Here is a 56,256-nt window from a genome sequence, read left to right as displayed (position 1 = left end):
GCGAGGCCGACAGCATCGACGCCAGCAGGCCGCACAACAGGCCGACCACGGGCAGCCAGGAGAAGCGGGTGTTGCGCAGGTCGCTCAGGCCGCACAGCGACATCAGGCCGCAGGCCAGCGCCAGGTCGCCGAAGGTGATTTCGTGATGGGTGAAGCCGATCGCCCGGTCCAGGCCGCCGATGGTGACCTGGTACAGCGCCACCAGCGCCGACAGCACGGCGGCAAAGCCCAGGCCCAGCCAGAAATGGCGGGCGCGCGGACGCAGGTAGTACATCACGCCGATGCAGCTGAGGCCGAACAGCAGGCGCGACGGCCCGTCCAGGGTGTGCAGGCTCTGGCGGTCCAGCAACAGGCGCAGCAGCGATACCAGGAAATAGCCGCCGAAGGCCATCACCACGCCGCCGATGTCGCTCCAGTGGCGGCGGTACAGCGCCAGCATCAGCGGGGCGCGGCGGAACAGCAGCAGCAGGATCAGCAGCTGTACCAGGCCCAGGCCGACCTTGCTCGACAGCGCCAGCGCCGGCAGCAGGAAGATCATCGTGGAGGAAAGCGGTCCGCCATATTCGGTTTGCGGCGTCGAGGAGCTGGCTGGATTCATGGTCACGCGGGGAGGGCCTTGCGGCCGTAGCGAAAAGGCCGATTATAGCAGCGTCGGCGCGGCCGCCACGGCTTGTGGCTGTGGCCGCGATGGGCGATAATCGAGCCGGCATGGGCCACCGGCCTGACCATGAAAGACTCCGTGTTACCAGATAAAAACGTCACCGCCGGGAGCGTCCCGCGCACCCTGGTCATTTCCCCCAACTGGATCGGCGACGCCGTCATGGCCCAGCCCTTGCTGCAACTGCTGCGCGCGGCCCATCCGCAGCGACCGATCGACGTGCTGGCGCCGCCGGCGGTGTCGCCGGTGTGGCGGCAGATGGCCGAAGTCGACCAGGTGCTGGAAACCCCGTTCCGCCACGGCGCGCTGCAACTGCGGGAGCGCTGGAAATATGCGCGCCTGCTGCGCCGGCGCGGCTACGCCGACGCCTATGTGCTGCCCAACACCATCAAATACGCGCTGATCCCCTGGCTGGCCGGCATCAAGCGCCGGGTCGGCTACAAGGGCGAGAGCCGGCATGGCCTGATCAATGTGATGCACCACGATGAAACGCCGCCGCGGCCGATGGTGGCGTTCTACGCCGCGCTGGCGACGGCGCCGCAGGCGCTGCAGGACGCCGCCCGGCGCGCCGCCCTGCCCAAGCCGCGCATGGCGGTCGGCGCGCAGCAGATCGCCGAGGTGCTGCGGCGCCACGGCATCGATCCGGCGCGGCCGCTGGTGGCGTTCGCGCCGGGCGCCGAATTCGGCGGCGCCAAGCGCTGGCCGGCGGCGCACTTCGCCGGCCTGGCGCAAGCGCTGCTGGCGCGCGACGGCGCCACCCAGATCGCCTTGCTCGGTTCGCCCAAGGACCAGCCGGCCTGCGCCGAGGTGGCGGCCGGGGTGGCGGGTGGCGCCCTGTTCAACCTGGCCGGCTCGACCAGCCTGGCCGAGGCCATCGCCCTGATCGCCGCCAGCGCCGCCGTGGTCGCCAACGATTCCGGCTTGCTGCACATCGCCTCGGCGCTGAACCGGCCAGTGGTGGCGCTGTATGGCCCCACCGATCCCGACCACGCGCCGCCGTTCTCCGATATGGCGGCGGCGCTGTCGCTGCGGCTGGCGTGCGCGCCGTGCAAGCAGCGCGAGTGCCCGCTGGGTCACCAGGACTGCATGGTCAAGCTGACCCCGGAGCTGGTGTGGCGCAGCCTGCAGCCCATGCTGCCGCTGGGCTGAGCCATGCGCCGCCATGTTTAAACGCTACACGATCACGTTCTGGGCCACGCTGTTTGTCGGCGTGGTCTGCCTGTCGCTGGTGGCGGTCGACGTCTGGCGCAGCCTGATCGCGCGCGACGCCCAGGTGCTGGAGATGGAGCGCCTGACCTCGAACGTGGCGCGCGCCATGGCGCAGCACGCCGACGACACCATCAAGGCCGCCGACACCTCGCTGGCCGACCTGGTCGAGCGCGTCGAGACCGACGGCGTGGGCGCGCCGCAGCTGGCGCGGGTGCGCCGGCAGATGCTGCAGCACGTGACCAACCTGCCGCAGCTGGCCGGCCTGTTCATCTACGGCGAGTCCGGCCAGTGGCTGGTCAACTCGCCCGCCGTGCTGGGGCCGTCGCTCAACAACGCCGACCGCGAATACTTTGTGTACCATCGCACCCATGCCGGGCGGGGGCCGCACGTGGGCGAGCCGGTGATCAGCCGCAGCAGCGGCAAGTGGATCATCCCGGTGTCGCGCCGCCTGAACAAGGCCGACGGCAGCTTCGCCGGCGTGGCGCTGGCCACGCTGGACATCGACTACTTCCGCCGCTTCTACCAGAGCTTCGACATCGGCGCGCGCGGCGCGGTGGCGCTGATCTCCAGCCAGGGCGTGCTGATGCTGCGCCAGCCGTTCGACGAGCGCCGGGTGGGCATCAGCCTGTGCGACACCCCGTTGTTCCAGGCCTATAGCGCCCAGCCCAACGGCAAAGGCCTGTTCGCCTCGTCCAACGACAACGAGGTGCGCTACAACAACTACCGCGCGCTGGAGCACTATCCGCTGTTCGTGACGGCCGCGCTGTCGCAGCAAGAGATGCTGGAGCACTGGCGCCACGACAGCTTCATGCGCTCGATCGGCGTGATCGTGCTGGCCGCGCTGCTGGGCTTTTTCGGCAAGCGTTTGGTGGGGCAGATCAATTTGCGGGTGCAGGCCCAGGCCGAGCTGTTGCAGGCGCGCGACGCGCTGGAAAGCGCCAACCGCACGCTGGAGCGGCTGGCGATGCAGGACGGCCTGACCGGGCTGGCCAACCGCCGCCAGCTCGACGTCACGCTGGGCAATGAGTTCAGCCGCGCCATGCGCCATGCCGACACGCTGGCCTTCGTGATGATCGACGTCGACTACTTCAAGCAGTACAACGACCTGTACGGCCACGGCGCCGGCGACGATTGCCTGCGTGCCGTGAGCAAGCTGATACGCGCCTTGACGCCCAAGCGCGCCGGCGACGTGGTGGCGCGCTACGGCGGCGAGGAAATCGCCATCCTGCTGCCGGATACCGGGCTCGATGGCGCGCAGGCGGTGGCCGAGCGCATCCGGCTGGCGATAGCGTCGATGCAGACCGCGCACCGCGGCAGCCCGTTCGGCATGGTGACCATCAGCGCCGGCGTGGCGGCGATGGCGCCGCAGCGCGGCGACAGCTCCGGCCAGCTGGTGGCGGCGGCCGACAAGGCGCTGTACGCGGCCAAGTCCGCCGGCCGCAACCAGGTCGGCGTGGCCGCCATGCCGGCGGCGGCGCCGCAGACCGCGCCGGAATCGACGCCGCAGTCGACGCCGGACGGCGCCGCCTAGCGCGCCGTCAGCTGGCGCAGCGCGGCGTGGGCCACCGGCGGCGAGACCACGTGGGCGCCGTCGAATTCCGCATAGCGCACCTCGTAGCCTTCGCCGGCCAGGCGCACGGCGATGGCCTTGCCCCGTTCCACCGACAGCACCTGGTCGCCCTTGCCGTGGGCGATGAACACGCGCGGCATGCCGCTGCGCCGCAGCGGCGCCATGAAGCCGGGCGAGAAGGCCAGGATGTCGGAAAACAGTTCGCCGTTCATCAGCCCGACCGACAGCGCATACGAGGCGCCGTCGGAAAAGCCGCCGAGGGTGACGGCGTCGGCATCGACCGTATAGCGCAGCATGGTCCACACCAGCAGGCGGTCGATGAAGGCGAGGTCGGGGCCGTAGCCGCCGCGCAGCACGTCCCAGCTGGTCGACAGCGCCTCCGGCATCAACAGCAGCGAGCCGTGCAGGGTGGCGTGCGCCAGCGCGATGGCGTCGCCGCCGCCGTGCTGGCCGCCGGCGCCGTGCAGCAGTACCAGCAGCGGCAGCGGCGTGGCGCCGTCGTGCGGCGGCACGTGCAGGCGCGCGTGGCGATGGTTGGGGAAGGCCAGGCGGTGGCTGCCGGGCGGCAGCGGCAAGGGCAGGGCGGCCGCTTGCTGGCGCAGCAGCGCGGGACGGGCGTGCAGCCGCCCGTCACTGTAGGGCGCGCTCTGGTTGTCGGCGCCGTCCATGCGGTCTCACAAGTGCCTATTTGCGCACATAAGCGGTCAGCTCCCAGCTGTCGCGGTTGAAGATGCGGCCATTCCAGTCGGTGTCGCGGTAATCCAGCTTGACGAAGTTGTTCACCTCGGGCGCGAACCACAGCGTCTCGGTCAGCTGGCCGCTGCCGCCGGGGCTGTTGGGTTCCTCGCCGTTGTACAGCGCCTCCACCTCCAGCTTCAGCGCGTCGAACTGGCCGGCCGGCACCGTGATCTTCTCCCAGTTTAGCACTTTGCCCTTGATGCGATAGCGCCAGTGCTTGCCGGACTTGGGATTGTCGCCGGTGGCGTCGGTGGTCCATTCCTTGCCGGGCGCCAGCGGGAAGGCGTAGCGCGTGAACGCGGGCGCGAAGTGCATGGCGCCGCGGTCGATGGGATTCATCTCGGCGCTGAACAGCTGCCTGGTCAGCAGGGCGCCGCTGGCGGCGCGCTTGATGTCCACGTGCACGCCGGCGGCGTCGACGCCGGTCACCTCGATGCGGTTGAGGTTGCCCTTGGCGCCCTTCCAGACGTCGGTGTACTGGTAGGTCCAGGAATCGCCGACGGCCGGCGCGGGCGCCGCCACCGGGGCGTGGTCGTCCGCCAGCGCGAACGGCGCCGCCAGCGCCAGGCCGAGTGCCATCAGGGTGTAGCGTATCGTCATACGGTCTCCGATAAGTGTGATTAATATTATAATTATTCTATCGTACCAATCAAAGGTTCCATATGGCTGTCCTTAAAATTCTTGCCGGTATCATGCTGCTTGGCGCCGCCGCCATCGTGGCCGCCGAAACGGGCAGCACCCTGCACGTGCTGAACGACGCCGAGTTGCGTGGCGTGTCGACGCCGATCCCGGCGCCCGCGCCGCGCCTGCCGGCCCGGTCGCTGAGCCGTGGCCTGTTTCCACTGCATGGCTGGTTCGGGGGCGGCGGCGACAGCAAGGCCGCCGGCATGGGAACGCAGTTGTTCCCGCTGCTGGGCTTGCTGAACGCCGATGTGACGGCCAGGGACGTGGCGTACGGGCCGGACGGCACGGGCTTGCGCATGAACGTGGACGGCTCGGTCAACCTGGCGCTGCCGGCGACGATCGGCGAGCTCGACCTGCAAAACATCCGCGCCGGCGTCAACGACAACAGCAATTTCGGTTCGGTGCAGATCAAGGGCATCGACCTGAGCCGCACCGTGATCAGCGTCACCCCGATCCGGTAAAACCTGTTCTAAACGAGGTTCCAGTTATGAACGATGAGATACTGACACTGACCGCCTCCCCCGACTACCGGACTTTACTGGAGCAGCTTTCCGGCACCTACACCCAAGGCCGCGTCCGCGCAATGCAGGCCGTCAACGACCAGCTCATCGAGACATACTGGCAAGTTGGACGGCACATCGTCGAATTTGAGCAGGGCGGCAAAATCCGCGCCGACTACGGCACTGCGTTGCTTGCCAGTTTGGCGAAGGACTTGAGCCTGCGTCACGGCAAGGGTTTCAGCCGCAGCAACCTGATACGCATCCGTCAGTTTTATCAGGCTTATCCAAATAGTGCGACGCTGTCGCACCAATTGAGCTGGTCGCATATTGTCGAACTGTTGAAAATTGACGATCCGTTGGAACGCGGGTTTTACGAGCAGCAAACCGGCCGTGAGCGCTGGTCGGTACGCGAACTGATACGGCAAAAGGAAAGCGGCCTGTTCCTGCGACTGGCCGCCAGCAAGGACAAGGCTGGTATCCTGCAGCTCGCCGCACACGGCCAGATCGTTGAACAACCCGCCGACCTGCTACGCGAACCCTATGTATTTGAGTTCCTGAAAATCTCCGAGCCCTATCAGGTTTCGGAAACCCAGCTTGAAACGGTACTCTGCGATCACCTGCAACCCTTCCTGCTGGAACTCGGCATGGGCTTCACATTCGTTGGCAGGCAATACCGGGTAACCATCAACAACACGCACTACAAAGTGGATCTGGTCTTTTACCACCGTATCCTGCGCTGTTTCGTGCTGATCGATCTCAAGATCAACGACGTCCAGCATCAGGACATCGGCCAGATGAATATGTATCTGGGCTATTTCGCCAACGAGGAAAACGTCGAGGGCGATAACCCACCCATCGGTATCATCCTCAGCCGCAACAGGGATGAATTGTTGGTCGAGTATGCGACCTACCAGATGAATAGCCAGCTCTTCATACAGAAGTACCAGCTTTACTTGCCTGACCGCGATGCGTTGCGCCGCGAGCTGGAACTGAGTTTGCGCGCGGCGGAGCAATGAGCACGCGCACGAACTCGCTCACCTGATCGAGCGTCACCACAACGTCACATCAAAATCACGTCGTACTGCTCCTGGTGATACGCCGTCTCCACCTGCAGCGAAATCTTCTTGCCGATGAAGTCGCCCAGCATCGCCAGGTGCTGCGATTCCTCTTCCAGGAACATGTCCACCACCTCCTGCGAGGCGAGGATGCGGAATTCGCGCGGGTTGAACTGCTTGGCTTCGCGCAGCAGTTCGCGCAGGATTTCGTAGCAGATGGTGCGCGAGGTCTTCACTTGTCCCTTGCCGCTGCAGGCCGGGCACGGTTCGCACAGGATGTGCGCCAGCGATTCGCGGGTGCGCTTGCGCGTCATCTCCACCAGCCCCAGCGCCGAGAAGCCCGACACCGACACCTTGGTGCGGTCGCGCGACAAGGTCTTCTTCAACTCCTGCAGCACGGCGTTGCGGTGCTCGGTGTTTTCCATGTCGATGAAGTCGAGGATGATGATGCCGCCCAGGTTGCGCAGCCGCAGCTGGCGGGCGATCGCGTGCGCCGCCTCCAGGTTGGTCTTGAAGATGGTGTCGGCGAAATTGCGGCCGCCGACGAAGCCGCCGGTGTTGACGTCGATGGTGGTCATCGCCTCGGTCTGGTCGACGATCAGGTAGCCGCCGGACTTCAGGTCCACGCGCCGGCCCAGCGCGCGCAGGATCTCTTCCTCCACGCCGTACAGGTCGAACAGCGGACGCTCGCCCGTGTAGTGCTGCAGGCGCGGCAGCACGCCCGGCGTGTAGGCCTGGCCGAACTCCTGCAAAGCCAGGTGGTTCTCGCGCGAGTCGACCTGGATGGTGGCGGTGTCGTCGTGGACGAAGTCGCGCAGCACGCGCTGGGCCAGGCTCAAGTCCTGGTGCAGCAGGGTGGTGGCGGGCTTGGTCTTGGCGCCGAGCATGATCGCACCCCAGGTCTTGCGCAGGTATTCGACGTCGGCCGCGATGTCGGAGTCGGACGCGTCCTCGGCCTGGGTGCGCACGATGTAGCCGCCTTTTTCGTCGGCCGGCAGCAGGCTTTGCAGCCGCACGCGCAGCGCCTCGCGCTCCGATTCCTTTTCGATTTTCTGCGAGATGCCGATGTGGGCGTCCTGCGGCAGGTAGACCAGCATGCGGCCGGCGATCGAGATCTGGGTCGACAGGCGCGCGCCCTTGGTGCCGATCGGGTCCTTGATCACCTGCACCGTCAGCACCTGGCCGTCGAACAGGATCTTCTCGATCGGGGTCGGCACGGCGTTCTGGCCGCCGTCGTGCGGACGGGCTTCCCAGATGTCGGCCACGTGCAGGAAGGCCGCGCGTTCCAGGCCGATGTCGATGAAGGCCGATTGCATGCCGGGCAGCACCCGCACGACCTTGCCGGAGTAGACATTCCCGGCCAGGCCGCGCGTGAGCGTGCGTTCGATGTGCAGCTCCTGCACGGCGCCCTGCAAGATGAGGGCGACCCGGGTTTCCTGCGGGGTGATGTTGATCAGGATGTCTTCGTTCATTTGTCTCATCGGCCGGTGGTTTTTGACAACTGCGGCTTCTGTAATCGCTGTGGCTGAACGACGATCATACACGCCGCTCAGGGTAGCGGCAAACCCGCCTGCCGCAGCAGCTGTGCGGTCTCGTACAGCGGCAGGCCCATGATGCCGGAATGGCTGCCGGTGATGTGTTCGATGAACTGCGCGGCCGGGCCCTGGATGCCGTAGGCGCCGGCCTTGTCGTAGGGTTCCGAGGTGGCGCAGTAGGCGGTGATGGCGGCCGGCGACAGCACGCCGAAGGTCACGTCCGACACCTGCGTGATCTGGCCGGCGAAGTCGGCCGAATGCACGGCGATCGCGGTCAGCACCTGGTGGGTGCGGCCGGACAGCTGCTGCAGCATGGCGATGGCTTCGTTGGGCGTGGCCGGCTTGCCGAGGATGGCGCCGTCGATGGTGACGGTGGTGTCGGCCGCCAGCACCACGCGCGGCGCCATGCGGCGCTTGACCACCAGGTCGGCCGCAAACGCGGCCTTTTCGCGTGCCACGCGCGACACGTAGTCGAGCGGCGCCTCGCCGGGCAGTACCTCTTCGGTGACGTCGGGACCGCGCGGGCCGTCGCTGCGCAGCAGCAGCAATTCGAAATCGATGCCCACCTGGCGCAGCAGTTCGCGGCGTCGCGGGCTCTTGGACGCGAGGTAAATCTTTTTGTCGACCGGCTTCATATAGTTATGTTTTAAACGCGGTGATAAGGGTGATTCTGTGTGATGGACCATGCGCGGTACAGCTGTTCCGCCAGCAGTACCCGTACCATACCATGCGGCAGCGTCATACTGGAAATGCGTATCAAGCCTTCGGCGCGGGCCTTGAGCTCGGGATCGAGGCCGTCGGCGCCGCCGATCAGGAAGGCCGTGTCGCGGCCGTCCTGCTGCCAGGCTTCCAGCTGCTGCGACAGGCCGACCGACGTCAGGTCCTTGCCGCGCTCGTCGAGCGCAATGATGCGGACGGATTTGGGCAGCGCCGCCTCGATGCGCTCGCGTTCGAGCGCCATCGCGGTGGCGGCGGTCTTGCTGCCCGAACGGTCGACCGGCTTGATTTCCTTCAGCACGATCTTCAGTTCAGGCGGCATGCGCTTCGCGTATTCGGCGAAGCCCGTTTCTATCCAGGCCGGCATCTTGTGACCGACCGCAGCGATGATCAGCTGCATACCTGCTTACTCTTCGACTTTTTTGATACGCTTGATGACGGTCTTGACCGGCGCTTCGTCGGCCTTGGGCTTGGCGACCTTGCGCTTGGGCGGCAGGGACTTCAGCACTTCTGCGGCGGCGACGGCGGACTTGGTCTTGCCGACCTTGATGGTCTTGCCGGCCGGGACGGCGGCGGCTTTCTTGGCGGCAGGCTTCTTCGCGGCGGCGGCCGGTTTGGCGGCGGCGGCTTTGCGGGCCGGGGTTTTCTTCTCGATCACCGGCTTGACGTCGACCTTGGCTTTACCGGCGGCCATGTGGCTGCTGATCTTCTTCGGCTCGTCGGCGGCTTCGCCTTCGGCGGTGGACTTGCGCTTGGCGGCGCCGACCTTGACCGGCTTGTCGCCCCACAGCTCTTCCAGGCGGTAGTAGGCGCGGATCGGCGCCTGCATGATGTGGACGATCATGTCGCCCAGGTCGACCAGCACCCATTCACCGGTGTCCTCGCCTTCCATGCCGTAGACGTCGCCGCCGGCGGCCTTGACCTTGTCGCGCACCGAGGCGGCCAGCGCCTTGGTTTGGCGGTTGGAGGTACCGGAGGCGATGGCGATCCGGTCGAACAGGCTGGTCAGGTGGGTGGTATCGAACAGGGCGATATCTTGGGCCTTGACGTCTTCGAGGGCGTCAACGACGAGGGATTGCAGTTTTTTGATGTCCATTTAGCTTTTGTATAGATTATGTTGTTCAATATAGTCTAGCACTAGCGGCGGGATAAGCGAGTTTGCGCTATCCCCCCGTTGTAATGCCGCACGTATTTCGGTGGCGGAGATATCCACCGCGAAGTCTTGTGCCAGATAAGTCAGACCGTGCGGCGTGTTGCGGATTTGTTCAGGCGTTCCCAGACGGCGGGAAATCGCCTCGGCCACTGCCGGCGCAAGGCCGGCGGTGGCCAGGTTAAAGCCGGGGCGGGCCGCTACGCAGATATGGGCGTAGTCGAACAGCGCCTGCCATTCATGCCAGGTATCGAGCCGTTGCAGCTGGTCGGCGCCCATCAAAAAAGAGATGGAGGCCGACGGGCCCAGCTCTGCGCGCACCTGGCGCAAGGTGTCGATCGTGTAGGTGGCCAGTCCCTGTTCGCCGCGTTCGATCTCCTGCAGGTCGACCACGACGTCGTATTCCGAACCGGCGAAGGCCAGCGCCACCATCTCGGCGCGCTGGCGCGGCGTCGCCTTCAGGGTGGACTTCTGCCATGGCAGGCCGGCGGGGATCACGCGCAACTGGTCCACCTGCAGCAGCTGCGCGAAGTGCGCGCCCAGTGCCACATGACCATGATGCACCGGATCGTAGCTGCCTCCCAGCAGTGCGGTTCGGTAGACCATTAGCAGGCCATCGTCACGCGGCGAGCCAGTCGCGATGCGGCAGGAAGTCGCTGTACAGCGCCGCTTCCGGCGTGCCGGCCTCGGGCTCCCAGCGATAGCGCCATTTGACGATGGGCGGCATCGACATCAGGATCGCCTCGGTGCGCCCGCCCGATTGCAGGCCGAATAGCGTGCCGCGGTCGAACACCAGGTTGAACTCGACGTAACGTCCACGGCGATAGGCCTGGAAGTCGCGTTCGCGTTCGCCATACGGCGTGTCCTTGCGGCGTTCCAGGATGGGCTGGTAGGCCTTGAGGAAAGCGTCGCCGACGCTTTGCATCATGGCGAAGCTCTGCTCGAAGCCCGCTTCGTTGTAGTCATCGAAGAAGATGCCGCCGACGCCGCGCGCTTCCTGGCGGTGTTTCAGGTAAAAATACTCGTCGCACCATTGCTTGAAGCGCGGGTGCAGCGCATCGCCAAACGGTTGCAGCGCATCGGCGCAAGCCTGGTGGAAGTGCTTCACGTCCTGCTGGTCGCCGTAGTAGGGCGTCAGGTCCATGCCGCCGCCGAACCACCACGCCGGTTCGCCGTCGGCGGTGGTCGTGGTGAAGAAGCGCACGTTCATGTGCACCGTCGGCGCGTAGGGATTGCGCGGATGGATCACCAGCGACACGCCCATCGCTTCCCACGGCTGGCCGCCGAGGTCGGGGCGGTGCGCCGACGCCGACGGCGGCAGCCTGGCGCCCATCACATGCGAGAAGTTGACGCCGCCGCGCTCGATGACGTTGCCTTCCTCGATCAGGCGCGAAATGCCGCCACCACCCTCGGGCCGGTCCCACGCGTCGCGCAGGAATGGCTTGCCGTCGACGGCCTCCAGCGCCTGCACGATACGATCTTGCAGGCCGAGCAGGTAGGCCTTGACGGCGGAAGGGTTCGGAAAGGACGACATCTTATCCTAATGCTTGAGGCCGCGCCAGCCGATATCGCGGCGGCACTGCATGCCGTCGAACGAAATCTGGTCGACCACTTCGTAAGCCTGCTTCTGGGCGATCTTGATGCTGTCGCCCAGGCCGACCACGCACAGCACGCGGCCGCCGGTCACCTGCAGCTGGCCGCCCACTTCGGCGGTACCGGCGTGGAAGGTCACCGATTCCGGCGTTTCGGCCGGGATGCCGTCGATCACGGCGCCTTTCAGTGGCGCGTCCGGGTAGCCAGCCGCGGCCAGCACCACGCCGACGGCGGTGCGGCGGTCCCATTCCAGTTCGACCTGGTCCAGGGTGCCGTTGACGGCGTGTTCCATCACCCCTACCAGGTCGGTCTTCAGGCGCGACATGATCGGCTGCGTCTCCGGATCGCCCATGCGGCAGTTGAATTCCAGCGTGCGCGGATTACCCTGGGCGTCGATCATCAGGCCGGCGTACAGGAAGCCGGTGAAGACGATGCCGTCCTTCGCCATGCCGGCGATGGTAGGGTTGATGATCTCGCGCATCACGCGCGCGTGCATGGCCGGCGTGACGATCGGCGCAGGGGAGTAGGCGCCCATGCCGCCGGTGTTCGGTCCTTCGTCGTTGTCCTTGAGGCGCTTGTGGTCCTGGCTGGTGGCCAGCGGCAGGATGTTCTTGCCGTCACACATGACGATGAAGCTGGCTTCTTCGCCGGCCAGGAATTCCTCGATAACGATGCGGGCGCCGGCGTCGCCGAAGCGGTTATCGGCCAGCATGTCGTCCACCGCCTGGTGCGCTTCTTCCAGCGACATCGCCACCACCACGCCCTTGCCGGCGGCTAGGCCGTCGGCCTTGATGACGATCGGTGCGCCGTTGGCGTCGATATAGGCGTGCGCTTGGGCGACGTCCGAGAAGGTCTGGTACTTGGCGGTCGGGATGCCATGGCGCTGCATGAAGGCCTTGGCGAAGTCTTTCGACGACTCCAGTTGGGCCGCTTCTTTCGTCGGGCCGAACACCTTCAGGCCGCGCGCGCGGAACAGGTTGACGATGCCGCCGGCCAGCGGAGTCTCGGGACCGACCACGGTCAGGCCGATGTGCTCCTGCTCGACGAAGGTCGCCAGTTCGTGCAGGTCCGTGAGGTTGACGTTGACCAGGCGCGAATCGCGCGCGGTGCCGCCGTTGCCAGGAGCGACATACACCATCTGGATACGTTCCGATTGCGCCAATTTCCAAGCCAGCGCATGTTCACGGCCGCCGGAGCCGACTACCAATATTTTCATAAATCCTCAGTCTTCGATCAGCGTGTTGGAATAGACTTCCTGGACATCGTCCAGCGCTTCCAACGCGTCCAGCAGTTTTTGCATCTTGACGGCGTTGTCGCCGGTGAACACGGTTTCGGTGGCCGGCTTCATGATGATCTCGGCCACTTCGGCCTTGAAGCCCGCCGCTTCCAGCGCATCCTTCACCGCCGCGAAGTCGTGCGGGCCGCACAGCACTTCGAAGCCGCCTTCGTCGTCGGCCACCACGTCCTCGGCGCCGGCTTCCAGCGCCACTTCCATCAGCGCGTCCTCGTTGGTGCCCGGGGCGAACAGGAACTGGCCGCAGTGCTTGAACATGAAGGCCACCGAGCCTTCGTTGCCCATGTTGCCGCCGTTTTTGTTGAAGGCGTTGCGTACTTCAGCCACGGTGCGCACGCGGTTGTCGGTCATGCAGTCGACGATGACGGCCGCGCCGCCGATGCCGTAGCCTTCGTAGCGCACCTCTTCATAGGACGCGCCGTCCTCGCCGCCGGAGCCGCGGGTGATCGCGCGCTGCACGTTATCCTTGGGCATATTGGCGTCGGCCGCCTTGTCCACGGCCAGGCGCAGGCGCGGGTTGGAGGTCAGGTCGCCGCCGCCCATGCGCGCAGCCACGGTGATTTCCTTGATGAGGCGGGTCCAGATCTTGCCACGTTTAGCATCGGTTGCTGCTTTTTTGTGCTTGATATTGGCCCATTTGCTGTGTCCAGCCATGTTCGGTCTTCCTTCGGCGGTAAGTCATTGGTGTGCGGTGAGGGCGGTATTCTAGCATAGGGGCCAACTCAAAACCTTTTCCATCACCTCTGGCAACTCGATTTTCGTCACCCACGCGTCCATCTCCTTGACCAGGATGACGGCGCTGTTTTCGCGGTCGATCGGCACCCATTCCGGATTGTTCTGGCGCATCAGGGCGATCACCGGCACGTGCACGGCGTTCGCCAGGTGCATCACGGCGGTTTCCACCGTGACGATCAGGCTGCACAGGGCGAGGATGGCGGGCAGCTGGAAGAAGTTGTCGACCGCGGAGAAAAGATGCGTATCGGGCAAGGCTGCATTGTTGTAAATCTCGCGCGCGGCCGGCAGGTCTTCCGGCACCACGTTGATCACGAAGCCGGCGTCGCGCCATTGCGGATGGCTGCGCATTTCCCTGATCAGCTCGAAGGCGCGCTCCAGCGGCCAGCAGCGTTCCGGGCCCTTGGAGTAGGTGTTGATGAACACTATCTTCGAGCCCAGGCCCCAGGTGGAAATTTGATCGCGCGCATAAGCCGTCCACTGGTCCGGGATGTGGATCACCGGGTAGCGGTCCGGCTTGGGGATGTCGAGGCCGAAGGCCTTGGAGAACCATTGCGCGTAGATGTCGCTCACGTGCGGCACGTCGCGCTCCTGCGACTCGTAGAGCGGAATGGTGGCGTTGAATTTCAGGATGCTGAGTTTTTTGGACAGCTCGAAGAAGCGGTATTTCTGCTTGGCCAGGCCGAGGATGAAGCCGCGCGGGCAGATCTCGCGCGTCAGCCTGGCGTAGCGGTGGCAGGCCATGTGGGTCAGCGAGGCCACGATCGGATAGTCCTCGCGGCGCGCCTCGGCGATCGATTGCGCGTGCAGGGCGGGGCTGTAGTTCTGGTCGTAGGTCTTGTCGATGTAGGGGCTGGCGGCCAGCCAGTCGTACAGCGAGTAGTTCTTCAGGTGCGGCCAGTCCTCGGGATTGGCCGAACGCCGGCGCTCGTCGACCCACAGGTGGATTTCCAGGTGCGGATGGGCGCGCTTGAGGGCGCGGAAGCACATTTGCATGTAAGTGAAGTCGCCGATCGCCATGTGGGTGACGATCAGGATCTTTTTTGCCTGAGCAAGCAGTGTCGGAGGAATCAGTTGTTTCATTTGTGGAGCTTGCCAGTAATTGTCGGCGCTGTACAGGTGTAAGAAAGTCAAATTTTGTTAAGCCAGCATAACAATGTTGCTCCTAGAGGCGATCCTCCATTTTTTGTAGAGATACTGTCATATCTTGCTGCTACTATTTATTTTTTCACATTATAAAAACAGCGGAGCAGATATGGATAGAAGGCAGTTTCTCAAATACGGCAGCTTTATTACGGTTTCGGTCGCCTCCGGCGCCGGCCTGGTTGCCTGTGGCGGCAGCAGCTCCGCACCCGCCGACGGCGCCACCGATCTGCCGCTGGCCAGCGGCGCCTGGAAGTTCCCGCAAAGCGTGGCCTCCGGCGACCCGCACAGCGACAGCATCATGCTGTGGACCCGCGCCGTGCCGGCATCGGCCGACGGCGTGGCGCCCGCGCCGAGCGCCTCGGACAGCGCGATCCGCCTGGTGATGACCGCCGTCGACAACGGCGCGGCCCTGGGCGGCAGCAGCGCGCTCAGCGGCGCCACCGTGGTCGACATCAAGCTGCCGTTGCAGTCGCAGTACGACAACACCGTGCGCCACAAAGTGACCGGCCTCAATCCCAACACGGTGTACTACTACCAGTTCGTCGCCGGCGACACGCGCTCCAACGTCGGCCGCTGTAAGACCGCGCCGGCCGCCGACGCCGACGTCGCGCAGCTGCAGTTCGCCTACATGACCTGCCAGGACTGGAGCGTCAACCACTGGGGCGCGATGACCAGCATCGCCGGCGAGAACCTGGACTTCATCGTCCACCTGGGCGACTACATCTACGAGACCGTGGGCGAGTCCTTCCAGGTTGGCGCTGTGGAATCGCGCCATGACGCGCTGACGCTGCCGGACGGCGCCTTCAAGAGCGGCGCCTCGGGCGCCAAGTACGCCACTACGCTGGCCGACTACCGCTACCTGTACAAGAAGTACCGCACCGACGCCCGCCTGCAGGCGCTGCACGAGCGCTTCGCCTTCATCGCCATCTGGGACGACCACGAGTTCTCGGACGACGCCTGGGGCGACGCCCAGACCTACGACGGCACCTTCAACGCCGACGGCTCGGACCTGCACCAGACCGGCCGCCGCCGCAACGCCAACCAGGCCTGGTTCGAATACATGCCGGCCGACGTCAACCTCGACACCGCCACCACCAGCTTCCAGAACATCAAGATCTACCGCGACTTCCAGTTCGGCAAGCTGATGCAGCTGGTGATGACCGACGAGCGCCTGTACCGCGCCGACCATGTGATTCCGGAATCGTCGATCAATCCGGCCACCGGCCTGCCGCTGGGCCGCATCGGCTCGCGCTACCTGGTGCAGCAGGATGTGTTCAACGCGGTCGAGGCGCAGAAGATGGCCGGTTCGACCACCATCGGCCTGGAGCCGCTGGCCACCGTCACCATGCTGGGCACCACCCAGCGCCAGTGGTGGATGGACAAGATGAAGGCCGCCACGTCGACCTGGAAACTGTGGGGCAATGAAGTATCGCTGCTGCGCATGGGCCTGAACGGCATGGACGCCATCGCCACCTTGCTGGCGCTGAACGCGGTGCCGACCATCGCGGCCTCGATCGGCAGCACGGCGGCGGCGCCTGCGGTCGGCGGCAAGATCCCGCTGGCGGCGGCCATCGTCGCGGCGGCCACGGCAGGCGCGACGGCGGCGTTGGCGCAGGCTGGCGGCACGGCGGCCTACGTCAGCTACGTCACCGGCGGCACGGCGGCGGCGCAGGGCGCGGCTGCCGCTGCGGCGGGCTTGAACGCGGCGCAGGTGGCGATTACGGTCGCCACCATGAACGCGGTGATCGACATCAGCCACGGCGTGCTGGCGGCGACGCCGGCGCAGCAGATCGCGGTCGGCGCGCAGACCATCGCCTTCGGCTACATCAAGCCGGACATCCAGGCCAAGAAGATCGAGTCGCCGTTCGTGGCGGCGTCCGGCAAGAAGGCGGCGCTGGCGCCGTTCTTCGCGCGCTTCCTGCTCAACTGCGACCAGTGGGATGGCTACAACAGCGAACGCAAGGCGCTGATGGGCCACCTGAAGAGCAACAGCATCAGCAACGTGGTGGCGATCACCGGCGACATCCACGCCTTCTTCGCCGGCACCGTCAGCGACGACTTCGACGCCACCGGCGGCGGCACGCCGGTGATGGTGGACCTGGTGTCGGCCGGCATCAGCTCGGACTCGTTCTTCAGCTACCTGCGCGACGCGGCGGCGGCGCTGGGCGACATCGCGGCGCTGGTGTCGTACCCGCTGGCGATCCCGGTCACCGGCCTGGGCACCTTGAGCATCTCGATCAACATGCTGGACTACACGATGGGCAAGGCCGCGCCGACCGTGGACAGCCTGCTGGAACAGATCCGCGTGCAGGTGCGCGGCGCGCTGGGCGCCAAGGGCTTGCCGGAGGCGCAGCTGGACGCGACCGCCAGCGCGGTGCTGGCGGGGCTGCAGAAGAGCAGCGACTTCAGCGTCTCGCTGCTGGCGCTGGCGCAGCAGCTGGCCGGCCTGGGCAACAACCCATGGATCAAGCATCTGAACACCGATGCGCAGGGTTTCACGCTGGTCACGCTCACGCCGGGCAAGCTGGTGGCGCAGTTCAAGCAGGTCAACAAGCTGGTGGGCGGCAACGCGCCGACCAGCGTGGTGGCCCGCGTGAGCACCGCCACCGTGACGGCCGGTTCGGCCGCCGTCGCCATCAGCTAGCGGCGCGTCATTCCCGCGCAGGCGGGAATCCATGCAGCGTGTCCAAGCTGGCGTTCTATGGGTTCCCGCCTGCGCGGGAACGACGCCCCGGGGGCTCATCAGCAGCTTCCTCCGTTTGCCCGTACAATTCCGGTATGGAAAAAAGCATCACGGACAGCGCGCCGGCGCGCGCCGCCTATCTAGGCGGCCTGGGTATCGCCATCGGCGGGGCGGTTCTGTTCTCGACCAAGGCGGTGGTGGCCAAGCTGCTGTACCGCTATCAGATCGACGCCGTCACGCTGATCGCCTTCCGCATGATCTTCTCGCTGCCGGTGTTCGCCGCCGTCGCGCTGTGGAAGATGCGCACCGAAGCGCCGCTGTCGACCGCCGACCGCTGGCGCATCGTCGGCCTCGGCCTGGTCGGCTACTACCTCTCCAGTTTCCTCGACTTCCTCGGCCTGCAATACATCTCGGTCGGCCTCGAACGGCTGATCTTGTTCCTGACGCCGACCTTCGTGCTGCTGATCTCCTCCACCGTGTTCAAGCAGCACATCAGCCGCAAGCAGTGGCTGGCGCTGCTGACCTCCTACTGCGGCATCGTCTTCGTGTTCCTGCATGACCTCAACAGCGGCAGCAAGAACGTCATCCTCGGCGCCACGCTGGTCACCGGCTCGGCCGCCGCGTATTCGGTCTACCTGCTGCTGTCGGGCGAGATGGTGCGGCGCCTGGGCGCGCTGCGGCTGGTGTCGTATGCGATGTGCGTGTCCAGCGCGGCCTGCATCGGCCAGTTCTTCCTGCTGCGGCCGGCCTCCGGGCTGATCCAGCCGCTGCCGGTGTACGGGCTGTCGCTGGTCAACGGCATCGTCTGCACGGTGATGCCGGTGTTTATGACCATGACCGCGGTCCAGCGCATCGGCGCCGGCACCGCCTCGCAGGCTGGTATGATCGGCCCCGTTTCAACATTGTTCTTGGGCGCGCTGCTGCTGGGCGAGCCTGTCACGTCCTGGCAGTTGGGAGGCACCACCTTGGTGCTGGCCGGGATTTATCTGCTGTCAAAAAAATAGGATCGACACATGAAAACCCGCATTGCCCTGATTGCCCACGACAAGAAAAAAGACGACATGATCGCGCTGGCCGGCGAGTACAAGGACTTCCTCGCCACCTGCACCCTGACCGCCACCGGCACCACCGGCGGCCGCCTGATCAACGAGCTGGGGCTGACGGTGGACCGCAAGCATTCGGGACCGTTCGGCGGCGACTTGCAGATCGGCTCGATGCTGGTCGAGGGCCTGATCGACTGCGTGATCTTCCTGCGCGATCCGATGACGCCGCAGCCGCACGAACCGGACATCAACGCCCTGGTGCGCGCCTGCGACGTGCACAACACGCCGTGCGCCACCAACCTGTCGTCGGCGCACCTGGTGCTGTCGCAGTTGCAGCTGCGCGCCGCGACGGCCTGACCGGGACTACACTCTTCGCATTCCCCCACAACGGAGTCACACATGACCAAGGCAATCCGCATCAACCGCGTCGGCGGTCCGGAAGTAATGGAGCTGGTGGACGTGGAGCTGGGACCGCCCGGTCGCGGCGAGGCGCAGGTGCGCCATGCGGCGATCGGCCTGAACTTCATCGACGTCTACTTCCGCACCGGCCTGTATCCGCAGCCGCTGCCGGGCGGCCTGGGCATGGAAGGCGCCGGCGTGGTGGAGGCGGTGGGCGAGGGCGTGACCGAAGTGCAGGTGGGCGACCGCGTGGCCTACGCCGGCCGGCCGATCGGCGCCTATGCCGAGGCGCGCAATATGCCGGCCTCGCAGCTGCTGGTGCTGCCGGAAAAAATCGGCTTCGACACGGCGGCCGCGATGATGTTGCAAGGCTTGACGGTGCAGTACCTGTTCCACCGCACGGTGCCGCTGAAGGCCGGCGACACCATCCTGTTCCACGCGGCGGCCGGCGGCGTCGGGCTGATCGCCTGCCAGTGGGCCAGGGTGATGGGCGTGACGCTGATCGGCACGGTGGGTTCGGAAGGGAAGGCGGCGCTGGCCACCGAGAACGGCGCCCACCACGTCATCAACTACAACCAGGAAAACTTCACCGAGCGGGTCAGGGAGATCACCGGCGGCAAGGGCGTGGCGGCGGTGTACGACTCGATCGGCAAGGATACCTTCATCGGTTCGCTGGACTGCCTGCAGCCGCTGGGCACGATGGTCAGCTTCGGCAACGCCTCGGGACCGGTGCCGCCGTTCAGCCTGAATGAACTGGCCAGCCGCGGCTCGCTGTTCATCACGCGGCCGTCGCTGATGTCCTATATGGCCAGGCGCGAGGATCTGGAAGCGGCGGCCAGGTCGCTGTTCGGCGTGGTCGCCAGCGGCGAGGTCAAGATCGACATCCGCCAGCGTTACGCGCTGGCCGACGTGGCCCGCGCCCACACCGAACTGGAAGCACGCCAGACCACCGGTTCATCGATCCTGTTGCCATAAAACCTCGGGGGTCAAGTCTAACATTCGGACACGAGCTCTGCCGTAGAGGCTGCTACGGCAGAGCTCGTGTCCGAATGTCAGACTTGACCCCCGCCTTTTTAGCCGGCCTTGGCCGGCGCGGCTTGCACGGTTTCCGTCTTCGGATCGATCGTCAGGTCAACCCTGCGCGGTACGCCGCTCACGCCGGGGAAGCCGGTGAAGGCGCTCTGCACCAGCGCCGGCATCACATGCGGCGTGGCTTGCACGCGGCTGGTGTTCTGCACGGTGACGTCGTACAGCTTGCGGCCGTCGATGCTGTTGATGGTCACGCGCAGCTGGCGCTGGTACTCATGCTTGACGCGCTCTTCCACAAACATCGGCCCGAAGCGATAGGGGTCGTAGAAGAACGGACGGTAACCCCAGCGCGAATAACCCCAGCCGTAACGGCCGTAGCCCGGCCCCCAATACGGTCCCATGAACGGATCTTCCGCCTCCAACACCCGCACCGGATGATCGATGGTGCTGAATTTCATGCCGATGAGCAACTTCGGCTGCTGGTGGTCGGCAACTTGGTGGAAGCCCAGCTTGCCCAGTTCGTTGCTCACCAGCACTTGATAACTGCGGTATTCCAGCGTGTCGTCCGCGCCCTGCGGGGCCTCAAACGCATAGGATTTGTCCTGGATGTCGGCCGGCCAGGCGTTGAAGGCGGTGACATCGCTGCGGATGGTGGTGGCGCAGCCGCTCAGCAGCATGACTGCGGCGGTCGCCAGCATGGCAAGGTATTTCATGATGATGCCCCTCTCTGTTCAGACGGTATTTTTCAGTACTAAGTCTACGACGGTCGCCCGCACCCTGCACGATTATTACAGAATGTTACGGCAAGGTGGAAACCAGCAACTAATCAGCAACTTATATGCGCCCATCTGCCGCGTCCGCAGGCAATTCGCCCGTCCTCCAGCGGCTGGTATTGGTAAAATAGGCTTTTGCTCACGTCACCAGAGTCCTCCAATGCGCACAGACAGCAGTCCCAAGACGATATTCCGCAAAGATTACACCGCTCCCGCCTACCTGGTTGATACCGTGGAACTCGGCTTCGACCTCGATCCCGACCGCACCGTGGTGGCCAACCGCATCACCATGCGGCAGAACCCGGCCAGCCGGGGCCGTGACATCGTGCTGCACGGCGAGGAGATCGAACTGGTGGCGCTGCGCATGAACGGCAAGCCGCTGGCGCCGACGGAATACCACCAGGACGGCGGCATGCTGATCATCCGCAAGGCCCCGGTCAAGGTGGTGCTGGAAATCGAAACGCTGTGCGCGCCGGTGCAGAACACCAGCCTGTCCGGCCTGTACGTCTCGAACGGCAATTTCTTCACGCAGTGCGAGGCCGAAGGCTTCCGCCGCATCACCTACTTCCCGGACCGTCCGGACGTGATGGCCAAGTACACCGTGATGCTGCGCGCCGACAAGGCCGCCTATCCGGTGTTGCTGTCGAACGGCAACCTGATCGAGGAGGGCGACCTCGGCGACGGCCGTCATTACGCCAAGTGGGAAGACCCGTTCAAGAAGCCGTCCTACCTGTTCGCGCTGGTGGCCGCGCGCCTGGTCTGCCAGGAGGAAAAGTACACGCTGAAGTCCGGCCGCGAGGTGCTGCTGCAAGTGTGGGTGGAAGAGGGCAACCTCGACAAGACCGACTACGCCATGCAGTCGCTGAAGAACTCGATCCGCTGGGACGAGCAACGCTTCGGCCTGGAGCTGGACCTGGACCGCTTCATGATCGTCGCCGTGGGCGACTTCAACATGGGCGCGATGGAGAACAAGGGCCTGAACATCTTCAACACCAAGTTCGTGCTGGCCAACCCGCGCGTGGCGACCGACGTCGACTACGCCGGCATCGAGGCGGTGGTCGGCCACGAATACTTCCACAACTGGACCGGCAACCGCGTAACCTGCCGCGACTGGTTCCAGCTGTCGCTGAAGGAAGGCCTGACCGTGTTCCGCGACCAGGAGTTTTCCGCCGACATGATCGGCACCGACAGCGGCCGCGCCGTCACCCGCATCGACCAGGTGCGCACCTTGCGCCAGGCCCAGTTCCCGGAGGACGCCGGCCCGATGGCGCACCCGGTGCGGCCCGACTCCTTCGTCGAGATCAACAACTTCTACACCGTCACCGTGTATGAAAAAGGCGCCGAAGTGGTGCGCATGTACCAGACCCTGGTGGGCCGCGACGGCTTCCGCAAGGGCATGGACCTGTACTTCAAGCGCCACGACGGCCAGGCCGTCGAATGCGACGACTTCCGCGCGGCCATGGCCGACGCCAACGGCCGCGACCTGCGCCAGTTCGAACGCTGGTACTCGCAGGCCGGCACGCCCATCGTCACGGCGCGCACCCGTTACGACGCCGTCAAGCGCAACTTCGACATCATCCTCAGCCAGCGTGCTCCTGCGTCCTCGTCGGCCTCCGCGGGCCAGGCCGACAAGCTGCCCTTCCACATTCCGGTGGCGGTGGGCCTGTTGAGCGCCAGCGGCAAGGACCTGCCGTTGACGCTGGAAGGCGGCAAGCACGCCAAGGGTGCCACCACGGTGGTGCTGGAGTTGACCGAGCAGGAGCAGATTTTCCGCTTCCGCCACGTCGACGAACGGCCGACGCCATCGATCCTGCGCGACTTCTCGGCGCCGGTGATCCTCGAATACGACTACACCGACGACGAGCTGCTGCACCTGTTCAGCCATGACAGCGACCCGGTCAACCGCTGGGAAGCGGGCCAGCGGCTGGCGATGGAGCGCCTGCTGAAACTGACCGCGCAAGTGGCGCTGGCGGACGGCAGCGACGCCGGCCTGAAACTGGACGCCACCTTCATCAACGCCCAGCGCGCCGTGCTGACCGACGAGACGCTCGACCCGGCCTTCCGCGAGCTGGCCTTGATACTGCCGTCGGAAATCATCATCGCCGAGCAGATGGACGTGGTCGATCCGCAGGCGATCCACGTGGCGCGTCAGTTCATGCGCCGCACCATCGGCGCGGCCCTGAAGACCGAATTGCTGGCGCAATACTACGCCAACCAGACGCCCGGCGACTACAGCCCGGACGCGCTGTCGGCCGGTAAGCGCGCGCTGAAGAATCTGTGCCTGTCCTACCTGATGGTGGCGCCGGACATGGCGGAACTGAAGCTCGCGCAGCAGCAGTTCGAAAAGGCCGGTAACATGACCGACCGTTCCGCCGCGCTGGTGTCGATGATCCACAGCGGCGCCGAAGCGGGCCCGTACCTGAAGGCGTTCTACCAGGACTTCGAAAACGAGGCGCTGGTGATCGACAAGTGGTTCGCCATGCAGGCGGCCGCGCCGACCACCAACGTGGCCGCCGTGCGCAAGCTGATGCAGCATCCGGCCTTCACGCTGAAGAACCCGAACCGCGCGCGTAGTTTGATCTTCAGTTTCATCAGCGCCAACCCGTCGCAGTTCCATGCGGCGGACGGCAGCGCGTATGAATTCTGGGCGGAGTTCGTGATCAAGCTGGACGCGATCAACCCGCAGGTGGCGGCGCGCCTGGCGCGCGGCATGGACCGCTGGCGTCGTTACGCGCCGGCGTTGCAGGCAAAGATGAAGCGCGCGCTGGAGAAAGTCGCCGGCCGCGCCAAGCTGTCGAACGACGTGCTGGAAGTGGTCACCAAAGCGCTCGCTGATTAAGCATAATAATTTATATCGTTTATTTTCACCTCAAGGGAAACCATGAAACGCATCAGCCTCACACAATATCTGGTGGAAGAACAGCGCCAGAACAACACGATCCCGGCCGAACTGCGCCTGCTGATCGAAGTGGTAGCACGCGCCTGCAAAACCATCAGCCACTCGGTAGGCAAAGGCGCGCTGGGTGAAGTGCTCGGCACCGCCGACACCGAAAACATCCAGGGCGAAGTGCAGAAGAAGCTGGACATCATCTCCAACGAAATCCTGCTGGAAGCGAACGAATGGGGCGGCCACCTGGCGGCGATGGCGTCGGAAGAGATGGAGTCGATCCACCCGATCCCGAACCGCTATCCAAAAGGCGAATACATGCTGCTGTTCGACCCATTGGACGGCTCGTCGAACATCGACGTCAACGTCTCGATCGGTACCATCTTCTCGGTGCTGAAGGCGCCTGAAGGCATGGACCAGCCGACCGAGGCGGACTTCATGCAGGCCGGTACCAAGCAAGTGGCCGCAGGCTACGCCGTGTACGGCCCGCAGACCATGCTGGTGCTCACCACCGGCAATGGCGTCAACTGCTTCACCCTGGACCGCGAGATGGGTTCGTGGGTGCTCACGCAGCGCGACATGCAGATTCCGGCCAAGACCAAGGAATTCGCGATCAATATGTCGAACCAGCGCCACTGGCATGCGCCGGTGCAGCGCTACGTCAGCGAGCTGCTGGCTGGCGACACGGGCCCGCGCGGCACCAACTTCAACATGCGCTGGATCGCCTCGATGGTGGCCGACGTGCACCGCATCCTGAACCGCGGCGGCATCTTCATGTACCCGGCCGACACGCGCGACACGTCGATGCCAGGCAAGCTGCGTTTGATGTACGAGGCCAATCCGATGGCCTTCATCGTCGAACAGGCGGGCGGCGCGGCCACCGACGGCCAGAACCGCATCATGGACATCCAGCCGCACAAGCTGCACCAGCGCGTGCCGGTGTTCCTGGGTTCGCGCGACGAAGTGGCGGTGGTGACGGGTTACCACGCCGGCTGAGAAGCTTCAAAATCGCACAAAGCAATGACATTTTTGCAGCATGGCTAAAATTTATCGTGTTGGGACTAGCGTGTAGCGAGAAATATTTGTTAGAATGTGCGACTTCGCCGCTTTAGCTCAGTTGGTAGAGCAGTTCATTCGTAATGAAAAGGTCGCCAGTTCGATTCCGGCAAGCGGCACCAGAACTCAGCAGTAAGAAATACCAAGAAGTACCGAAACCCGCTTTTCCCATAGGAGAAGCGGGTTTTTTGTTGTGCGCCCAGCATGGGCGCGATGAACAAGAATGGGATATAAGGCGGTGCCGATCAGGGCGACCGGGCAACAAACCGCGAAAGCTCTTGTGTGTCAAAGGATCAGGCGTCGTAAATCCGGCGGTTGTGCAGCTCACTTTTGGCCATTCTTCCTCACTACGATTTCAACATCACATCTCAGTCGGTTCAGGCGCATCAGCATCTTGGCTTGGCTGATGCTGCGGAACTTGCCCCGCAGCATATCGGATAGCTTGGCTTGCGGCATGCCGAGTACTCGAATTGCGACAGTTGCCCTAGGTCAAAGAGTTGAGTGGCGCACATGGGGCAAAGCGATTTTTGGGCAGCAGTAGCACCCGAGATCTCGCTGGTACTTTCCGTCACGCGGTTGAGGACTACATCTACGCGATGACAGATGCGGGCATCGATGTTTCAATTGATGCGACGTATCGTCCAGTAAAGCGGTCGTACTTGATGCACTGGTCCTGGCGGATCGTAAATGACGGTCTGGATGCATCTAGAATTCCTACGCTGGCCGGTGTCGATATCGAATGGGAGCATCCGACCAAGGCCGAATCCATCAAGTCCGCGTCTGATATGGTTGCCGCGCTGTCCATTCGAAGGCTGCGGACCAGGCCTGCCTTGCGGTCACAGCACAATTTTGGCCTTGCCATCGATATGGCTATTTCGTGGAATGGTACCGTTTTTGTGAAGGATGCAAGAGGCACGCTGGTCAGGATCGATACCATGCCTCGTACTGGAATGAATCGACAACTTATTGCGGTTGCCGCCAGTGACGGCGTCAAGAAGGACTATGGCGGAAACAAGGATGTTCCGCTCTGGTCCAATAATGGGCGCTAGCAACTGAAGGAGGACATGATGGTTTCAAGATTTGTCGTTTTAGTTGCCTGGTTGGTCACTGCTGGCGTGGCAAACGCCGGAGTTCCCGTTCCGAAAGATATCCAAAATTTCATACTGAATGCCGATGAATGCGACCACGCAGCGGGGGAGTTTGACGGGAGCGTAAGCGAGCAACGACAGCGGGAGATCGAGCAGGCCGTTGTGAAATATTGCCAGCCTGCGCAGAGGCAGTTGAAGACACTGAAAGCAAAATACAAGGGGGACGCCAAGCTGACGGAGCTCATTCGCGAGCATGCTTACGATTCAGTCGTCAGCTTTAGATAGTAAACCTACGGCGTACAAATGATGTGCAGAAGTTTGTTCTTGATGACCTGTCTGGTCGTGCTCGATGCCAGGCCTGTCGAGCCTTCCAAGGCAGCGATTCTTAGCTGCCTGTCCGCGCGAGCCGTTGCCTCGTCCGTTACTTGGAGAGCTCTGCCGACAGAAGAAATTAACTCGCAGGACGACTACCTGGATGGGTTCAACGCGACCTATTATCTTGTCGTGCAGGGAAAGGAGATTGGCTTTGCGGAGAAGGGGGCAGAGACGGCCATCCTCTTTGATCGCAAGATCTATCCAGTCGATTCGGCCCGAGCACTTTCTGGCTTCACAACACGTCCCACTGAACTGAACCCATACGTGGCGGAGTGGGGGACGGTGACGGCTGCCAGTGGAGCATTCGTCTGCGTCAGTTTCCCTTTTGGTGCGCTAGGGCAGAGCGGAAGCTTTCAAAAAAATAGAAGTGCCTATTTGATGCCGCTTACTGGTCCGAAGAATGCTCGACGCCTCTATTCCGCGATCGGCAAAATCAACTTGAGCGGGGCGCCAAAATAGGGCGCTTGCGACAGCCTAAGTGGCTCCACTCGTCATGGACGCGATGTTGGCGACGTTCCTGTTATGGCCAGCTTCTTGAATCCACGCCTGCTCGGCAGCGTGTCGGTTGCCAGGGGTTCGGTTGTTTGTCCATCAGGGGCGGAAAATTGGTAGACAATATATTTGGATTGGACTTCGTAACCGATGTTTGGAATGATCAGTTGCATCTCCTGTGAGTTGACGTACAGCCAGCGCGGAAGGGTCTTTTCGGCGAAGTCGATGCGTTCGAGACGATGACTGACCGGGTTCTTGCGGACCACCGCTCCCTTGAGATAGGGCGAGCCGTAGTTGATGGCAAAGACGAGGGAGTGATCGATGCATGCAACCAGAACGATTGTGCCAACAAAGTCGGCGTCGGGCATGTCCGTAAATGCCTTTTCTGTGTGTTCGTTGATCTGTAAGTGAAGGCGATTTCCGTCAGCCGTCGCTTCGGCCAAGAGCGTCATCTGGGATCCGTCCACGAGGTGGCATGATCGTACCAGCGTGAGCGATGCTGCATGCGCTGGATTGGTGAAATACAGCAGGGACAGCATCATTATCCTGCCTATCATTTCACCATCTCGCGTAATATTTTCATTGAAGTCGGATCTGCTTGCAGGCGTTCTGCGCATGCGCTGATCTTCTTGTAGTAAATACCGTTTGCAACGCCTCGATAGCGTGCGTATGCCGCTGCAACCGAGGGTGAAGTATCCGCCCAGTATTGCATGTATTCAGTTCCGAGACCGATATTGGTGGCCTCGTCATAGATTGAATCGCTGGCATGCAAGGTGGCGCCTTCGGCAAAGGCGGCTTTGGTCTGGGCATCGCTGGGCATGTGGCCAAGTAGTTTTTGCTTGCGATATTTGAACACCTGTTGCACGCCTTTCCGCTGCATCTGCATCAATCCGTGTGCATCTTGAGTGGCGCCTGCGCGCGCGTCAAAACGTGATTCCATGTAGATTTGGCAGATGATCAAATCGGTGCTGAGCGTAGATTTGTTGTTGGCCTCGACGAGCGCCCGGATTTGGATCAGGCGCGTAGAGTCGTCTACTTTCACGATTTCTGGTTTGTTGTTCGCTGCAGGCGTAAGCTGGGCGACATGAACCTTGGCTGCTTTTCTTTGCGTCATATCAGTGATCCCAGGAAGGATTAATTGGCGTAGGTTCTGGCGCGAATACCCGGAGGATCGCGTGCTCCGCCTGAATGGAACTGATCGTTCCCGTGTGGCCCGCGTGATCAGTGTGCCCCGCCAGGTGTTCGCCGTTTCCCAGTTCAATGCTGTACGGCCAGTCGATCAGGAGGGCGCCGGTCTTGTCGTCAGTTACTTCGAAGACGAGGTTGTATTGGTCTTCCCTCGGGTCTGTTGCGCTGGATGCCGTCGCCGCTGTTGTCGGCTCCAACGACTGTGGTGAATTTTTTTTGGAATCCTCTTGGCCAATGACTTGGCTGCGTAACGTTTGATTTGAAATAAGCCGTGGTGAGGGGAAACAACCGCAAATGCAGAGATCATTTTCCAGGGCGGTCTGTTTGCCATTCCAAAGTTCAATCAATCTGGGGCCAATGCAGAGGATATAGCCAGACGATTTACAGGCCGGGCAGAAAATCTGGTCACGCTCGACTGCGATATGTGCGCCATTGATAGAGCCGTTGCTGCTGGCTTGAATCACGGTGCCACCGCTTGTCGTTTTTGCTCCTTCTGTGATCGTATATCGGCGCATCTTCGTCACTCCCAGAAAAGGTCGTGCTGTCGACTTGAATTGATACCGTTTTGCAGGTACCCATCTATCGACCAAGTCGCTCATGGGTGAATCGAATTTAACAAGTTGCGAAGTTGGAGCTGTTGATTTTTCGCAAGATTGGCGCCATTGCTGCTCGCGAAGGCGGTCACTCGTACTTTGTCTGTAAAACTACATAAACCATATATATCGTTTTAAAGTGATCGCGGATTGCATCGTTGGTGCCGGAGGGTAATGTGAATATGCACGCTCGTTTTCGAGGTGGAAAAGCAGCTGCGTCGGTGAACAGCCTATTTCGCCAACGCCTGTTTCGCGCGGATGGCTTGCAGCTCGCCCTTGAGCCAAACGCTGCTGGGCACCGCCTGCGCCGTGCCACATTTCACCAGGTAGTCCTTGCCGGACATGCTGCTGGTGCTGGCCGCCAGGGTAATGAACTGCTCCGTTCCTTCGACCTTCTTCTTGTCGATCAAGTAGTCCAACTTGCTTGCCAGATGCGCCTTGGCGTCGGCCGAGCTATACCAGCTGCCGTTGCGGTTGAACTGACAGCCGGAACTTCCCAGTCGGTTCAGCAGCGCGTCGATCTCCGCGCGCGATGCGGCCGGCAGCTCGGCGGCCATGCTCGACGACATCGCAAACATCAACAACGGCAAGGCGTAACGACATTGCATATCTCCTCCTGAGTTTCACAAGATCCGTCATGGTACGCTGATAAAATGCAGCATCAACTCCACTCCGCGAGCGACCATGAACGACTACATCATCCTCATGCTTGACGATACCGCGCACCCCGACGCCGCCAGCAGCGCGCTGTGGGCATCCTACATCACCAGCCTGCGCCAGGGCGGACTATTCGACGGCGGCAGCTCCATCGGCAAGGGGGCCTTGTATCGAAAGGGCGCGCCGGCCGATTCCGCCAGCCTGGACGTCACCGGCTACCTGCGCGTGCGCGCCACCAACCTCGACGATGCCGCGCGCTTCCTGGTCGGCAATCCGCACTACGAAGCCGGCGGCGGCGTGGAAATCCGCGAACTGCCAACGAATTAATTCGGCTGCTGTACCTCGTCATCCTGCCGATACTGGATGCACCAATCGACAAAACCGCGCAACGCAGCCGACATGTGCTTGCGGCTGGGGTAGTACAGGTAGAAGCCTGGCATGGCGGGGCACCAGTCTTCGAACAGGCGCACCAGCTTGCCTTGCTGGAGATGCTCCGCGGCGTAGGACTCGTGCACGAAGGCGATGCCGACGCCATCGCAAGCCGCGTCCACCATCATGGCGTCGTCGTCCAGCAGCAGCGGGCCGTCGACGCTGATGGCCAGGCTTTCGCCGTCGCGCTCGAACTCCCATGAATAGATCACGCCGCTAGGGAAGCGGCGGCCGATGCACGGCAGGCCGCGCAAGTCGAGCGGGCTGGCGGGGCGGCCATGCACGGCCAGCAGATCCGGCGCGGCCACCACGGCGAAGCGCTGCGCCGGGCCGATGGGGACGGCGATCATGTCCAGCGCCAGGCTCTCGCCGAAGCGCACGCCGGCGTCGTAGCCCTCGGCCACGATGTCGACCAGCTGGTCGTCGGTGATCACTTCGATCTTGACGCCCGGATGCGTCTTCAGGAACCCGCCCAGTATCGGCGCCAGCAACAGCCGTGCGGCGGGGCGCGGCACATTCAACCTGAGCGTGCCCTGGATCGTGTCGCGGAAACCGTTGACCTCATCGAGCGCCTGCTCCAGGTCCTCGATCACGCGGCTCACCCGCGCGTACAAATGCTTGCCCGCCTCGGTGGGCTCGACGCTGCGCGTGGTCCGGTTCAGCAGACGTATGCCCAGCCGCGCTTCCAGCGCGCGCATGGCGTGGCTGAGCGATGAGGCGGTGACGTTTCTTTCCTCGGCCGCCTTACGGAAGCTGCGGTGGCGCGCCACGGCGACAAATATTTCCAACTCGTTGAGATCGTGCCGCATAGCGTCTATTGCTGAATTCCGTTCAGTGGTCCAAGTGCTTTCCTGGCGATTGTATGGATGATAGAGCAAACGTATCATTTTCACCATTGATCACAGACGGAGCAAAAAATGAAACAACGAAAATTAGGAAGTGGCGGCTTGCAGGTGTCGGCCATCGGCCTCGGTTGCATGGGCATGAGTTTCGCCTACGGCGGTGCGGACGATGCGGCGTCCATCCGCACCATGGAGCGTGCGGTCGATCTGGGTGTGAGCTTCTTCGATACGGCCGAAGTGTACGGCCCCCACGTCAATGAAGTGCTGGTCGGCAAGGCGCTGCGCGGCATGCGCAACCGGGTGCAGATCGCCACCAAGTTCGGCTTCCGCATCCTGCCGCACGGCCAAGGCTTGCAGCGCATGGCCGGCGTCGACAGCCGTCCGGAACATATCCGCGTCGCGGTGCACGGCTCCTTGCAACGTCTGGGGATAGACAGCATCGACCTGCTGTACCAGCACCGGCCTGATCCGGCCGTGCCGGTCGAGGAGGTGGTGGGCGTGATGGCCGACCTGGTACGTGAAGGCAAGGTGCGCCACCTGGGCTTGTCGGAGGTGTCGGCAGCGACGGTGCGGCGCGCTCACGCGGTGCATCCGATCGCCGCCGTGCAAAGCGAGTATTCGCTGTGGAGCCGCGATCCGGAGCGTCAGGTGTTGCCGGCATGCCGTGAGCTGGGCATCGGTTTCGTGCCATACAGCCCGCTGGGCCGGGGCTTTCTGAGCGGGGCGCTGACCTCGACCGATGGCCTGGCGCAGGATGATTTCCGGCGCGGCTTGCCGCGCTTCCAGGACGCCGCCTTGCGCAGCAATCTGGCGCTGGTCGGCCAGTTGCAGCAACTGGCCGCCGGCCACGGCATCACGGCGGCGCAGCTGGCGCTGGCCTGGCTGCTACATCAGGACGAGCAGATCGTGCCCATTCCAGGCGCTCGCCAGCTCGGCCATCTGGAAGAGAACGCGGCGGCCGCGGCGGTGACGCTGGACGCGGCGGACTTGGCCGCCATCGACGCCGTCTTGCGCGCCGGCAGTGTGCAGGGAGCGCGCTACACCCAGGGCGATTTCGACCTGGTGGAGCTCTGAACAGCCGCTTGCCAAACAATCGTCTCGCAGGCGTGACATGATGGCCTGCACCGGGCTATCATCGCCCGATGAACAAGAAACTGATTTTCGTCGGCGCCGCCGCCGGCCTGCTGGGTTTGCTCAACCTGATGAGCCACGCCGAGCAGCGCGGCCAGGCGCCGTTCAACGCGCTGCTCACGCCGGCCAGCTGCGCCCAGCCGCAATGGCCGAACGAGGCGCGGCGCTATGAGATCGAAGGCGTGACGACGATCCATTTCCAGATCGGCGCCGACGGCAAGGTCGTGCATCCGGAAGTATCCCAGGGCAGCGGCTGGCAGATACTCGACGATGCCGCCATCCGCGGCATCTCCCGCTGCGTGTTCCAGTCCAACCTGGACGAGGCCAGGAACGGCGTCTCCTTCCCGATGCAATTTGTCTGGCAGTTCAGCGACGGTCCTGCCGTCCGCCCCATGCTGGTGGCCGACAGTTGCCAGCCGTCCGCGCGCTTCCAGGCGTTCAGGGAATTCGACCGCAGCCCGAGCGGCAGCGACAGCATCCTGTTGCGCTTCCTGGTCAGCAGCGATGGCGCGCCGATCCGCGTGGTCGCCGAAGCCAACGGCCAGGCGCCGGAGCTGGTGCAACAGGCGGCCGACTACGTGCAGACTTGCCGCTTCGCGATCGATCCCCAACTGGCCGGCCAGCGCACCGACACCGCTTTCGGCCGCGTACTCCGCAAGCCCTGATCCAAACGTCTCCTTGGTTGCATGACAATACTCTGTGCTATTCTTTGCATATGAGGCAACTTGGCATTAAATACAATTTTTCGACGTGGGTGGTCGCCTGCGCGCTGGCGATGCTCATGGCGCTTGGCGTACACGCCGAGCCCATGCGCGTTGCCTATCCGCAGCCCCAGATCGAACTCGACCGGGGCTACTTCGTCAAGATGCTGGAACTGGTGATGCGCAAGTCCGGCGTCAAATACCAATTGCAGTCGTGGGATGTGAAGGCGATCAAAGGCCGCGCGGTACAGGAGTTGGCGCACGGCAGCAACATCGACGTGATCTGGGCGATGACCACCCGCGAGCGTGAGCAACTGCTGCTGCCGGTGCGCATTCCGCTCGACATGGGGCTGGCCGGCTGGCGCATCGGCGTGATCAACGCCCAGGACAGCGCCAAATTCGAGGCGGTGCGCAGCGTCGATCAACTGCGGCAATACAAGGTCGGGCAAGGCTACGACTGGGCCGATACCGCCGTGCTCAAGGCCAACGGCTTCGACGTGGTCACCGGCGCCACCGCCGACAATCTGCATGCGATGCTGGCCGTGAAGCGCTTCGATTATTTCCCGCGTTCGATACGCCAGGTGTGGGGCGAGGCGGAACAGCACGCGGCGCAAGGGGAGGTGGTGGAAATGACGCTGGCCTTGCACTATCCGGCCGCGGTGTACTTCTTCGTCAACAAGAACAAGCCGGCGCTGGCCGGGGCGCTGGCGAAGGGGTTGAAGCGGGCGCGCAAGGACGGCTCCTTCGACCAGCTATTCCGCTCTTATAATGCAGATCTCATCCGGCGTACCAGGCTGAGCCAGCGCCTGGTGCTGGAGTTACCCAATCCCGACCTGCCGGAAGAAACACCGTTGCAGCGCAAAGAACTCTGGTACTCGCCCACGCGGTATTAGCTTAGCGCAGGTCTTCGGCGCGGCGCCGGTCCGGTTCCGACAGCACGCGGGCGATCACCGGCAAGGGCACGCCGGCATCTTCCAGGAACGTGGCGGCGGCTTCGCGGCCGGCGGTTTCAAGCAGGACCAGGCCGGCGTTGACGGCGATGGCTTTGGCCCGGTCCGGGCGTGAACGTCGTTCTACATGCATGGAGGACTCCCGTTTTTGTAGGTGTGCATCAACGCTCAAGCTTAGCACAACGGCAATTGTTGTGGAGCAGCCTCACCTTGAAGAAATGGCGAACGTCGCTAAATTGAACAGATACATTCACCAAGGATAGAACATGACAACAACTGAAACCGCCATCCTGGCCGGCGGCTGCTTCTGGGGTGTGCAGGACCTGGTGCGCAAACAGGCCGGCGTGCTGGCGACGCGGGTCGGCTACAGCGGCGGCGACGTGCCGAACGCCACCTACCGCAACCACGGCACCCATGCCGAGGCGCTGGAAATCGTCTTCGATCCGGCCGTCATCAGCTATCGGAAAATCCTGGAATTCTTCTTCCAGATCCACGACCCGAGCACCCGCAACCGCCAGGGCAACGATATCGGCACGAGTTATCGCTCCGCAATTTACTATACCAGCGAGCAACAGAAGGCGACGGCGGAAGACACTATCGCCGACGTCAATGCTTCGGGCTTGTGGCCGGGGAAAGTGGTCACCGAGGTGGCGCCGGCCGGCCCGTTCTGGGAGGCTGAACCGGAGCACCAGGACTATCTGGAGCGCATACCCAACGGTTACACCTGCCATTTCATCCGGCCGGACTGGCGGCTGCCCAAGCGTTGAGATGAAATAAATATTCATTGTAATCAATGACTTGGATTCCGGAAGGTATTCGGAAGGCAAGGTTATTGCATCGCCGCTACAGTTTGACTCATGTTTTACTTCTCTTCGTTAGGAAGCACCATGAGTCAATTATTTACAGCAGTGTATGAAGTCACCAGCGGCGCCGCAGGCTCGCCCACGTTGTGGTTGAACCTGGTCGTGAATGCGCAAAACGACAGCGTGATCGGTCACGCGCGGGTGGCGTTTGAGGGCGGCGAAAGCGCCGGTATTTCGGTGCGCGGACATCACACCCGGATCGAAGGCGAGCATCCGTTGGAGGCCGTTGTGTTGGCCGGCCTGCCGCCGATTTTCCCCACGGTGGAGGAGGCGCCGAGCGCGTTCCAGCTGCTGATGGTGTTGCCGACCGCTTCCAGGAACGGCCAGGTTTGCTACAAGATGAGTTTTGGCCATCCGCAACAACCGCGCATCGTCGAGGTGCGTGACGGCAGCGCGCACGCGGTGCTGCCGGAACTGGCAACCAGCGCCTGATTTGGGATTTCAGCGGTTTTGTGCCGCTGTCGTCGTCAGTACCACTTCCAAAGTGCACAAAATTGGTACTCACCAATTAACACGATGTTCAATTTGAGACATTCGAAAGTTAGGGCGCCATTGCGCCCTTTTGCCTGCTGAAATTAGTTGGTGAGCACTCACACTCTCTTTCAAGTTCCATATCGGTTCTTGCCGCAATAACTCTTCCTTGGTTGTAACTGGTATTTGATTGGATGCCACAAAATAAAACCACTTGACTACCACTTCTTTGCGTTCCATCCTGAAAAAATAATAAAAGCAGATTTACCCACCCAAGGAGGAGAAAGCATGGAACGTGCAGTCAAGGGAAACGCGGCCGTACTCGGCCTGATCGCCAGTATGTTGGCGGCTTGCGGCGGGGGCAGCGACAGCCCCGCCACCACCACACCACAAATGAAATTGCTGGGCGGCGTGCAAACCGCCGACGCAGCCGCCGATTGTCCGGCATGGTCGTCCAGCGCGATCTACACGGTCGGCATGTGCGTGACCTACAACGGCTCCACCTACAAGGCAAAATGGTGGACGCAAAATAACGTGCCAGGCACGGAAGAGTGGGGACCATGGGCGCTGCAAGCCGTGACGCCAACCCCGACTCCGACTCCAACGCCGACTCCGACCCCGACGCCAACGCCGACTCCAACCCCGACGCCAACGCCAACGCCAACGCCAACGCCAACGCCGGTCGGCGGCCGAGAAATCGGCTCCTACTTCGCGCAGTGGGGAGTGTACGGCCGCAGCTACGAAGTGGCCGATATCCACACCACCAAGACCCCGGTCAATGGCGTGCAGACCAGCGTGGCCGACCAGCTCACCTTCATCAACTACGCCTTCGGTAACACCTACGCCAAGAACGGCGGCTACGAATGCGACATGGTCACCCGCGCCGAAGTGGGCAACGACACCCCGACCTCGCCGCAAGCCGGTACCGGCGGCGACGCCTACGCCGACTACCAACGCCAACCCACGCGCACCGTGGACGGCAAGACCGTCGCCTGGGACGCTCCGCTGACCGGCAACTTCCTGCAACTGAAGCTGCTCAAGGCCGCGCACCCGAATCTGAAGGTGTTCATCTCGCTGGGCGGTTGGACCTGGTCGAAAAACTTCTCGGCCGCAGCCAAGACCGACGCCCTGCGCAAGCAGCTGGCCAAGTCCTGCGTCAAGATGTTCATCGCCGGCGACCTGCCGGTGCAGGATGGACGCGGCGGCCCCGGCTCCGCCAAGGGCGTGTTTGACGGCATCGACATCGACTGGGAATATCCGGGCGGCGGCGGCCAGCCATACAACACCGTCGACGCGGTCAACGACAAGCATAACTTCACGCTGCTGATGGCAGAGTTCCGCGCACAGCTGGACGCGCAAGGCGCCATCGACGGCAAGCGTTATGCACTGACGGCCGCCATCGGCGCCGGCACCGAGAAGATCGCACAGACCGAACCAACCCTGTATTCGCAGTACATGGACTGGGTCAACCTGATGAGTTACGACTTCCACGGCGCATGGGAAAGCACCACCAACTTCCACTCGCCGCTGTACCACGATCCTGCAGATCCAGCGACCGGCATCCTCGCCAAGTACAACACCAACGACGCCGTGACGGCGCTGGTGGCAGCCGGTATGCCGCGCAATAAGATCCTGCTCGGCGTGCCGTTCTACGGACGCGGATGGAAAGGCGTCGCCGCCGGCCCGAACGCCAACGGCCTGTATCAAACCACCACCGGCGGCGCGGCGGGCACCTACGAAACCGGCATCGACGACTACAAGGTCCTGGTCAACAAGGCAGGCACGCGCTGGTACCATCCGCAGACCAAGCAGCTGTTCCTGTACACCGGCACCGGCGAGTGGTGGAGCTACGACGACCCGACCGTGATCGCGACCAAGATGCAGTACATGCGCGACCAGAGCCTGCGCGGGGCCTTCTCGTGGGAGCTGGACGGCGACGCCAGCGGCGCCCTGACCAGCGCCGTCTGGAAAGGACGCTAAGCCATGAAGCGCCATGCCGTTGTCCAAACCATCGGCGTCACCGACGCATGGCGCAGCTGGATCGCCGAGAACCTGATCCTCGGCATCCGGCCGGATACACTGGTCGGCATCCTGACCCAGTCCGGCATCGGCGCCCGCGAAGCCAACACGGAGGTCGCCGCCGCGTTGCGCAGCCCTTACCTGCAGGGCGTATCGCGTTTGCACAACCGGCTGGCCAAGCGCGATTGGGTGCTCCGCATCCAGTCGCAATTGAACCGGCTGGCGCCGACCGAGGTACCGCGCCGGGAGCGCCTTTCCGGTGCGGCCTTCCTCGAACAGCATTACCGCCGCAACCTGCCGGTGATCATCACCGGCATGCTGGACGACTGCGCCGCCCGCAGCAAGTGGACGCTGGAGTATCTCGGCGAGCAGCTGGGCGAACGCATGGTGGAAGTGCAGTTCGGCCGCAGCGCCGATCCCGACTACGAGATGAACAGCCAGTCGCACAAGCGGCGCATGCGCTTCGGCGAGTACGTGGACCTGGTGCGCGACAGCGGCCATACCAACGATTTCTACATGACCGCCAACAACGACGGCCAGAATCGCGAGTCGCTGCAGGAGCTGATGGCCGACGCGCCGCCGCTGCCGGAATATCTGGACCCGGCAGGGCGCGGCTTTTTCTGGTTTGGTCCGGCCGGCACTATCACGCCGTTCCATCACGACCTGACCAACAACTTCATGATCCAGATCGCGGGGCGCAAACGCGTGCGGCTGATCGCTCCCTGCGATACGCCCAAGCTATACAACCAGCGCCACTGCTTTACCCCGGTCGATGGACGCAACATCGACCTGCAGCGTTTTCCGATGATGGCAGACGTGCCGGTCATCGACTGCGTGCTGGAACCAGGCGAGATCCTGTTCCTGCCCGTCGGTTGGTGGCACTTCGTCGAAGCGCTGGATATCACCATCACCATCTCTGCCACCCACTTCAAGTGGGACAACGACTTCTACAGTCATTACCCGAACAATCACGATTTTTAAAATACGGGAGACAAAATGCGACATAACTTATTGATGCTGGCGCTGATCGGCAGCGCCGTCGCCGCCTGTGGCGGCGGTTCCGACCCTCAAAGCGCGACAACCGCGCCCAAACTGATGGGCGGGATACAGACCGCCGCTGCGGCCGCCGATTGTCCGGCATGGTCGTCCAGCGCGATCTACACGGTCGGCATGTGCGTGACCTACAACGGCTCCACCTACAAGGCCAAGTGGTGGACGCAGAATAATGTGCCGGGTACCGAAGAGTGGGGACCTTGGGCGCTGGATTCCACGACGCCGACTCCAACACCTACGCCTACGCCAACACCTACGCCTACGCCGACTCCAACGCCGACACCGACGCCAACTCCGACGCCTACGCCTACGCCCACTCCGACACCAACGCCGGCCGCATGCCGTCCCGACGGCTTGGCCTCGCCGGTGCCGAACGTGAACTACTGCGGCGTGTATGACGCCAACGGCCGCGAGAAGCTTGCCAATGGCCTGAACCGCCGCATCGTCGGCTACTTCACCAGCTGGCGCACGGGCGCGAACAACACGCCGTCCTACCTGGTCAACAACATCCCGTGGGACAAAATCACCCATGTGAACTACGCCTTCGCCTCGGTGGATGCCAACGCAAAAGTCCAGCTGGGCAGCGGCGCCAACAACCCGGACACCGGCATGACCTGGCCGACCATCCCCGCCGCAGCGATGGATCCGTCGCTGCCGTACAAAGGCCACTTCAACCTGCTGTCCCAATACAAGAAGCGCTACCCCGGCGTGAAGGTCATGTTGTCGGTGGGCGGCTGGGCAGGCAGTGGCGGCTACTACACCGCCACCACCAACGCCGACGGCTCGCTCAACACCGCAGGCATCAACACGCTGGCCGATTCGATGGTGGCCGTGCTCCGTCAATACACCTTCTTCGACGGCATCGACATCGACTACGAGCACCCGACCACCAACAACGAGGCCGGCAACCCGCTCGACTTCACGCTCTCCAAGCCGCGTCTGGCGGGCCTGATGAAGAGCTACAACGTGCTGTTGAAAACCGTGCGTCAAAAGCTGGACACCGCAGCCGTCGCCGACAACAAGTACTACATGCTGACCATCGCCGGCTCGGCGTCGGGATGGATACTGCGCGGCGAGGAAAACCTCTCCGGCCTGCAGTACCTCGACTACGCCAGCCTGATGTCCTACGACCTGCACGGCGGCTGGAACCAGTACGTCGGTCCCAACGCCGCGCTGTTCGACGACGGCAACGACGCCGAACTCAAAGCCGGCAACGCCTACTCCTACGGCGGCATCGGCTACCTGAACGTCGACTGGGCCTACCACTACTACCGTGGCGCATTGCAGGCCGGCCGCATCAATATCGGTGTGCCGTACTACACGCGCGGCTGGAAGGACGTCACCGGCGGCACCAGCGGCCTGTGGGGAACCACGCCATTGGTGAACGACACCGTCGCCTGCGCCGGCGTTAAAACCTGCGGCACCGGCGCGGTCGGCATCGACAACGTCTGGTACGACCTCGATACCAACGGCAAGCCGGTCCCCGGCGGCGGCAATCCGCTGTGGCACGCGCTCAACCTGCAAAACGCCATCGTGCCGGACTACCTGGATGTCTACGGCGTGACCGAGAAAACCATCACCGGCACCTACACCGCCAACTACAGCGCCACGATGGCGGCGCCGTGGCTGTGGAACGCCACGCGCAAAGTCTTCATCTCCACCGAGACCGCGCAATCGATGGCGGCCAAGACCCAGTACGTGATCGACAACGCCATCGGCGGCATCATGATCTGGGAACTGGCCGGCGACTACGCCTGGGACGCCAGCAAGAACGGCGGCAAGGGCGAGTACTTCATGGGCTACACGCTGACCACCAACATCTACAACGCCTTCAAGACCGCCAGCCCTTACGGCGCCACGCGGGCGGAATCGGCGATGCCGGCCAGCAGCGCCAAGGTCAGCATCGCACTGGGTGGCTGGAAGCTCGGTGACAGCAACTACCCGATCAACCCGGTGATGACGGTGACAAACAACACCACCGTCACCATCCCGGGCGGCTCGGTGGTGGAGTTTGACTATCCGGTGTCGGCCCCCGCCAACATGAGCGACCAGTCGGGCTACGGCCTGGTGGTGACCAAGGCCGGCTACTCGGGGCCGAACAACATCGGCGGTTTCAAGGCCAGCTTCAATCACGCCAAGTTCACGATTCCGACATGGCAGACATTGGCGCCGGGTGCCTCGGTGTCGCTGACGCTGAACTACTCGTTGCCGATCTCTGGGCCGTCCGCCTACGTGGTCACGGTGAACGGCGTGCGCTACGCCTTGAGCGACGAGTATCCCGGCCTGCCGGTCGCGCTGAAATAAGGGGACGCGATGAAATCAGTTCACAGCATCGCTGTGCTGAGCGCCTTGCTGCTTGCCGCCTGTGGCGGCGGCAGCGACGGCGGCCAGGCCGACAGCAGCGCTCCGCGCGTACTCTCCGGCGGCATTTCCACCGCCGCCGCCACCGCATGTCCGGCATGGACCGCCACGGCGGTCTACACCGCCGGCATGTGCGCGATCTACCAGGGCAAGCAGTACGAAGCCAAATGGTGGGTGCAGGGCACCGCGCCCAACCCCACCGATGCGTGGGGGCCGTGGAAGTACATCACCGACGCCACCGATCCAACGCCGACCGATCCCGGCACGCCGCAACCGGGCGGCGTGCCGACCAAGGCGCAAGCCGAGGCGCGTGAGGCCCAGCTGACCAACAACGACTTCTTCCGCACCGTGAAGGCGTCGATCCGTACGCTGGACAACGCCGCGGTGGACGCCGTATCGCCCGGCGCGGCGGCCAACCCGGCCAACGTCAAGCGGGTGGAGCGTTTGCTGACGTCGGCCAAGTGGGACTACTACTTCGGCATCCGTGAGCCCAGCTATACGTATGGACGCTTCCTGCAAGCGGTGGCCAAGTTTCCGGCGATCTGCGGCGACTACACCGACGGCCGCGATGCGGACGCCATCTGCCGCCACTCGCTGGCGACCATGTTCGCCCACTTCGCCCAGGAGACGGGCGACCACAACGCCAGCCTGCCGCTGCCACAATGGCGGCAGGGCCTGAAGTATCTGCGCGAGATGGGTTGCGACGAAACCGGCACCAACTGCGGCTACAACGTCGAATGCTCGGACCCGGTGTTCAACACCGTCTGGACCTGCGGTAAAAACGCGGATGGCACGTTCAAGAAGTACTACGGCCGCGGCGCCAAGCAGCTCTCGTACAACTACAACTACGGCCCGTTCTCGCAGGTGATGTACAACGGCGACCAATCGGTGCTGCTGAAGAACCCAGACCTGGTGGCGTCGACCTGGTTGAACCTCGCCTCGGCGACGTTCTTCTTCGTCTACCCGCAACCGCCCAAGCCATCGATGCTGCATGTGCTGGACGGGACGTGGGTGCCGAATGCGGCGGACAAGGCGGCCGGCGCGGGTAACAACTTCGCCACCACCATCATGATCATCAACGCCGAATGCGGCACCGGCACCGAGAAGGCGGCAGCGCAGAACCGCATCGACTACTACAAGCAGTTCGCGGCGGACCTGGGCTGGAACATCGGCAGCGAGCAGCTGTCCTGCGCGACGATGCAGCGCTTCAGTGGAGCCAGTTCGGCGGCGTACAACATCTACTGGGAGAAGAACTGGAGCAGCGGCGGCGACTACCAATGCCAATTGGTGAGTTATCAAACGCCGTACAGCGCTCTGATCGCAGGAAACTACACCAAGTGCGTGGAGAAGAACTGGGGAGTAACGCTCAAGTGATCTGATGGCATACAATGGTTGGGCCGACAGTAAGGAGGAGGCCAACCATGCCTATGCACTACCTGCGGGCCTTAACCAGCCCGCAACGCACCATTATCAGCAACCGCCGCCTTGGTCGTTCGCTGGCCTTTGTGGCTGGCGCGGTCAATGCCGGCGGTTTTTTCGCAGTGGGCCAGTACACATCGCACATGACCGGCATCGTCTCGTCGCTGGCCGACAGCGCCGCCATGGGCGAGGTGCGCGTGGTGTTGGCGGGCCTGGAGGCGCTGCTGGCGTTCCTGCTGGGCGCTGGCACTTCCGCGATCCTGATCAACTGGGGCGGTCGGCGCGGCGCGCAAAGCCAGTATGCCTTGCCGTTGATACTGGAGGCGGCGCTGCTGCTGTGCTTTGGCCTGATGGGCGCCAGTCTTGGCGCCTCCGGCCACGTGCGCGCCATCGTGGGCTTGCTGTGTTTTGTGATGGGGCTGCAAAACGCCATCATCACCAAGGTCTCGCGGGCCGAAATCCGCACCACCCACGTGACCGGCCTGGTGACCGACATCGGCATCGAACTGGGTAAACTGTTTTACTTTAACGACAGGACGTCGCCGGTGAAGGTGGTGGCCGACCGCGACAAGCTGCGCTTATTGAGCTCCCTGCTGGCGATGTTCCTGCTCGGCGGACTGGCCGGCGCGTTCGGCTTCAAATACCTGGGCTACATCTCCACATTGCCGCTGGCGGTGGCGCTGCTGTCGCTGGCCATTATTCCCGTGATCGACGACCTTCGGCTTGCGCGGAACTGAAGCAGATGATGAAAACTTACCACGGCAGTTGCCATTGCGGCGCGGTGCGCTTCGAGGCGGACCTCGATTTGAGCCAGGGCAGCCTGCGCTGCAATTGCTCGTTCTGTTTGAAGATACGCTGCTGGGCCGTGATGGCTAAGCCGGAAACGTTCCGCCTGCTGGCCGGCGAGGCCGAGATGAACGTCTACCAGTTCGGCGCCAGGAACGAGCATCACCACTTTTGCAAGCATTGCGGCGTGCGTCCCTACGGCATCGGCAACTCACCGCGCTACGGTGTATTCTATGGCGTCAACGTCGCCAGCCTCGATGGCGTCAGCGACGAGGACCTGGCCGGCACGCCCATCACCTATGTCGACGGCCGCGCCGATAACTGGATATCGCCACCCACCGAAACCCGCTATCTTTGAATCCAATGATCAGACCCGTTATCCCAGACGATGCCGCAGCCATCGTCGCCATCTACAACCACTACATCGCCACCACCACCATCAGCTTCGAGGAGCATGCGGTCACGCCGGAGGACATGGCTGGCCGCATCCGCGATGTCACCGCCGGGCTGCCATGGCTGGTGCATGAACAGGACGGCGAAGTGCTGGGCTACGCCTACGCGACCAAGTGGCGCGCCCGCAGCGCCTACCGCTTCGCCGCCGAGACCAGCGTCTACGTCGCGTTCGGGCAGGGCGGCAAGGGGATCGGATCGGCGCTGTACAAGGCGCTGTTGGAAGAGCTGCGCGCGCGTGAGATCCACATGGCGATAGGCGGCATCGCCCAACCCAACGAAGCGAGCGTGGCGCTGCACGAAAGCCTGGGCTTCGAAAAGGTTGCCCACTTCAAGCAGGTCGGCCGCAAGTTCGATCGCTGGATCGATGTCGGCTACTGGGAGTTGCAGCTGTCCTAAGCCGTCTGCGCCGCGTTGTCCTGCGGCGCCAGCACGCTGCGCTTGCCTCCTTCGGAGCGGGCGCGGTACAGCGCCTGGTCGGCCGCCAGCACCAGGTCCTCGGCATTATCGTCCTGCGCCGCCGGTAGCGAGGCTACGCCGATGCTGGCGCTGATGCCACCCGACGGCGCTTTCACATTCGGCAGGTTCAACGCGCCGATGGCCGCTTCCATGCGGCGCGCGATCAGCATCGCTTCGTCACCGTTGGTGCCTGGCGCCAGGAAGGCGAATTGATCGGCGCCGTAGCGCGCCACCAGATCGCCGGCCCGCTGCACCGCGCCGCTCAGCGCATTGGCCGCCCGCCGCAGCACGTCGTCGGCGGCTTGCTGGCCGTAGTGGTCGCGGTAGGCGCCCAGTTGGTCGATCTCCACCAGCCCAATCGCCACCAGCTTCTTTTCACGCGCCGCGCGGCGCCATTCGCGCGCCAGCTGGTCGTCGTAGCAGCGGCGGTTAGCGATGCCGGTCAGGCTGTCGGTGGCCGACAGGTTGGCCAGCTTGTGCTGCGCAACCCGCAGCGCCTCGGTGCGTTCCCGCAGCAGTGTCTCAAGCTCGCGGGCCCGCGCGCCTAGGCGCCGTGCCGCCCAGCGGAACAGCAGCAACAGCAGCCCCACCACCAGTGCCGCCACGGCGCTGCGCGCCCACCACGTTTGCCACACCGGCGGCGTGATCGTGATCGGCAGGATGATCTCGTCGCGGCTGGACACGCCCTTGTTGTTGCTGCCTTGCAGATGGAAGTGGTATTTTCCGGGCGCCAGGTTGGTGTAGGTCGCCACCGGATGACTGGCATCGGCTTGCACCGGTTGCCTGTCGAAGCCTTCCAGCCAATAGGAATAGGCGTTCCTGCGCGGTTCGGCGAAATGCAGCGCGGCGAATTCGATCGAGATGGTGTTGGCGATCCACGGCAGGCTCAGTGAACGCGGCTGCGTCAGGCTGCCTTCCAGTACCACGTCCTCCGGAGGGTTCTTGCCGCCCAGCGAACGGTTCAACACGCGGATATCGGTGATCGCCAGTTGCGGCGGGCGCGAGGCGCTGCTGTGGATGGTCGGGTTGACGGCGGTGACGCCGCTGCTGCTGCCGAAGTACAGGAAGCCGTTGCTGCTGTTGGCGGCGGAGTCCATGTAGAAGCCTTCGGTCAGGCCATCCTCCACCGAGTATTCGGTGACGGTGCCGGAGACCGGATCGATCTTGCTCAGTCCCGCCGCCGTGGTCACCCAGATCATGCTGTTTTTATCCGAGCGTATCGCTTCGATCAGGCGCGTACCGAGATCGCCTTTTTCCTGGATGCGGGTGATGGTGAATGCGCCGTCCTTGCCGGCCACCACATGGTTCAAGCCCTTGGACGTGCCGACCCACATGCTGCCGTCGGAATCGAGGTGCAGGCTGCTGACACGGTCGCTGCTCAGGCTCGTGGGGTCGTTGGGATCGAGCCGGAAGTGGCGGAATTTTCCCGTGGCCGGATCGAGCATATCGAGCCCGCCGCCGCGATAGAACTCGCCGCTCCATACGCGGCCGGCGTTGTCTTCCACCACGGTGGTGGCGCCGTTGACGCTGCGGCTGTCCGGGTTCTTGTCGTCGTGGGCGTAGCTTTCGATCGCGCCGCTGGCCGGATCGTAGCGCAGCATGGCGGTGCCGGTGCCCAGCCACAGCACGCCGCCGCGTCCCGGTGCGATGGTGTTGATGAAGTCCGTGGTCTTGCTGCCGAAGTGGATCACCTTGAGCGGCGCATCCGGCGTGTCCAGCCGGTTCAAGCCCTCCGAGGTGCCGATCCACAGCACGCCGTCCGGCGCCTGGTAGGTGCTGTAGATGACGTTGGAGCTCAGCGCGCCCGGCCGCTTGGGCGTGGCGCTCCAGGTGCGCACCATCTCGCGTTTGGCCGGATCGAACAGCGCCAGGCCGTCGTCCAGCGCGAGCCACAAGCGGTTGTTGGCGGCGGCGCCGACGCTGCGCACGAAATTGCTGGACTTGACGAAGTCGGGATCGATATCGCGCGGGACGAAGCGCTCGAAGCCGTGATAGCCAAGGTTGGCGCGGCTGACGCCATCGGTCAGCGAGCCTACCCACAAGGTGCCGCTGCGGTCGCGCATGGTGGTGTTGATGGCGTCGCTGTTGAGACTATGCGCATCCTCGGCGCGATGACGGTAGCTCTGGAACTGGCGCAGCTCGCGGTCCCAGCGCAGCAGGCCGCTGGTGCGGGTGCTGATCCACAGGTCGCCGGCGCGGTCCTCGTCGATGTCGGTCACGCGCTTGGCCTGCGCCGGCAGCGCTTCGCGCTTGTCCCAGGGCTGGCCGGACTTCCATGTCACCAGGCCGTCGGCGGAGCCTATCCACAGCGTGGCGGCGCTGTCGAAGTACAGGGCGCGCACGTCGTTGGCCTTGGGGTTGGGATGCTCCGGATCGTCGACGCGGAAGTGCTGGAAGCCGGTGGCGCCGGGCGCCAGGTAATCCAGGCCGCCGGGCCAGGTGGCGGTCCACACGCCGCCCTGGTGGTCCACGGCGATGGCGTTGACGTCGTTGTAGAGCAGGCTGTCCGGCTTGGCGTCGTCGTGGCGGTAGATGACGAAGCTGCCCTTGCGTGGGTCGAAGTGCTGCAGGCCGCCCCATGTCGCCACCCACATGCCGCCCTTGTTGTCGGCGATGATGCGGCGCACGATGCGCGCGTTGTTCGGGCCTCCGGCGGGCACGTGGCGGGTGAAGTTGTTGGCCACCGGATCGAAGCGCGCCAAGCCTTCGTCGGTGCCGATCCACAGCTTGCCGGTTTCGTCCTCGTACAGCGCGGTGACGCGGCCGCCCGGCAGGCTATGCGGGTCGGACGGGTCGTTCATGTAGCGCACCTGCTTATGGCCGTCGTGGCGGAACAAGCCGCCCTCGATGGTGCCGATCCAGACGAAGCCCTGCCGGTCCTGCAGGATGGTGAGGATGGCGCGGCTGTCGGCGCCCAGCGAATCGACGGCGGTGAAGGCCAGCGGGCGTGGCGCCGCCTGCAAGGGCGCGGCGTGCAGGCAGGCCAGTGCGCCGCACAGCAGCAGGCGTAGGACGGGGCGGAAGGGCATGCGCGGCATTCGGGACCTTGGTATTTTGGCTAGCCAAGTAAAGCACATAATCGGCCGCCGGGGAAGCGTTGGGGCAACACTTTTCCGCTATAATCCATTGACAAATCCCTATGCTTCGCAAGGCGACATGAACGGATCTTCCGACGGAGTACCCCTGCAGACGGCGCCGCTGTCGCCCAAGCCGCCCTTGCGCACATGGCGCGCAGCGTGGGACCAGTTGCGTCGACGCGGCCTGCCGGGCCGCCAGGCCATGCGCTGGGTCACCCTGGCGCTGCTGCTGGCCGGCGGCGCGGTGCTGATCCAGCGCCAGGTGGTGTTCCAGCAGCACAGCCGCGACCTGAAAGCCGCTGCGGACGATATCGCGCGCCAGATCCAGATCGACTCCACCGACGGCCGCGTGATGGGCGGCGCCATTCTCATGGGACTGGTGGAAGACAGCGTCAAGCTGCTGCTGTCCGGCGAGCTGGCCGCCGACGCCTATCGGCTGCACGTCGACTTCGCCGCCGTCATCGATCAATACAGCGCCGACACCGTGTTTGTGCTGAACGGCGAGGGCACCATCACCGCTTACCTCAACAAAGAGGGCAAGGCCATCGGCGTCGGCCGCAGTCTGCGTTATCGCCCCTACGTGCGGCGCGCGCTGGCCGGCGAAGCCAATGTCTATGCCGCCATCGGCAGCAATTCGCACGAGCGCGGGCTGTATTTCGCGGCGCCGGTCTACAGTGGCAATTCGCGCGACACGCCCATCGCCGGCGTCTACACCATCAAGATGCCGGCGGCCGAAGTCGACCGCATCCTCGCGCGCAGCAAGGACCCGGTGCTGCTGCTGTCGCCGGACGGCGTGGTGTTCGCCACCAACCGCAACGAATGGCTGTTCACGCGGTCCCGTAAGATCGCGCCGGCGCGCCTGGCCCAGTTGGAAAAGGAAAAGCAGTTCGGCGAGCTGTTCGCCGGCGATGGTCCTTTGCCGCTGCCGTTTGAACCAGTCGGCAAGCAGGCCAGCATCCAGGGCCGGCCCCACGCGCTGGCCAGCACCGATTTGAACTGGCCGGACGACGGCGGCGCCTGGCGTGTGGTGATCATGCAGGACAAGGGCGAGTGGCTGCCGCTGTGGAACCAGTTGATGCTGGCCGCGGCCTGCATCGGCGCGGTCTGGTTGTGCGGGATGGTGGTGACGGGCCGCACCCGCGCCGCCGAAAGCGCGCGCCGCCTGCGCTTCGAGAACGAGCGCCGCATGCGCGAGATCACCAACAACCTGCCGGTGGCGGTGTACCAGTTCCAGATGGACGCGGCGGGCCAGCCGCGCTTCCGCTTCATGAGTCCCGCCATCACCGCCATCACCGGCCTGCAGGCCAGCGACGTGCTGGAGGACGGCGCCATGCTGTTCGCGCTGCTCGATCCCGACGGCCGCGCGGGCCTGCTGGAGCAGATCGCCGACAGCGCGCGCCAGCACTGGTCGATCCACCGCCGCATGGAGTTCGGCGCGCAGGGCATGGTGGCGGCGCGCTGGGTCGATATCCACTGCACCTGCGTGCACCAGCAGGCGGACGAGGAAGTATGGAACGGCTACCTGGCCGATGTGACGGCCGAGCACACGGCGGCGCAGACGCTGAGCGCCGCCAAGCAGACCGCCGAAGACGCGACGCGCAGCAAGTCGCTGTTCCTGGCGAATATGAGCCACGAGATCCGCACGCCGATGAACGCCATCATCGGCATGAGCCACCTGGCGCTGAAGACCGGCCTGACGCCGCGCCAGCACGATTATGTGCAGAAGATCCAGCGCGCCGGCCAGCACCTGCTGGGCATCATCAACGACATCCTGGACTTCTCCAAGATCGAGGCCGACAAGCTGCAAGTGGAGAACCAGCCGTTCGAGCTTGACCAGCTGCTGGAAAACCTGGCCACGCTGATCGGCGACAAGGTCAACGCCAAGGGCCTGGAGCTGGTGTTCGATGTCGGCCCCGACGTGCCGACCGCGCTGGTGGGCGACGCGCTGCGGCTGGGCCAGATCCTGATCAACTACGCCAACAACGCCGTCAAGTTCACCGAGCGGGGCGAGGTGGCGGTGACGGTGCGCGTGCGCAGCCAGGACGAGCGCCGCGTGCTGCTGCACTTCGCCGTGCGCGACACCGGCATCGGCCTGAGCGAAGCGCAGATGCGCCAGCTGTTCCAGAGTTTCCAGCAGGCCGACGCCTCCACCACCCGCAAGTACGGCGGCACCGGCCTGGGACTGGCGATCTCGAAGAAACTGGCGCAGCTGATGGGCGGCGAGGTCGGCGTCGAGAGCGAACTGGGTCACGGATCGACCTTCTGGTTCACCGCCCATCTGGAGATCGGCCACAACGAGCGGGTCTCGCTGCTGCCGTCGCCGGACCTGCGCGGCAGCCGCCTGCTGGTGGTGGACGATAACGACAGCGCGCGCAGCGTGATCGCCGAGCTGCTGCGCGGCATGCGCTTCAATGTGCAGGTGGCGGCGTCCGGCGCCGAGGCGGTGGCCATCGTGCGCGAGGCCGCCGCAGCCGGCGAGCCGCTGGCCGTGGTGCTGCTGGACTGGCAGATGCCGGGCATGAGCGGCATCGAGACCGCCGCCGCCATCAAGGCGCTGGGTTTGCAGGAGACGCCGCGCCTGATGATGGTCACGGCCTACGGGCGCGAGGAAGTGCAACAGCAGGCGCACGGCGCCGGCATCGACGATGTGCTGATCAAGCCGGTCAACGCCTCGGTGTTGCTCAATACCCTGATCCGCCTGCTGGGCGGTGAGGTGGACGACAGCGCGCTGGCGCGTCCGGCGCCGGTCAGCACGCTGGCGGCGCTGGCGACCCTACGCGGCGCGCGCGTGCTGCTGGCCGAGGACAATGAGTTGAACCAGCAGGTGGCGTCCGAGCTGCTGGCCGATGCCGGACTGCTGGTGGACATCGCCAACAACGGCGTCGAGGCGGTGGCGATGGCGCAGCGCGAGCAATACGATATCGTGCTGATGGACATGCAGATGCCGGAGATGGACGGCGTCGAAGCCACCCGCGCCTTGCGCGCCTTGCCGCAGCTGGACGGCCTGCCGGTGGTGGCGATGACGGCCAACGCCATGCAGGCCGACCGCGACCTGTGCACGCAGGCGGGCATGGTGGACTTTGTGATCAAGCCGATCGAACCGGACGACCTGTGGCGCGCGCTGCTGCGCTGGATACCGCCGCGCCACGCGCTGCCGGCGCACGAACCGGCGCACGAGCCGAGCCCCGAATCGAGCCCCGAACCGCAAGCCGCGCCGGCGGACGACTTCCCGCACGAGATTCCGGGCCTGGACATGGTGGCGGGACTGCGCCGCGTGCTGGGCAAGCGGCCGCGCTACCTGGCCATGCTGCGCGGCTTCGTGGCCAACCAGGCCGGCGCCGTGCGGGAGATGTCCGCGCTGATCGCGGCCGGCGACCGCGCCGGCGCCGAGCGCGGCGCGCACACGCTCAAGGGCTTGGCCGGCAATATCGGCGCCAGCGCCTTGCAGGTGCTGGCCGGCGAAGCCGAACATGCGCTGTCGCCTGCGGCGGTGGGGGAGGCCGGCGCCGCCGTGCTGTCGGCGCGCCTGGCGCCGCAGCTGGCGCAGCTTGAATCCGTGCTGGCCGGCCAAGTGGCGGCGATCGTCGCATGCCTGCCGGCGGAAGCGAAACTGGAAAAGGTGGAAGTCGATCCCGAACAGCGCGACGCCGTGGTGCGCGAACTGGGCGCGCTGCTGGCGGACGACGACGCTCGCTCCGAACGGCTGCTGGTGGAACATGGCGCGCTGCTGGCCGCCGCGTTCCCGCAGCATTACCGCAAGCTGGAACAGGCGGTCGGCGATTTCGACATGGAACAGGCGCTGGAGATACTGAACAGCGCCGTCGCCGCCGTGCAGGGCGACGGCGCGCTACATCAGTAGGTGGTCAGCGGAACCGGCTGGCCGCCCTTGAAGTTGAAGATGGTGACCGGCGACTGCTTCATGTCGCCATGCTCGTCGAACGAGTAGGTGCCCGCCACGCCCTTGTACGAACCGGCGCTGATGGCGGCTCCCACTTTTTGCGGATCGATCGAGTTCACCTTCACCATCGTCTGCGCGTACATCATGGCCGCATCGTAGTAGGCCGCGGCGTAGACGTCGGGGTCCTGCTTGAAGCGCGCCTTGTACTTGGCCTTGAAGGCCGGACCGCTGGCAAACTTGTCGAGGATGGCGCCGCCCTGCGAGCACAGGACGTTTTCGCCGACGGCGTCGCCACCGAGCTTGCCCATCTCCGCGGTGCAGATGGTGTCGCCGCCCAGCAGCTTGGCATTGATGCCCAGCTGTTTCATCTGGCGCGCCATCGGTGCGCCCTGCGGCGCGTAGCCGCCGAAGAAGATCGCTTCGACCTTCTTGGTTTTGAGCTTGGTCAGGATGGCGGTGAAGTCGAACGCCTTGTCGGTGGTGAACTCGTGGCCGGCCACGGTCATGCCGGCGGCCTTGGCCTGCTTCTTGAATTCCTCGGCCACGCCCTGGCCGAAGGCGGTGCGGTCGTCGATCACGGCCACGGTCTTGAGCTTGAGCTCATTGGCCGCGTACAGCGCCATCTTGGTGCCCAGCTGGGAGTCGCTGGCGTTCACGCGGAACAGGCCCTTGTAGCCCTGCTGGGTGATCTTGGGATTGGTGGCGACGGTGGCGATCAACACGCCGGCGTCGTTGTAGGCGCGCGATGCGGGAATGGCCACGCCCGAGTTGTACGGGCCGACCACGTACTTGACGCCCTGGTCGATCAGCTTCTGGGCAGCGGCCACGCCGGCTTTCGGGTCGCCCTGGTCGTCTTCCGATTGCAGTTCGAACTTGAGCTTCTTGCCGGCCACGGTGATCGGCTTGGCGTTCAGTTCCTCGACCGCCAAGCGCGCGCCGTTCTCGTTGTCCTTGCCCGAAAACGCCTGGGCGCCGGACAGCGGGCCGCTATGGCCGATCTTGACCACGGTGTCCTGCGCCTGGGCGCCGGCTGCGCCCAGCAGAGTGAGGCTGACGGCGGCTGCAATATGCTTCAATTTCATGCGATCTCCTGATGTTGTGTTGTGAGGTGATGGCAAGATTATCGCCAAAAACGCAAAATATTATCGCGCGACTTGGGCTTTCGATTGGTCTGTTTTGCGCGATATCGCCTTTCAAAGGGGTGCAGTTCAAAATTTAATTCGGCACTCGCTTGTTTTGCGGTTTCTTTTCACGCGCTGGGAGCTGTATCTCTAAGGTGGCATGGGTGAGCGCAGCAGCGTCGATTTCCTGCGCCAATTCACGCTAGGGCACCTCGAATAACTGGAGATTCGAGGATGAGGACAAAAAAATAGCGGCGTAGAGAGCGATCACGTCGCCAACCTGGTCAGGGTCATGGCAACTTTGTTATCCGAATCCGCCTTTTTCGGCAGTCCGGGCGGACCTCGGGCGTCAGAACGCCACGATCTTGGCCTCCTTCAGGTAGCAAAGGCGCTGCAGATTGTATGCGGCGACTTTCCAGTTCAGGTGCTGATCTTGATCTTGCGAATGACCTTGTAGCGCTTGTCGGCGTTGGCCGAGAGCTTGTAGCCGAAGTAGGACTTGCCGTGCTTCTTGGTCCAGCGCGCCTCGATATCTTTCTGGCGCCGCTTGGCCGGCGACCAATCGGCCGGCATCGCGTTCTCGGCCACGATGGCTTTCTCTTCTTTGTTGATCGACTGTTTGGGCGTCTGCACGATGCTGGCGTCGACAGCTGGCGGTTGAGCGCGTCAAAAATGCTGGCGCTGGCACCCGCCTGGATCAGGCGTTCCTTGAAGGTCCGGATCGTGGTCCGGTCGGGGATCTGGCTGCTGCTGCGCAGCCCCACAAAACGCTGGAAGCTCAGGCGGTCGAGCAGTTGACACTCCATTTGCTCGTCGCTCAGGTTGAACAACTGCTGAATCAGCAGCACGCGCACCATCAGTTCGGTTGGGAATGGCGGGCGACCACCGCGCTCACGGCTGGGGCGTGGCGCTGCGCGGTCGACCGCTGCGGCGAGCGCCGCGAAATCGACATGCTGCTCCATCACACGCAACGCATCGCCAAGCTTGTTCAGCTTCGCTTCGCGTTCCTGGTCGGCAAACAGGCTGGTCTCCCAGGAATCACAACTCATACACCACGCTGCGGGGCACAATCGGAGGGGCAAACTGAGAGGGTCAATCCTGCCAGCAAACGAACACGTCAGGACGTCCGGCAGACGCTGCGTCCTCGGCGGCGTGATCAGCCCGGGCGCCACCCAAGGGTTGCGCAAATATAAAAAATTACATAAAATCAATTGCCATATGTTCATTTGACAAATGGACATATGATTGCGATATATTTAATCATCAATTGAAGAGGTCCGCATGTCGTTTCAAGATCAGGCCGTTGAAGCATTGTATGAAGTCGTCGTCAATGAAGAAGCACAGTATTCGATCTGGCTCGCTGATAGAGCAATGCCTTTGGGGTGGACAAAGGCGGGCAAGCAAGGCTCGAAAGCATCCTGTCTGGACTATATCAAAGAGGTGTGGACGGATATGCGACCGCTCTCACTGCAAAAACGAACGGCCGCCGCGTTGAACTAAGGAAGGGCGGCAGCGCAATACATTTCCGACGAGCAAGGCATAGTCTAGCCGGCATTGTCGTTCGTTGAATTCCTCTGTGACTGCATCGATTGGTTTGATTGGTTCAAGCCAGTCGTGATTTAACACGCCCTCACGCCCTCACCAACTCGCAATATCCCAAGGCCAATATGGATTCGCTCACGCATGCTCCGTGCTCTACGTTACTTGAATTGCTGCAATTTCGTGCCAGCGCCGACTCTGGCACTGCACAACATACGGCATTCACCTATTTGGAAGACGGTGAGCAAATCAGCGGCGCGGTCACATTTTTTGAGTTAGACCGGCAAGCGCGCTGCATCGCGGCCCATCTCCAGAAATTGACCCAGTCGGGAGATCGTGTATTACTTGTTTATCCGCCTGGTCTGGAATACATCACGGCGTTCTTTGGCTGCGTCTATGCTGGGGTGATTGCAGTGCCGGCATTGCCGCCTGCGAATGCCCGCACTCTACCAAGACTGCAACTCATGGCCAAGGACGCGGAACCACGCGTTGCGTTGACCTTGGACGAGATTGAGCAGCGCATTGGTGAATGGCGCACCGACTCTAGTCGAATATCAAGCGACTTGACCTGGTTGGCAACTGACGCCTTGTCGGACGAAACCGATCATTGGCAGTGCCCGAACGTGCAGGCATCGGACACTGCTTTTCTGCAATACACCTCCGGCTCAACGGGAGCACCCAAAGGGGTCATGGTCAGTCATGCCAACATCCTGGCCAACGTTCGCCAGCTTCACGCGACATTCAGCATAACGTCATCTGAGGTTGTGGTGTCCTGGCTGCCGCCGCATCATGACATGGGACTGATCGGCACAATCATATACCCGGTGTATGCGGGTTGTCATAGCGTTCAATTTCCACCAGCGGCTTTTTTGCTTCGCCCTTACCGCTGGCTGAAAGCATTGTCAGATTATCGGGGGCGGATCACAACGGCCCCCAATTTTGCTTATGAGTTATGCGTCAACAAGATCACCGAAGTGCAAAAGCAAGAGCTCGATTTGAGCGCGCTTGAATTTGCGTTGAATGGCGCGGAGCCGATACGAGCGGACACTATGAAGCGCTTTGCGCAAGCGTTCGCGCCATGCGGATTGCGGCCGGAGTCCTTCATCCCCGTCTATGGCTTGGCGGAATCGACACTTCTGGTCTCGGCCAACACACAGAAACAAGCTGCACAATTGCCGGCTACACTGAGTGTCAGCAAGGCAGCGTTGTCCTTGAATACGATAGAAGCCACAGGAGATGCGTCGGACCGGATTGAACTCGTCTCGACCGGCCTGGCGGAATCTGCCGAGCATCAAGTCATTATTGTCGATCCAATCACGCTGAACCGTCATGCGAGCGACACCGTGGGCGAGATTTGGGTGCGCGGTCCGTCGGTGGCGCAGGGGTATTGGCGGCGGCCGGAAGAAAGCCAGGATACGTTTTCGGGATGCGTGGCGGGCCAGAAAGCGACTTACCTGCGCACCGGCGACCTAGGCTTCATTCATCGCAATGAATTGTATATTACAGGCCGCATTAAAGAGATGATGATCTTTAATGGGCGCAATATTTACCCGCAAGATATTGAGGCGACGGTCGTAAAGCTCGACCCGGCATTCCGTTCCAATGGGGGCGCTGTATTTGCACTGGATGATGACGGTGCATCGCAATTGGTAATTATTCAGGAAATTGAATCGCGTAAAAAACCTATTACTGAAGATTTAGTAAGCAGGTTGCGTGCCGAAATCTCCGAACAACACGAGGTTTTCAATATTGCCGCGATTCTTTTGGTGAAAGCGGGTCGTATTCCGCGCACATCTAGCGGGAAGATTCAAAGACTGCGCTGTAAGGAATTGTTTTTCGCGGAGGAGTTTTCCACTATATGGGCGTGGAGAGAGTCGCAACATTCGAAAGTAAATGAAACGAGGAGCATATCCGCTTACCGTGCTCCGCAAACTGAAACAGAAGTTCAGTTGGCAAAAATCTGGGAAGAACTCCTTGATATAGAAAGAATCTCAATCACTAACAACTTTTTTGCTCTGGGCGGCCATTCACTGCTGGCCACGCAAGTCATGAGCAAGGTGCGCGCCGTGTTTGCGCTTGAATTGCCGCTGCGCGCCTTGTTTGAGGCGCCCACTGTGGAAGGGCTCGCCAAGGTGATCGGCCTAGCCCAGCAAGAACACGTCGAATTTATGGCGCCGGCCATCGTACCCGCCGATCGTAGCGTATCGCCGCCGCTATCGTTTGCACAGCAAAGACTGTGGTTCCTCGACCAGTTGGAGTCGGGCAGTGCGTTCTATAACATCTCAGCGGCAGTACGTCTGGTTGGCAACCTGGACATCGTCGCCTTTAGCCGCAGCCTCAACGACATCGTGCGCCGCCACGAGGTCTTGCGCACGACGTTTGCCCTGATCGATAGCACACCGGTGCAAATCATCACGCCGACGCTGGAACTGATACTGCCGGTCAGCGATCTGTCCGACCTACCGCATGCCGAGCGCGAAGCCTGTGCGCAATGGTTGGCCCAGGACGAGGCTCAAACGCCGTTCGACCTGGTCAGCGGTCCCTTGATTCGCGCCCGCTTACTCGGTCTGAGCGAGACAGAGCATATCGCGCTACTCACTCTGCACCATATCGTCTCCGACGGCTGGTCGATGGGCGTCATGGTACGGGAATTGGCCGCCTTGTATGCTGCCTACGTGCAAGACCAGCCGTCACCGTTGCCGGAACCGGCTATTCAGTATGCCGACTTCGCCTATTGGCAACGCCAGTGGTTGAGCGGAAACGTGCTGCAGCAACAATTGGGTTACTGGATTGAACAGTTGAACGGTGCATCAAGCTTGCTGGAGTTGCCGACCGACCGGCCGCGGCCAAGCGTGCAAAGCTATCGCGGCGCCATGTTGCCCTTTACGGTGCCGGCGACGCTCACTGCCGGTTTGCACGCCGTGGGCGAACAGGCGCAGAGCACACTGTTCATGACCTTGAATGCCGCGTTTGCGGTATTGTTGGCGCGTTATTCCGGACAAACCGATATTTGCATAGGCGCGGCGATCGCCAATCGCAATCGCAGCGAGATTGAATCGCTGATCGGTTTTTTCGTCAACACCCTGGTGCTGCGCGCCAGGCTTGACGCCAATCCTGCTTTTACCGACTTGCTGCAACAGGTGCGTCGTACGGCATTGGAAGCTTATGCTCATCAGGATGTGCCGTTCGAACAACTGGTCGAAGCCATGAAACCGGAACGTCACATGAGTCACGCCCCGCTGTTTCAGGTCATGCTGGTGTTGCAGAATGCACCGATGGGCACTTTGGCACTTCCCGGCTTGATACTGCAGCCGGTCGCAAGCGACAGCATGACTGCCAAGTTCGATTTGACGCTGAACCTCACCGAAGAAGCGGGCCAGCTCTTGGGCTCCTTCGAATACAACACCGATCTGTTCGATCAGACAACGATAGCACGCATGGCGGGCCATTTTACGCGCCTGCTGGAAGGCATCGTGGCAGGGCCTGGCGCGCGCATTGAAGAGCTGCCGCTGTTAAGCGACAGCGAACGGCAGCAGCTGCTGGTTGGCTTTAACGCGACGCAAGCGGACTACCCGCAGGACCAACTGATCCAGCAACTGTTCGAAGCGCAGGCAGCAGCCAATCCGGAAGCGATCGCGGTGGTGTACGAAGAGACCAGCGTCAGCTATGGTGAATTGAATGCGCGCGCCAACCGACTGGCGCACACCCTGATCGGCTTGGGCGTGCAGCCCGACGACCGGGTGGCGATCTGTGTCGAACGCAGTGTTGAGATGATAGTTGGCCTGCTGGGGATTTTGAAGGCTGGAGGCGCGTATGTGCCGCTCGACCCGAGCTATCCCCAGG

Annotated in this window: 52 protein-coding genes, 1 tRNA gene and 1 pseudogene (1 of these 54 only partly in view); 30 read left to right on the top strand and 24 right to left on the bottom strand. The window is 63.2% G+C overall.

Going from position 1 to position 56,256, the window contains the following annotated elements; translation table 11 throughout:
* Positions 1-598 carry the beginning of a glycosyltransferase family 9 protein gene (locus KVP70_RS30680; RefSeq protein ID WP_229225201.1) on the bottom strand. Its footprint begins 1,664 nt before the window's first position, so 598 of the gene's 2,262 nt are visible here — the first part of the coding sequence; its start codon is at positions 596-598; its stop codon lies beyond the left edge, outside the window.
* A 129-nt stretch (positions 599-727) separates the two neighbouring features.
* Between KVP70_RS30680 and waaF the strand changes: the two genes are divergently transcribed.
* Entirely contained in the window at positions 728-1,807 is a 1,080-nt protein-coding gene (gene waaF / locus KVP70_RS30675) for a lipopolysaccharide heptosyltransferase II (RefSeq protein ID WP_217946170.1), read from the top strand.
* Between the two features lie 13 nt (positions 1,808-1,820).
* Positions 1,821-3,398 (top strand): sensor domain-containing diguanylate cyclase, encoded by a 1,578-nt coding sequence (locus KVP70_RS30670; protein ID WP_217946169.1) that lies wholly within the window; start codon positions 1,821-1,823, stop codon positions 3,396-3,398.
* Here the strand turns inward: KVP70_RS30670 and KVP70_RS30665 are convergent.
* Positions 3,395-4,105: an alpha/beta hydrolase gene (locus KVP70_RS30665; protein ID WP_217946168.1), complete on the bottom strand. Its 711-nt coding sequence runs from the start codon at positions 4,103-4,105 to the stop codon at positions 3,395-3,397. The genes KVP70_RS30670 and KVP70_RS30665 overlap by 4 nt on opposite strands.
* 16 nt (positions 4,106-4,121) lie before the next feature.
* The gene (locus KVP70_RS30660) at positions 4,122-4,775 is read right to left on the bottom strand and encodes a hypothetical protein (RefSeq protein WP_217946167.1); all 654 of its coding nucleotides are present in this window, start codon (positions 4,773-4,775) and stop codon (positions 4,122-4,124) included.
* Between the two features lie 62 nt (positions 4,776-4,837).
* On the opposite strand from KVP70_RS30660, the gene KVP70_RS30655 reads away from it, so the two are divergent.
* Positions 4,838-5,320, top strand: coding sequence for a hypothetical protein (locus KVP70_RS30655; protein WP_229225200.1), 483 nt, complete (start codon positions 4,838-4,840; stop codon positions 5,318-5,320).
* Positions 5,321-5,346: 26 nt separating this feature from the next.
* Positions 5,347-6,375, top strand: coding sequence for a PDDEXK nuclease domain-containing protein (locus tag KVP70_RS30650; RefSeq protein WP_217946166.1), 1,029 nt, complete (start codon positions 5,347-5,349; stop codon positions 6,373-6,375).
* A 44-nt stretch (positions 6,376-6,419) separates the two neighbouring features.
* On the opposite strand, the gene rng is transcribed toward KVP70_RS30650, so the two are convergent.
* The 9 genes from rng to KVP70_RS30605 all read right to left on the bottom strand — a co-directional run bounded on the left by rng (position 6,420) and on the right by KVP70_RS30605 (position 14,518).
* On the bottom strand, positions 6,420-7,886 hold the full coding sequence (rng, locus tag KVP70_RS30645) for a ribonuclease G (protein ID WP_217946165.1): 1,467 nt from the start codon (positions 7,884-7,886) through the stop codon (positions 6,420-6,422).
* Positions 7,887-7,963: 77 nt separating this feature from the next.
* Complete coding sequence (locus KVP70_RS30640) at positions 7,964-8,584, bottom strand: Maf family protein (protein WP_217946164.1); 621 nt, start codon at positions 8,582-8,584, stop codon at positions 7,964-7,966.
* A gap of 11 nt (positions 8,585-8,595) precedes the next feature.
* Positions 8,596-9,066 carry a 23S rRNA (pseudouridine(1915)-N(3))-methyltransferase RlmH gene (gene rlmH / locus KVP70_RS30635; protein ID WP_020701344.1) on the bottom strand — a complete coding sequence of 157 codons (471 nt, stop codon included), beginning with the start codon at positions 9,064-9,066 and terminating at the stop codon, positions 8,596-8,598.
* A 6-nt stretch (positions 9,067-9,072) separates the two neighbouring features.
* The gene (gene rsfS, locus KVP70_RS30630; protein WP_217946163.1) at positions 9,073-9,762 is read right to left on the bottom strand and encodes a ribosome silencing factor; all 690 of its coding nucleotides are present in this window, start codon (positions 9,760-9,762) and stop codon (positions 9,073-9,075) included.
* Positions 9,763-10,422, bottom strand: coding sequence for a nicotinate-nucleotide adenylyltransferase (locus KVP70_RS30625; protein WP_217946162.1), 660 nt, complete (start codon positions 10,420-10,422; stop codon positions 9,763-9,765).
* 13 nt (positions 10,423-10,435) lie between these two features.
* A complete protein-coding gene (hemF, locus tag KVP70_RS30620) occupies positions 10,436-11,350 on the bottom strand; it encodes an oxygen-dependent coproporphyrinogen oxidase (RefSeq protein WP_217946161.1) in 915 nt (304 codons plus the stop codon).
* A 6-nt stretch (positions 11,351-11,356) separates the two neighbouring features.
* Positions 11,357-12,625 carry a phosphoribosylamine--glycine ligase gene (gene purD, locus KVP70_RS30615; RefSeq protein ID WP_217946160.1) on the bottom strand — a complete coding sequence of 423 codons (1,269 nt, stop codon included), beginning with the start codon at positions 12,623-12,625 and terminating at the stop codon, positions 11,357-11,359.
* Positions 12,626-12,631: 6 nt separating this feature from the next.
* Positions 12,632-13,357, bottom strand: a complete 726-nt coding sequence (locus KVP70_RS30610; protein WP_217946159.1) for a YebC/PmpR family DNA-binding transcriptional regulator — start codon at positions 13,355-13,357, stop codon at positions 12,632-12,634.
* A gap of 51 nt (positions 13,358-13,408) precedes the next feature.
* A complete protein-coding gene (locus tag KVP70_RS30605) occupies positions 13,409-14,518 on the bottom strand; it encodes a glycosyltransferase family 9 protein (RefSeq protein ID WP_229225199.1) in 1,110 nt (369 codons plus the stop codon).
* 172 nt (positions 14,519-14,690) lie between these two features.
* On the opposite strand from KVP70_RS30605, the gene KVP70_RS30600 reads away from it, so the two are divergent.
* The 4 genes from KVP70_RS30600 to KVP70_RS30585 all read left to right on the top strand — a co-directional run bounded on the left by KVP70_RS30600 (position 14,691) and on the right by KVP70_RS30585 (position 19,681).
* Entirely contained in the window at positions 14,691-17,225 is a 2,535-nt protein-coding gene (locus KVP70_RS30600; protein WP_217946158.1) for an alkaline phosphatase D family protein, read from the top strand.
* 134 nt (positions 17,226-17,359) lie between these two features.
* Positions 17,360-18,268: a DMT family transporter gene (locus KVP70_RS30595; RefSeq protein ID WP_217946157.1), complete on the top strand. Its 909-nt coding sequence runs from the start codon at positions 17,360-17,362 to the stop codon at positions 18,266-18,268.
* Positions 18,269-18,277: 9 nt separating this feature from the next.
* Positions 18,278-18,664, top strand: coding sequence for a methylglyoxal synthase (locus KVP70_RS30590; protein WP_217946156.1), 387 nt, complete (start codon positions 18,278-18,280; stop codon positions 18,662-18,664).
* 42 nt (positions 18,665-18,706) lie between these two features.
* A complete protein-coding gene (locus KVP70_RS30585) occupies positions 18,707-19,681 on the top strand; it encodes a quinone oxidoreductase family protein (RefSeq protein ID WP_217946155.1) in 975 nt (324 codons plus the stop codon).
* A gap of 98 nt (positions 19,682-19,779) precedes the next feature.
* On the opposite strand, the gene KVP70_RS30580 is transcribed toward KVP70_RS30585, so the two are convergent.
* Positions 19,780-20,448, bottom strand: coding sequence for a DUF4136 domain-containing protein (locus KVP70_RS30580; RefSeq protein WP_217946154.1), 669 nt, complete (start codon positions 20,446-20,448; stop codon positions 19,780-19,782).
* 220 nt (positions 20,449-20,668) lie between these two features.
* On the opposite strand from KVP70_RS30580, the gene pepN reads away from it, so the two are divergent.
* From pepN to KVP70_RS30565, 3 genes are all read left to right on the top strand, one after another.
* On the top strand, positions 20,669-23,347 hold the full coding sequence (pepN, locus tag KVP70_RS30575) for an aminopeptidase N (protein WP_217946153.1): 2,679 nt from the start codon (positions 20,669-20,671) through the stop codon (positions 23,345-23,347).
* A 42-nt stretch (positions 23,348-23,389) separates the two neighbouring features.
* Positions 23,390-24,391, top strand: a complete 1,002-nt coding sequence (locus KVP70_RS30570) for a class 1 fructose-bisphosphatase (protein WP_217946152.1) — start codon at positions 23,390-23,392, stop codon at positions 24,389-24,391.
* A gap of 106 nt (positions 24,392-24,497) precedes the next feature.
* Positions 24,498-24,573 (top strand) — tRNA-Thr (locus tag KVP70_RS30565).
* A 202-nt stretch (positions 24,574-24,775) separates the two neighbouring features.
* Here the strand turns inward: KVP70_RS30565 and KVP70_RS30560 are convergent.
* On the bottom strand, positions 24,776-24,907 hold the full coding sequence (locus KVP70_RS30560; protein ID WP_217946151.1) for an XRE family transcriptional regulator: 132 nt from the start codon (positions 24,905-24,907) through the stop codon (positions 24,776-24,778).
* Positions 24,908-24,978: 71 nt separating this feature from the next.
* Here KVP70_RS30560 and KVP70_RS30555 point away from each other — a divergent pair, with 71 nt between their 5' ends.
* The 3 genes from KVP70_RS30555 to KVP70_RS30545 are packed head-to-tail and all read left to right on the top strand — an operon-like array spanning position 24,979 to position 26,373.
* Positions 24,979-25,500 (top strand): hypothetical protein, encoded by a 522-nt coding sequence (locus tag KVP70_RS30555; protein ID WP_217946150.1) that lies wholly within the window; start codon positions 24,979-24,981, stop codon positions 25,498-25,500.
* A gap of 15 nt (positions 25,501-25,515) precedes the next feature.
* Positions 25,516-25,824: a hypothetical protein gene (locus tag KVP70_RS30550; RefSeq protein WP_217946149.1), complete on the top strand. Its 309-nt coding sequence runs from the start codon at positions 25,516-25,518 to the stop codon at positions 25,822-25,824.
* 39 nt (positions 25,825-25,863) lie between these two features.
* The gene (locus KVP70_RS30545; RefSeq protein WP_217946148.1) at positions 25,864-26,373 is read left to right on the top strand and encodes a hypothetical protein; all 510 of its coding nucleotides are present in this window, start codon (positions 25,864-25,866) and stop codon (positions 26,371-26,373) included.
* Positions 26,374-26,405: 32 nt separating this feature from the next.
* Here the strand turns inward: KVP70_RS30545 and KVP70_RS30540 are convergent, their stop codons facing one another.
* The 4 genes from KVP70_RS30540 to KVP70_RS30525 all read right to left on the bottom strand — a co-directional run bounded on the left by KVP70_RS30540 (position 26,406) and on the right by KVP70_RS30525 (position 28,795).
* Positions 26,406-26,948 (bottom strand): hypothetical protein, encoded by a 543-nt coding sequence (locus KVP70_RS30540; RefSeq protein ID WP_217946147.1) that lies wholly within the window; start codon positions 26,946-26,948, stop codon positions 26,406-26,408.
* Positions 26,949-26,959: 11 nt separating this feature from the next.
* Positions 26,960-27,520: a transglycosylase SLT domain-containing protein gene (locus KVP70_RS30535; RefSeq protein ID WP_217946146.1), complete on the bottom strand. Its 561-nt coding sequence runs from the start codon at positions 27,518-27,520 to the stop codon at positions 26,960-26,962.
* 1 nt (position 27,521) lies between these two features.
* A complete protein-coding gene (locus tag KVP70_RS30530) occupies positions 27,522-28,193 on the bottom strand; it encodes a PAAR domain-containing protein (RefSeq protein WP_229225198.1) in 672 nt (223 codons plus the stop codon).
* A 224-nt stretch (positions 28,194-28,417) separates the two neighbouring features.
* Positions 28,418-28,795, bottom strand: a complete 378-nt coding sequence (locus KVP70_RS30525) for a YfeK family protein (protein WP_217946145.1) — start codon at positions 28,793-28,795, stop codon at positions 28,418-28,420.
* A gap of 76 nt (positions 28,796-28,871) precedes the next feature.
* On the opposite strand from KVP70_RS30525, the gene KVP70_RS30520 reads away from it, so the two are divergent.
* Positions 28,872-29,171 carry a hypothetical protein gene (locus tag KVP70_RS30520; protein ID WP_217946144.1) on the top strand — a complete coding sequence of 100 codons (300 nt, stop codon included), beginning with the start codon at positions 28,872-28,874 and terminating at the stop codon, positions 29,169-29,171.
* On the opposite strand, the gene KVP70_RS30515 is transcribed toward KVP70_RS30520, so the two are convergent.
* Positions 29,168-30,082 carry a LysR family transcriptional regulator gene (locus KVP70_RS30515; RefSeq protein ID WP_217946143.1) on the bottom strand — a complete coding sequence of 305 codons (915 nt, stop codon included), beginning with the start codon at positions 30,080-30,082 and terminating at the stop codon, positions 29,168-29,170. The genes KVP70_RS30520 and KVP70_RS30515 overlap by 4 nt on opposite strands.
* 108 nt (positions 30,083-30,190) lie before the next feature.
* Between KVP70_RS30515 and KVP70_RS30510 the strand changes: the two genes are divergently transcribed.
* The 3 genes from KVP70_RS30510 (at position 30,191) to KVP70_RS30500 (ending at position 32,840) form a co-directional block, all read left to right on the top strand.
* Complete coding sequence (locus tag KVP70_RS30510; protein WP_217946142.1) at positions 30,191-31,189, top strand: aldo/keto reductase; 999 nt, start codon at positions 30,191-30,193, stop codon at positions 31,187-31,189.
* A gap of 68 nt (positions 31,190-31,257) precedes the next feature.
* On the top strand, positions 31,258-31,911 hold the full coding sequence (locus KVP70_RS30505; RefSeq protein WP_217946141.1) for an energy transducer TonB: 654 nt from the start codon (positions 31,258-31,260) through the stop codon (positions 31,909-31,911).
* A 116-nt stretch (positions 31,912-32,027) separates the two neighbouring features.
* Complete coding sequence (locus KVP70_RS30500) at positions 32,028-32,840, top strand: substrate-binding periplasmic protein (protein ID WP_217946140.1); 813 nt, start codon at positions 32,028-32,030, stop codon at positions 32,838-32,840.
* Between the two features lies 1 nt (position 32,841).
* On the opposite strand, the gene KVP70_RS30495 is transcribed toward KVP70_RS30500, so the two are convergent.
* Positions 32,842-33,030: a hypothetical protein gene (locus KVP70_RS30495; protein WP_217946139.1), complete on the bottom strand. Its 189-nt coding sequence runs from the start codon at positions 33,028-33,030 to the stop codon at positions 32,842-32,844.
* 133 nt (positions 33,031-33,163) lie between these two features.
* Between KVP70_RS30495 and msrA the strand changes: the two genes are divergently transcribed.
* The 9 genes from msrA to KVP70_RS30450 all read left to right on the top strand — a co-directional run bounded on the left by msrA (position 33,164) and on the right by KVP70_RS30450 (position 42,718).
* Positions 33,164-33,664, top strand: coding sequence for a peptide-methionine (S)-S-oxide reductase MsrA (gene msrA / locus KVP70_RS30490; RefSeq protein ID WP_217946138.1), 501 nt, complete (start codon positions 33,164-33,166; stop codon positions 33,662-33,664).
* A gap of 120 nt (positions 33,665-33,784) precedes the next feature.
* Positions 33,785-34,192 (top strand): DUF1842 domain-containing protein, encoded by a 408-nt coding sequence (locus KVP70_RS30485; RefSeq protein ID WP_217946137.1) that lies wholly within the window; start codon positions 33,785-33,787, stop codon positions 34,190-34,192.
* A gap of 327 nt (positions 34,193-34,519) precedes the next feature.
* A complete protein-coding gene (locus KVP70_RS30480) occupies positions 34,520-36,211 on the top strand; it encodes a glycosyl hydrolase family 18 protein (RefSeq protein WP_217946136.1) in 1,692 nt (563 codons plus the stop codon).
* 3 nt (positions 36,212-36,214) lie between these two features.
* Entirely contained in the window at positions 36,215-37,231 is a 1,017-nt protein-coding gene (locus KVP70_RS30475; RefSeq protein WP_217946135.1) for a cupin-like domain-containing protein, read from the top strand.
* A 15-nt stretch (positions 37,232-37,246) separates the two neighbouring features.
* Positions 37,247-39,607 carry a chitinase C-terminal domain-containing protein gene (locus KVP70_RS30470; protein WP_304515532.1) on the top strand — a complete coding sequence of 787 codons (2,361 nt, stop codon included), beginning with the start codon at positions 37,247-37,249 and terminating at the stop codon, positions 39,605-39,607.
* A gap of 9 nt (positions 39,608-39,616) precedes the next feature.
* Positions 39,617-41,038 (top strand): glycoside hydrolase family 19 protein, encoded by a 1,422-nt coding sequence (locus KVP70_RS30465; protein WP_229225197.1) that lies wholly within the window; start codon positions 39,617-39,619, stop codon positions 41,036-41,038.
* A gap of 47 nt (positions 41,039-41,085) precedes the next feature.
* Positions 41,086-41,820 carry a YoaK family protein gene (locus KVP70_RS30460; protein ID WP_217946134.1) on the top strand — a complete coding sequence of 245 codons (735 nt, stop codon included), beginning with the start codon at positions 41,086-41,088 and terminating at the stop codon, positions 41,818-41,820.
* A 5-nt stretch (positions 41,821-41,825) separates the two neighbouring features.
* On the top strand, positions 41,826-42,227 hold the full coding sequence (locus KVP70_RS30455) for a GFA family protein (RefSeq protein WP_217946133.1): 402 nt from the start codon (positions 41,826-41,828) through the stop codon (positions 42,225-42,227).
* 5 nt (positions 42,228-42,232) lie between these two features.
* Positions 42,233-42,718, top strand: a complete 486-nt coding sequence (locus KVP70_RS30450; RefSeq protein WP_217946132.1) for an arsinothricin resistance N-acetyltransferase ArsN1 family B — start codon at positions 42,233-42,235, stop codon at positions 42,716-42,718.
* Here KVP70_RS30450 and KVP70_RS30445 read toward each other — a convergent pair.
* The gene (locus KVP70_RS30445; RefSeq protein ID WP_229225196.1) at positions 42,715-45,807 is read right to left on the bottom strand and encodes a ligand-binding sensor domain-containing diguanylate cyclase; all 3,093 of its coding nucleotides are present in this window, start codon (positions 45,805-45,807) and stop codon (positions 42,715-42,717) included. The genes KVP70_RS30450 and KVP70_RS30445 overlap by 4 nt on opposite strands.
* 127 nt (positions 45,808-45,934) lie before the next feature.
* On the opposite strand from KVP70_RS30445, the gene KVP70_RS30440 reads away from it, so the two are divergent.
* A complete protein-coding gene (locus tag KVP70_RS30440) occupies positions 45,935-49,714 on the top strand; it encodes a response regulator (RefSeq protein WP_217946130.1) in 3,780 nt (1,259 codons plus the stop codon).
* Here the strand turns inward: KVP70_RS30440 and KVP70_RS30435 are convergent.
* From KVP70_RS30435 to KVP70_RS35860, 3 genes and pseudogenes are all read right to left on the bottom strand, one after another.
* On the bottom strand, positions 49,708-50,835 hold the full coding sequence (locus tag KVP70_RS30435) for a branched-chain amino acid ABC transporter substrate-binding protein (protein ID WP_217946129.1): 1,128 nt from the start codon (positions 50,833-50,835) through the stop codon (positions 49,708-49,710). The two genes, KVP70_RS30440 and KVP70_RS30435, sit on opposite strands and share 7 nt — an antisense overlap.
* A gap of 459 nt (positions 50,836-51,294) precedes the next feature.
* A complete protein-coding gene (locus tag KVP70_RS34500; protein WP_262311811.1) occupies positions 51,295-51,507 on the bottom strand; it encodes a hypothetical protein in 213 nt (70 codons plus the stop codon).
* A gap of 128 nt (positions 51,508-51,635) precedes the next feature.
* Positions 51,636-51,836: pseudogene (locus tag KVP70_RS35860) on the bottom strand (transposase); the annotation flags it as partial.
* 319 nt (positions 51,837-52,155) lie between these two features.
* On the opposite strand from KVP70_RS35860, the gene KVP70_RS30425 reads away from it, so the two are divergent.
* On the top strand, positions 52,156-52,374 hold the full coding sequence (locus tag KVP70_RS30425) for an MbtH family protein (RefSeq protein ID WP_217946127.1): 219 nt from the start codon (positions 52,156-52,158) through the stop codon (positions 52,372-52,374).
* Between the two features lie 167 nt (positions 52,375-52,541).
* Positions 52,542-56,256, top strand: a 3,715-nt coding sequence (locus KVP70_RS30420; protein WP_217946126.1) for a condensation domain-containing protein, incomplete at its 3' end; no start/stop codon positions are given.

It is taken from the genome of Duganella violaceipulchra (genome assembly GCF_019166075.1).
Classification (GTDB): Bacteria; Pseudomonadota; Gammaproteobacteria; order Burkholderiales; family Burkholderiaceae_D; genus Rugamonas; species Rugamonas violaceipulchra.
The sequence above is the reverse complement of the archived record's forward strand: the minus strand, read 5'-3'. Positions and strand labels throughout refer to the sequence as shown.

What these genes read in the sequence shown, in the direction of transcription:
- waaF (WP_217946170.1), top strand. Translation starts at nt 728, where the DNA reads ATGAAAGACTCCGTGTTACCAGATAAAAACGTCACCGCCGGGAGCGTC.
- KVP70_RS30670 (WP_217946169.1), top strand. Translation starts at nt 1,821, where the DNA reads ATGTTTAAACGCTACACGATCACGTTCTGGGCCACGCTGTTTGTCGGC.
- KVP70_RS30665 (WP_217946168.1), bottom strand. Translation starts at nt 4,105, where the DNA reads ATGGACGGCGCCGACAACCAGAGCGCGCCCTACAGTGACGGGCGGCTG.
- KVP70_RS30660 (WP_217946167.1), bottom strand. Translation starts at nt 4,775, where the DNA reads ATGACGATACGCTACACCCTGATGGCACTCGGCCTGGCGCTGGCGGCG.
- KVP70_RS30655 (WP_229225200.1), top strand. Translation starts at nt 4,838, where the DNA reads ATGGCTGTCCTTAAAATTCTTGCCGGTATCATGCTGCTTGGCGCCGCC.
- KVP70_RS30650 (WP_217946166.1), top strand. Translation starts at nt 5,347, where the DNA reads ATGAACGATGAGATACTGACACTGACCGCCTCCCCCGACTACCGGACT.
- rng (WP_217946165.1), bottom strand. Translation starts at nt 7,886, where the DNA reads ATGAACGAAGACATCCTGATCAACATCACCCCGCAGGAAACCCGGGTC.
- KVP70_RS30640 (WP_217946164.1), bottom strand. Translation starts at nt 8,584, where the DNA reads ATGAAGCCGGTCGACAAAAAGATTTACCTCGCGTCCAAGAGCCCGCGA.
- rlmH (WP_020701344.1), bottom strand. Translation starts at nt 9,066, where the DNA reads ATGCAGCTGATCATCGCTGCGGTCGGTCACAAGATGCCGGCCTGGATA.
- rsfS (WP_217946163.1), bottom strand. Translation starts at nt 9,762, where the DNA reads ATGGACATCAAAAAACTGCAATCCCTCGTCGTTGACGCCCTCGAAGAC.
- KVP70_RS30625 (WP_217946162.1), bottom strand. Translation starts at nt 10,422, where the DNA reads ATGGTCTACCGAACCGCACTGCTGGGAGGCAGCTACGATCCGGTGCAT.
- hemF (WP_217946161.1), bottom strand. Translation starts at nt 11,350, where the DNA reads ATGTCGTCCTTTCCGAACCCTTCCGCCGTCAAGGCCTACCTGCTCGGC.
- purD (WP_217946160.1), bottom strand. Translation starts at nt 12,625, where the DNA reads ATGAAAATATTGGTAGTCGGCTCCGGCGGCCGTGAACATGCGCTGGCT.
- KVP70_RS30610 (WP_217946159.1), bottom strand. Translation starts at nt 13,357, where the DNA reads ATGGCTGGACACAGCAAATGGGCCAATATCAAGCACAAAAAAGCAGCA.
- KVP70_RS30605 (WP_229225199.1), bottom strand. Translation starts at nt 14,518, where the DNA reads ATGAAACAACTGATTCCTCCGACACTGCTTGCTCAGGCAAAAAAGATC.
- KVP70_RS30600 (WP_217946158.1), top strand. Translation starts at nt 14,691, where the DNA reads ATGGATAGAAGGCAGTTTCTCAAATACGGCAGCTTTATTACGGTTTCG.
- KVP70_RS30595 (WP_217946157.1), top strand. Translation starts at nt 17,360, where the DNA reads ATGGAAAAAAGCATCACGGACAGCGCGCCGGCGCGCGCCGCCTATCTA.
- KVP70_RS30590 (WP_217946156.1), top strand. Translation starts at nt 18,278, where the DNA reads ATGAAAACCCGCATTGCCCTGATTGCCCACGACAAGAAAAAAGACGAC.
- KVP70_RS30585 (WP_217946155.1), top strand. Translation starts at nt 18,707, where the DNA reads ATGACCAAGGCAATCCGCATCAACCGCGTCGGCGGTCCGGAAGTAATG.
- KVP70_RS30580 (WP_217946154.1), bottom strand. Translation starts at nt 20,448, where the DNA reads ATGAAATACCTTGCCATGCTGGCGACCGCCGCAGTCATGCTGCTGAGC.
- pepN (WP_217946153.1), top strand. Translation starts at nt 20,669, where the DNA reads ATGCGCACAGACAGCAGTCCCAAGACGATATTCCGCAAAGATTACACC.
- KVP70_RS30570 (WP_217946152.1), top strand. Translation starts at nt 23,390, where the DNA reads ATGAAACGCATCAGCCTCACACAATATCTGGTGGAAGAACAGCGCCAG.
- KVP70_RS30560 (WP_217946151.1), bottom strand. Translation starts at nt 24,907, where the DNA reads ATGCCGCAAGCCAAGCTATCCGATATGCTGCGGGGCAAGTTCCGCAGC.
- KVP70_RS30550 (WP_217946149.1), top strand. Translation starts at nt 25,516, where the DNA reads ATGATGGTTTCAAGATTTGTCGTTTTAGTTGCCTGGTTGGTCACTGCT.
- KVP70_RS30540 (WP_217946147.1), bottom strand. Translation starts at nt 26,948, where the DNA reads ATGATGCTGTCCCTGCTGTATTTCACCAATCCAGCGCATGCAGCATCG.
- KVP70_RS30535 (WP_217946146.1), bottom strand. Translation starts at nt 27,520, where the DNA reads ATGACGCAAAGAAAAGCAGCCAAGGTTCATGTCGCCCAGCTTACGCCT.
- KVP70_RS30530 (WP_229225198.1), bottom strand. Translation starts at nt 28,193, where the DNA reads ATGAGCGACTTGGTCGATAGATGGGTACCTGCAAAACGGTATCAATTC.
- KVP70_RS30525 (WP_217946145.1), bottom strand. Translation starts at nt 28,795, where the DNA reads ATGCAATGTCGTTACGCCTTGCCGTTGTTGATGTTTGCGATGTCGTCG.
- KVP70_RS30520 (WP_217946144.1), top strand. Translation starts at nt 28,872, where the DNA reads ATGAACGACTACATCATCCTCATGCTTGACGATACCGCGCACCCCGAC.
- KVP70_RS30515 (WP_217946143.1), bottom strand. Translation starts at nt 30,082, where the DNA reads ATGCGGCACGATCTCAACGAGTTGGAAATATTTGTCGCCGTGGCGCGC.
- KVP70_RS30510 (WP_217946142.1), top strand. Translation starts at nt 30,191, where the DNA reads ATGAAACAACGAAAATTAGGAAGTGGCGGCTTGCAGGTGTCGGCCATC.
- KVP70_RS30505 (WP_217946141.1), top strand. Translation starts at nt 31,258, where the DNA reads ATGAACAAGAAACTGATTTTCGTCGGCGCCGCCGCCGGCCTGCTGGGT.
- KVP70_RS30500 (WP_217946140.1), top strand. Translation starts at nt 32,028, where the DNA reads ATGGCGCTTGGCGTACACGCCGAGCCCATGCGCGTTGCCTATCCGCAG.
- KVP70_RS30495 (WP_217946139.1), bottom strand. Translation starts at nt 33,030, where the DNA reads ATGCATGTAGAACGACGTTCACGCCCGGACCGGGCCAAAGCCATCGCC.
- msrA (WP_217946138.1), top strand. Translation starts at nt 33,164, where the DNA reads ATGACAACAACTGAAACCGCCATCCTGGCCGGCGGCTGCTTCTGGGGT.
- KVP70_RS30485 (WP_217946137.1), top strand. Translation starts at nt 33,785, where the DNA reads ATGAGTCAATTATTTACAGCAGTGTATGAAGTCACCAGCGGCGCCGCA.
- KVP70_RS30480 (WP_217946136.1), top strand. Translation starts at nt 34,520, where the DNA reads ATGGAACGTGCAGTCAAGGGAAACGCGGCCGTACTCGGCCTGATCGCC.
- KVP70_RS30475 (WP_217946135.1), top strand. Translation starts at nt 36,215, where the DNA reads ATGAAGCGCCATGCCGTTGTCCAAACCATCGGCGTCACCGACGCATGG.
- KVP70_RS30470 (WP_304515532.1), top strand. Translation starts at nt 37,247, where the DNA reads ATGCGACATAACTTATTGATGCTGGCGCTGATCGGCAGCGCCGTCGCC.
- KVP70_RS30465 (WP_229225197.1), top strand. Translation starts at nt 39,617, where the DNA reads ATGAAATCAGTTCACAGCATCGCTGTGCTGAGCGCCTTGCTGCTTGCC.
- KVP70_RS30460 (WP_217946134.1), top strand. Translation starts at nt 41,086, where the DNA reads ATGCCTATGCACTACCTGCGGGCCTTAACCAGCCCGCAACGCACCATT.
- KVP70_RS30455 (WP_217946133.1), top strand. Translation starts at nt 41,826, where the DNA reads ATGATGAAAACTTACCACGGCAGTTGCCATTGCGGCGCGGTGCGCTTC.
- KVP70_RS30450 (WP_217946132.1), top strand. Translation starts at nt 42,233, where the DNA reads ATGATCAGACCCGTTATCCCAGACGATGCCGCAGCCATCGTCGCCATC.
- KVP70_RS30445 (WP_229225196.1), bottom strand. Translation starts at nt 45,807, where the DNA reads ATGCCCTTCCGCCCCGTCCTACGCCTGCTGCTGTGCGGCGCACTGGCC.
- KVP70_RS30440 (WP_217946130.1), top strand. Translation starts at nt 45,935, where the DNA reads ATGAACGGATCTTCCGACGGAGTACCCCTGCAGACGGCGCCGCTGTCG.
- KVP70_RS30435 (WP_217946129.1), bottom strand. Translation starts at nt 50,835, where the DNA reads ATGAAATTGAAGCATATTGCAGCCGCCGTCAGCCTCACTCTGCTGGGC.
- KVP70_RS30425 (WP_217946127.1), top strand. Translation starts at nt 52,156, where the DNA reads ATGTCGTTTCAAGATCAGGCCGTTGAAGCATTGTATGAAGTCGTCGTC.